52 protein-coding genes and 1 tRNA gene (2 of these 53 only partly in view) are annotated in these 56,629 nt (G+C 64.5%); 22 read left to right on the top strand and 31 right to left on the bottom strand.

Annotated features, from left to right (window positions below):
* Window positions 1–14, top strand: partial view of an LOG family protein gene (locus FJU11_RS02195; RefSeq protein WP_141165376.1) — the 3' end only. It extends 598 nt beyond the left edge of the window; the window shows 14 of its 612 coding nt (coding positions 599–612); its start codon lies off the left edge, out of view; the stop codon is at window positions 12–14.
* A 41-nt stretch (window positions 15–55) separates the two neighbouring features.
* Here FJU11_RS02195 and rarD read toward each other — a convergent pair whose 3' ends face one another.
* From rarD to cysS, 4 genes are read right to left on the bottom strand one after another with little or no spacing between them, the layout of a single operon-like run.
* A complete protein-coding gene (gene rarD / locus FJU11_RS02190; protein ID WP_235890782.1) occupies window positions 56–949 on the bottom strand; it encodes an EamA family transporter RarD in 894 nt (297 codons plus the stop codon).
* 59 nt (window positions 950–1,008) lie between these two features.
* A complete protein-coding gene (cimA, locus tag FJU11_RS02185; RefSeq protein ID WP_141165375.1) occupies window positions 1,009–2,628 on the bottom strand; it encodes a citramalate synthase in 1,620 nt (539 codons plus the stop codon).
* A 31-nt stretch (window positions 2,629–2,659) separates the two neighbouring features.
* On the bottom strand, window positions 2,660–3,646 hold the full coding sequence (pip, locus tag FJU11_RS02180) for a prolyl aminopeptidase (protein WP_235890763.1): 987 nt from the start codon (window positions 3,644–3,646) through the stop codon (window positions 2,660–2,662).
* Window positions 3,643–5,079: a cysteine--tRNA ligase gene (gene cysS, locus FJU11_RS18520; RefSeq protein ID WP_141165373.1), complete on the bottom strand. Its 1,437-nt coding sequence runs from the start codon at window positions 5,077–5,079 to the stop codon at window positions 3,643–3,645. The genes pip and cysS overlap by 4 nt, the downstream gene beginning before the upstream one ends.
* A 412-nt stretch (window positions 5,080–5,491) precedes the next feature.
* On the opposite strand from cysS, the gene FJU11_RS02170 reads away from it, so the two are divergent.
* Window positions 5,492–5,695 (top strand): hypothetical protein, encoded by a 204-nt coding sequence (locus tag FJU11_RS02170; RefSeq protein ID WP_141165372.1) that lies wholly within the window; start codon window positions 5,492–5,494, stop codon window positions 5,693–5,695.
* Between the two features lie 29 nt (window positions 5,696–5,724).
* On the opposite strand, the gene FJU11_RS02165 is transcribed toward FJU11_RS02170, so the two are convergent.
* Window positions 5,725–6,522 (bottom strand): SOS response-associated peptidase, encoded by a 798-nt coding sequence (locus FJU11_RS02165; protein ID WP_141165371.1) that lies wholly within the window; start codon window positions 6,520–6,522, stop codon window positions 5,725–5,727.
* 109 nt (window positions 6,523–6,631) lie between these two features.
* On the opposite strand from FJU11_RS02165, the gene FJU11_RS02160 reads away from it, so the two are divergent.
* From FJU11_RS02160 to FJU11_RS02125, 8 genes are all read left to right on the top strand, one after another.
* Window positions 6,632–7,063, top strand: coding sequence for an NUDIX domain-containing protein (locus FJU11_RS02160; protein ID WP_141165370.1), 432 nt, complete (start codon window positions 6,632–6,634; stop codon window positions 7,061–7,063).
* 52 nt (window positions 7,064–7,115) lie between these two features.
* Entirely contained in the window at window positions 7,116–7,553 is a 438-nt protein-coding gene (locus FJU11_RS02155) for a TIGR02301 family protein (protein WP_141165369.1), read from the top strand.
* A gap of 111 nt (window positions 7,554–7,664) precedes the next feature.
* Window positions 7,665–7,934, top strand: a complete 270-nt coding sequence (locus FJU11_RS02150) for a hypothetical protein (protein WP_141165368.1) — start codon at window positions 7,665–7,667, stop codon at window positions 7,932–7,934.
* A 104-nt stretch (window positions 7,935–8,038) separates the two neighbouring features.
* A complete protein-coding gene (locus FJU11_RS02145) occupies window positions 8,039–8,734 on the top strand; it encodes a hypothetical protein (RefSeq protein WP_141165367.1) in 696 nt (231 codons plus the stop codon).
* A gap of 104 nt (window positions 8,735–8,838) precedes the next feature.
* Window positions 8,839–9,684 carry a CAF17-like 4Fe-4S cluster assembly/insertion protein YgfZ gene (gene ygfZ / locus FJU11_RS02140; RefSeq protein ID WP_141165366.1) on the top strand — a complete coding sequence of 282 codons (846 nt, stop codon included), beginning with the start codon at window positions 8,839–8,841 and terminating at the stop codon, window positions 9,682–9,684.
* A 53-nt stretch (window positions 9,685–9,737) separates the two neighbouring features.
* On the top strand, window positions 9,738–10,325 hold the full coding sequence (locus FJU11_RS02135) for an HD family hydrolase (protein ID WP_235890761.1): 588 nt from the start codon (window positions 9,738–9,740) through the stop codon (window positions 10,323–10,325).
* 6 nt (window positions 10,326–10,331) lie between these two features.
* Window positions 10,332–10,865, top strand: coding sequence for a tyrosine phosphatase family protein (locus FJU11_RS02130; protein ID WP_141165364.1), 534 nt, complete (start codon window positions 10,332–10,334; stop codon window positions 10,863–10,865).
* Between the two features lie 16 nt (window positions 10,866–10,881).
* Window positions 10,882–11,862: an NUDIX hydrolase gene (locus FJU11_RS02125; protein WP_141165363.1), complete on the top strand. Its 981-nt coding sequence runs from the start codon at window positions 10,882–10,884 to the stop codon at window positions 11,860–11,862.
* Between the two features lie 18 nt (window positions 11,863–11,880).
* On the opposite strand, the gene FJU11_RS02120 is transcribed toward FJU11_RS02125, so the two are convergent.
* Window positions 11,881–13,479 (bottom strand): L-aspartate oxidase, encoded by a 1,599-nt coding sequence (locus FJU11_RS02120; RefSeq protein WP_141165362.1) that lies wholly within the window; start codon window positions 13,477–13,479, stop codon window positions 11,881–11,883.
* A 165-nt stretch (window positions 13,480–13,644) separates the two neighbouring features.
* On the opposite strand from FJU11_RS02120, the gene FJU11_RS02115 reads away from it, so the two are divergent.
* Window positions 13,645–14,100, top strand: coding sequence for a LysM peptidoglycan-binding domain-containing protein (locus FJU11_RS02115; RefSeq protein WP_181408011.1), 456 nt, complete (start codon window positions 13,645–13,647; stop codon window positions 14,098–14,100).
* Window positions 14,101–14,122: 22 nt separating this feature from the next.
* On the opposite strand, the gene nadA is transcribed toward FJU11_RS02115, so the two are convergent.
* The 9 genes from nadA to rpoZ form a co-directional block, all read right to left on the bottom strand.
* Window positions 14,123–15,202: a quinolinate synthase NadA gene (gene nadA / locus FJU11_RS02110; RefSeq protein ID WP_141165360.1), complete on the bottom strand. Its 1,080-nt coding sequence runs from the start codon at window positions 15,200–15,202 to the stop codon at window positions 14,123–14,125.
* A gap of 146 nt (window positions 15,203–15,348) precedes the next feature.
* Window positions 15,349–16,086 carry a DNA repair protein RecO gene (gene recO / locus FJU11_RS02105; RefSeq protein WP_141165359.1) on the bottom strand — a complete coding sequence of 246 codons (738 nt, stop codon included), beginning with the start codon at window positions 16,084–16,086 and terminating at the stop codon, window positions 15,349–15,351.
* A gap of 18 nt (window positions 16,087–16,104) precedes the next feature.
* Window positions 16,105–17,052, bottom strand: a complete 948-nt coding sequence (gene era / locus FJU11_RS02100) for a GTPase Era (protein WP_407946649.1) — start codon at window positions 17,050–17,052, stop codon at window positions 16,105–16,107.
* On the bottom strand, window positions 17,049–17,747 hold the full coding sequence (gene rnc / locus FJU11_RS02095; RefSeq protein WP_141165358.1) for a ribonuclease III: 699 nt from the start codon (window positions 17,745–17,747) through the stop codon (window positions 17,049–17,051). Before rnc ends, era begins: the two co-directional genes overlap by 4 nt.
* 10 nt (window positions 17,748–17,757) lie before the next feature.
* The gene (lepB, locus tag FJU11_RS02090; RefSeq protein ID WP_181408016.1) at window positions 17,758–18,510 is read right to left on the bottom strand and encodes a signal peptidase I; all 753 of its coding nucleotides are present in this window, start codon (window positions 18,508–18,510) and stop codon (window positions 17,758–17,760) included.
* A 67-nt stretch (window positions 18,511–18,577) separates the two neighbouring features.
* The gene (gene acpS / locus FJU11_RS02085; RefSeq protein WP_141165356.1) at window positions 18,578–19,009 is read right to left on the bottom strand and encodes a holo-ACP synthase; all 432 of its coding nucleotides are present in this window, start codon (window positions 19,007–19,009) and stop codon (window positions 18,578–18,580) included.
* Between the two features lie 124 nt (window positions 19,010–19,133).
* Window positions 19,134–19,724: a DUF2062 domain-containing protein gene (locus FJU11_RS02080; RefSeq protein WP_141165355.1), complete on the bottom strand. Its 591-nt coding sequence runs from the start codon at window positions 19,722–19,724 to the stop codon at window positions 19,134–19,136.
* 94 nt (window positions 19,725–19,818) lie between these two features.
* Complete coding sequence (locus tag FJU11_RS02075) at window positions 19,819–22,068, bottom strand: RelA/SpoT family protein (RefSeq protein ID WP_141165354.1); 2,250 nt, start codon at window positions 22,066–22,068, stop codon at window positions 19,819–19,821.
* A 206-nt stretch (window positions 22,069–22,274) separates the two neighbouring features.
* The gene (gene rpoZ, locus FJU11_RS02070) at window positions 22,275–22,703 is read right to left on the bottom strand and encodes a DNA-directed RNA polymerase subunit omega (protein ID WP_141165353.1); all 429 of its coding nucleotides are present in this window, start codon (window positions 22,701–22,703) and stop codon (window positions 22,275–22,277) included.
* 253 nt (window positions 22,704–22,956) lie between these two features.
* Here rpoZ and FJU11_RS02065 point away from each other — a divergent pair, with 253 nt between their 5' ends.
* Both FJU11_RS02065 and FJU11_RS02060 read left to right on the top strand, forming a co-directional pair.
* Window positions 22,957–23,523, top strand: coding sequence for a LabA-like NYN domain-containing protein (locus tag FJU11_RS02065; protein WP_141165352.1), 567 nt, complete (start codon window positions 22,957–22,959; stop codon window positions 23,521–23,523).
* A gap of 10 nt (window positions 23,524–23,533) precedes the next feature.
* The gene (locus FJU11_RS02060; protein ID WP_141165351.1) at window positions 23,534–24,211 is read left to right on the top strand and encodes a uracil-DNA glycosylase; all 678 of its coding nucleotides are present in this window, start codon (window positions 23,534–23,536) and stop codon (window positions 24,209–24,211) included.
* Between the two features lie 12 nt (window positions 24,212–24,223).
* On the opposite strand, the gene FJU11_RS02055 is transcribed toward FJU11_RS02060, so the two are convergent.
* The 3 genes from FJU11_RS02055 to dapA form a co-directional block, all read right to left on the bottom strand.
* Entirely contained in the window at window positions 24,224–25,072 is an 849-nt protein-coding gene (locus FJU11_RS02055) for an oxidoreductase (protein WP_141165350.1), read from the bottom strand.
* Between the two features lie 174 nt (window positions 25,073–25,246).
* Window positions 25,247–25,726: an SsrA-binding protein SmpB gene (smpB, locus tag FJU11_RS02050; protein WP_141165349.1), complete on the bottom strand. Its 480-nt coding sequence runs from the start codon at window positions 25,724–25,726 to the stop codon at window positions 25,247–25,249.
* Window positions 25,727–25,760: 34 nt separating this feature from the next.
* Window positions 25,761–26,642 (bottom strand): 4-hydroxy-tetrahydrodipicolinate synthase, encoded by an 882-nt coding sequence (gene dapA / locus FJU11_RS02045; protein WP_141165348.1) that lies wholly within the window; start codon window positions 26,640–26,642, stop codon window positions 25,761–25,763.
* Window positions 26,643–26,916: 274 nt separating this feature from the next.
* On the opposite strand from dapA, the gene FJU11_RS18780 reads away from it, so the two are divergent.
* Window positions 26,917–29,037 carry a lytic transglycosylase domain-containing protein gene (locus FJU11_RS18780; protein ID WP_141165347.1) on the top strand — a complete coding sequence of 707 codons (2,121 nt, stop codon included), beginning with the start codon at window positions 26,917–26,919 and terminating at the stop codon, window positions 29,035–29,037.
* A 1,032-nt stretch (window positions 29,038–30,069) separates the two neighbouring features.
* Here FJU11_RS18780 and FJU11_RS02035 read toward each other — a convergent pair.
* Window positions 30,070–31,272: a porin gene (locus FJU11_RS02035; protein ID WP_181408010.1), complete on the bottom strand. Its 1,203-nt coding sequence runs from the start codon at window positions 31,270–31,272 to the stop codon at window positions 30,070–30,072.
* 564 nt (window positions 31,273–31,836) lie between these two features.
* Between FJU11_RS02035 and FJU11_RS02030 the strand changes: the two genes are divergently transcribed.
* Window positions 31,837–31,926: transfer RNA gene (locus FJU11_RS02030), tRNA-Ser, on the top strand.
* A gap of 327 nt (window positions 31,927–32,253) precedes the next feature.
* Here the strand turns inward: FJU11_RS02030 and FJU11_RS02025 are convergent.
* The 9 genes from FJU11_RS02025 to FJU11_RS01985 all read right to left on the bottom strand — a co-directional run bounded on the left by FJU11_RS02025 (window position 32,254) and on the right by FJU11_RS01985 (window position 45,198).
* The gene (locus FJU11_RS02025; protein ID WP_141165345.1) at window positions 32,254–34,209 is read right to left on the bottom strand and encodes a potassium transporter Kup; all 1,956 of its coding nucleotides are present in this window, start codon (window positions 34,207–34,209) and stop codon (window positions 32,254–32,256) included.
* Window positions 34,210–34,638: 429 nt separating this feature from the next.
* Window positions 34,639–36,186 carry a hydantoinase/oxoprolinase N-terminal domain-containing protein gene (locus tag FJU11_RS02020; RefSeq protein WP_141165344.1) on the bottom strand — a complete coding sequence of 516 codons (1,548 nt, stop codon included), beginning with the start codon at window positions 36,184–36,186 and terminating at the stop codon, window positions 34,639–34,641.
* Window positions 36,183–37,259 carry a DUF917 domain-containing protein gene (locus FJU11_RS02015; RefSeq protein ID WP_141165343.1) on the bottom strand — a complete coding sequence of 359 codons (1,077 nt, stop codon included), beginning with the start codon at window positions 37,257–37,259 and terminating at the stop codon, window positions 36,183–36,185. Before FJU11_RS02015 ends, FJU11_RS02020 begins: the two co-directional genes overlap by 4 nt.
* 58 nt (window positions 37,260–37,317) lie before the next feature.
* Window positions 37,318–38,904, bottom strand: a complete 1,587-nt coding sequence (locus tag FJU11_RS02010) for an ABC transporter substrate-binding protein (RefSeq protein WP_141165342.1) — start codon at window positions 38,902–38,904, stop codon at window positions 37,318–37,320.
* A 53-nt stretch (window positions 38,905–38,957) separates the two neighbouring features.
* Window positions 38,958–40,079, bottom strand: coding sequence for a DUF917 domain-containing protein (locus FJU11_RS02005; RefSeq protein WP_141165341.1), 1,122 nt, complete (start codon window positions 40,077–40,079; stop codon window positions 38,958–38,960).
* A complete protein-coding gene (locus tag FJU11_RS02000) occupies window positions 40,072–41,622 on the bottom strand; it encodes a hydantoinase/oxoprolinase N-terminal domain-containing protein (RefSeq protein WP_141165340.1) in 1,551 nt (516 codons plus the stop codon). Before FJU11_RS02000 ends, FJU11_RS02005 begins: the two co-directional genes overlap by 8 nt.
* A gap of 14 nt (window positions 41,623–41,636) precedes the next feature.
* Entirely contained in the window at window positions 41,637–43,283 is a 1,647-nt protein-coding gene (locus FJU11_RS01995) for an ATP-binding cassette domain-containing protein (RefSeq protein WP_141165339.1), read from the bottom strand.
* 5 nt (window positions 43,284–43,288) lie between these two features.
* Window positions 43,289–44,170, bottom strand: coding sequence for an ABC transporter permease (locus FJU11_RS01990; protein ID WP_141165338.1), 882 nt, complete (start codon window positions 44,168–44,170; stop codon window positions 43,289–43,291).
* Window positions 44,170–45,198 (bottom strand): ABC transporter permease, encoded by a 1,029-nt coding sequence (locus FJU11_RS01985; protein WP_141165443.1) that lies wholly within the window; start codon window positions 45,196–45,198, stop codon window positions 44,170–44,172. Before FJU11_RS01985 ends, FJU11_RS01990 begins: the two co-directional genes overlap by 1 nt.
* Window positions 45,199–45,327: 129 nt before the next feature.
* On the opposite strand from FJU11_RS01985, the gene FJU11_RS01980 reads away from it, so the two are divergent.
* Window positions 45,328–47,712, top strand: coding sequence for a LuxR C-terminal-related transcriptional regulator (locus tag FJU11_RS01980; RefSeq protein ID WP_181408009.1), 2,385 nt, complete (start codon window positions 45,328–45,330; stop codon window positions 47,710–47,712).
* Between the two features lie 258 nt (window positions 47,713–47,970).
* Here the strand turns inward: FJU11_RS01980 and FJU11_RS01975 are convergent, their stop codons facing one another.
* Window positions 47,971–48,741: a class II aldolase/adducin family protein gene (locus FJU11_RS01975; protein WP_141165336.1), complete on the bottom strand. Its 771-nt coding sequence runs from the start codon at window positions 48,739–48,741 to the stop codon at window positions 47,971–47,973.
* Between the two features lie 89 nt (window positions 48,742–48,830).
* A complete protein-coding gene (locus FJU11_RS01970; protein ID WP_141165335.1) occupies window positions 48,831–50,399 on the bottom strand; it encodes a zinc-binding metallopeptidase family protein in 1,569 nt (522 codons plus the stop codon).
* A gap of 101 nt (window positions 50,400–50,500) precedes the next feature.
* Here FJU11_RS01970 and FJU11_RS01965 point away from each other — a divergent pair, with 101 nt between their 5' ends.
* The 6 genes from FJU11_RS01965 (at window position 50,501) to FJU11_RS01940 (ending at window position 56,402) form a co-directional block, all read left to right on the top strand.
* Window positions 50,501–51,415: a LysR substrate-binding domain-containing protein gene (locus FJU11_RS01965; protein ID WP_181408008.1), complete on the top strand. Its 915-nt coding sequence runs from the start codon at window positions 50,501–50,503 to the stop codon at window positions 51,413–51,415.
* Between the two features lie 137 nt (window positions 51,416–51,552).
* Window positions 51,553–52,485: a dimethylarginine dimethylaminohydrolase family protein gene (locus tag FJU11_RS01960; protein WP_141165333.1), complete on the top strand. Its 933-nt coding sequence runs from the start codon at window positions 51,553–51,555 to the stop codon at window positions 52,483–52,485.
* Between the two features lie 39 nt (window positions 52,486–52,524).
* A complete protein-coding gene (locus tag FJU11_RS01955; RefSeq protein ID WP_141165332.1) occupies window positions 52,525–53,616 on the top strand; it encodes an ABC transporter ATP-binding protein in 1,092 nt (363 codons plus the stop codon).
* A 20-nt stretch (window positions 53,617–53,636) separates the two neighbouring features.
* Complete coding sequence (locus tag FJU11_RS01950) at window positions 53,637–54,731, top strand: ABC transporter substrate-binding protein (protein WP_141165331.1); 1,095 nt, start codon at window positions 53,637–53,639, stop codon at window positions 54,729–54,731.
* A 28-nt stretch (window positions 54,732–54,759) separates the two neighbouring features.
* Entirely contained in the window at window positions 54,760–55,584 is an 825-nt protein-coding gene (locus FJU11_RS01945; RefSeq protein ID WP_141165330.1) for an ABC transporter permease, read from the top strand.
* A gap of 5 nt (window positions 55,585–55,589) precedes the next feature.
* Window positions 55,590–56,402, top strand: a complete 813-nt coding sequence (locus FJU11_RS01940; RefSeq protein WP_141165329.1) for an ABC transporter permease — start codon at window positions 55,590–55,592, stop codon at window positions 56,400–56,402.
* A 17-nt stretch (window positions 56,403–56,419) separates the two neighbouring features.
* Here FJU11_RS01940 and speB read toward each other — a convergent pair whose 3' ends face one another.
* A protein-coding gene (gene speB / locus FJU11_RS01935) for an agmatinase (RefSeq protein ID WP_141165328.1) crosses the window boundary here: on the bottom strand, window positions 56,420–56,629 show its end. Its footprint extends 852 nt past the window's final position; only the last 210 of its 1,062 coding nucleotides appear in the window; its start codon lies beyond the right edge, outside the window; its stop codon occupies window positions 56,420–56,422.

Genomic DNA, 56,629 nt, shown 5'->3' with positions numbered 1-56,629 from the left:
TCCGGCGTCTGTAGGACGCTTCGGATCCCGGGCAAAACCGGTACCGTTTCGATCGTTACCGATGGCGACGGCGGACGAGCGTCGACGAATAGATCGCGAGCGCGATCCAGATAAGCACGAACGCGGCAAGCTGGATCCGGTCGAACGGTTCGCGAAAGACGAAAATGGCGATCAGGAAGATCATCGTCGGCGTGAGATATTGCATCAGCCCGATCGTCGCGTAGCGCAGCCGCTTGGCTCCCGAAGCGAAGAGCACGAGCGGAGCCGCCGTCAGCGGGCCGGCAAGCAGCATGAGCGCCGTCTCGCCATCGAAATCTCCCGTCGCGAAGCCGAAGTGATCCTCGCCGCGCGCGACGTACCAGGCGACGAGCGCGATCGCGAGCGGCGTCATCAGGATCACCTCGAGCGTGAACCCCTGCGCCGGTCCGATCGGCAGCGTCTTGCGCAGGATGCCGTAGCATCCGAACGACAGCGGCAGCACCAGCGAGATCCACGGCAGCCCGCCGAGCCGATAGGCAAGCAGCGCCACGCCGGCGGCGGCTAGCGTGACGGCGAGCGCCTGGCGCCGCGTAAGCCGCTCGCCGAGGAAGACGAGACCGAGCACCACGTTGAAGAGCGGGTTGATATAGTAACCGAGTGCGGCCTGGACCGCGTGACCGGCGACGATCGCATAGATATAGACGGACCAGTTGGTGGCGATCAGCGCGGCGGTGAGCGCCCCCAGGCCGATACTTCGCGGACTGCGCAGCGCCGCGCGAAGATCGGCGGTGCGTCCCAGAACCACGAGGATGGCAAGCCCGATCGGTACCGACCAGATCACCCGATGCGCGACGATCTCGATCGGCGAGATGTCGTCGAGCGCTTTCATGTAGAAGGGCATGAGGCCCCAGATGAAGTAGGCGCCGAACGCCATCGCGAACCCGCCAAGGCTTTCGCCGGCAGGCTGCATCGGCGCGGCGGCACCCTGCCCCGTCGCTTCACCCTCGATGTGTCGTGCCATTGAAACGCCTATTGCGCGGCGGCAAGTGATCCGGCCTGCTCGCGGTTCTTCATCAGCTTGAAGACGATCGAATCCATCAGCGCCGAGAACGATGCGTCGATGATGTTGTCGGAGACGCCGACCGTCCACCAGCGATTGCCTTCGCCGTCCATCGATTCGATGAGCACGCGCGTCACGGCCTCGGTGCCGCCGTTGAGGATACGCACCTTGTATTCGACGAGTTCGAGGTCGTCGATCTCGTGCTGGTACTTGCCCAGATCCTTGCGCAGCGCCCGGTCGAGGGCGTTGACGGGACCCTGGCCTTCCGCCACCGACATGATGCGCCGGCCGTCGAGCGTCAGCTTGACGACCGCCTCGGAGATGCTCTTGAGGTCGCCATTGGCGTCGTGGCGCCGTTCGACCATGACGCGGAAGGCGTCGACCTCGAAGAATTCGGGTACGGCACCGAGCATGCGACGGGCGAGAAGCTCGAAGCTCGCATCGGCCCCTTCATAGGCGTATCCCGTCGCCTCGCGTTCCTTGACGCGGGCGATCAGCCGGTCGAGGCGCGGATCGTCCTTGCCGACCGTGATGCCGCGCCGCCGCAAGGCATCCACGAAGTTCGACTTACCGCCCTGATCGGAAACCATCACCCGGCGGAAATTACCGACGGTTTCCGGATCGACGTGCTCGTAGGTCTTCGGGTCCTTGAGGAGCGCGGAAGCGTGGATGCCGGCCTTGGTCGCGAAGGCCGAAGCGCCGACATATGGCGCCTGCGTCGAAGGCGAACGGTTCAGGATCTCGTCGAAGGCGTGGGAAAGCTGCGTCAGGCCTTCGAGCGACGCTGCGTCGATCCCGGTCTCGAAACGCGTGGCATAGGCCGGTTTCAGCATGAGCGTCGGGATCAGCGTCACCAGATCGGCATTGCCGCAGCGCTCGCCGATGCCGTTCAGCGTTCCCTGGATCTGGCGCGCACCGGCATCGACGGCCGCGAGCGTGTTGGCGACCGCCTGTCCGGTATCGTTATGGGCATGCATGCCGATGGCGTCGCCCGGAACGCCGGCATCGATGACGGACGTGAGGATCGACCGGATCTCGTCGGGCTGCGTGCCGCCGTTCGTATCGCAAAGGACGACCCAGCGCGCACCGGCCTCGTACGCTGCCTTCGCACAGGCGATCGCGTATTGCGGGTTGGCCTTGTAGCCGTCGAAGAAATGCTCGCAATCGACCATCGCCTCCTTGCCGGCTGCGACGGTCGCCGCGACGGAAGCGCGGATCGCTTCCAGATTCTCCTCGTTCGTGCAGTTGAGCGCGACCGCGACGTGGTAGTCCCAGCTCTTGGCGACGAAGCACACCGCATCGCCGCTCGCCTGGAGAAGGCCGGCAAGGCCCGGATCGTTGGAGACGGAAACGCCGACGCGCTTCGTCATGCCGAACGCTGTAAAGCAGGCGCGCCTCGTGCGCGGCTCGGCGAAGAAGGCCGTGTCGGTGGGATTGGCGCCGGGATAGCCGCCCTCGACGTAATCGATGCCGAAATCGTCGAGCATGCGGGCGACGGTGATCTTGTCCTCGAGCGAAAAGTCGATGCCCGGCGTCTGGTTGCCGTCGCGCAGCGTCGTGTCGAAGAGATAGAGGCGTTCCCTGCCCATGATTTTCACGTCCTCCCGGTCGCGGCTGCCCTCAGGCCGGCCGGCTATCGGCAAATTGGTCGGTGGCCCGGATCAGCCGATCGAGGATGCCAGGCTCGGAAACCGCGTGGCCGGCGGCCTCGATGACGTGCAGTTCCGCGCGCGGCCAGCCCTCGTGCAGCGCGAAGGCCGTGGAAAGCGGGCATGGCATGTCGTAGCGCCCGTGTACGATGACGCCGGGAATAGCGGCGAGCTTGTGCGCATCGTCGAGGAGCTGGCGCTCGCGCAGCCAGCCGCCATGCACGAAATAATGGTTCTCGATGCGCGCGAAGGCGAGCGCGAACGTGTCTTCCGCGAACCCTTCGATGAGCGAGGGATCGGAGCGAAGGGTGATCGTCGAGGCTTCCCACGTGCTCCAGGCACGGGCGGCAGCGATGCGTTCGGCCGCGTCGTCGCCGATCAGCCGGCGGCGATAGGCGGCGATCATATCGTCGCGTTCGCTTTCCGGGATGGGCGCGACGAACGCCTTCCACCGATCGGGAAACATGAGCGAGACGCCGTACTGATAGTACCAGTCGAGTTCCGCCTTCGTCAGCGTATAGACCCCGCGCACGATCAGTTCGCTGACGCGCTCCGGGTGCGTTTGCGCGTAGGCGAGCGCGAGCGTCGATCCCCACGAGCCGCCGAAGACCTGCCAGCGCTCGACACCGATCATCTCGCGAAGGCGCTCGATATCGGCGACAAGGTGCCATGTCGTGTTCGCTTCGAGCTCGGCATGCGGCGTCGAGCGGCCGCAGCCGCGCTGATCGAAGAGGAGCACGTCGTATCGCTCGGGATCGAAGAGCTGCCGGTGGCTCGCACCGCATCCCCCGCCCGGCCCGCCATGGAGGAAGACCGCAGGCTTCGCGCCCGGCGTGCCGCTGCGCTCCCAGTAGATCGAGTGGCCGTCGCCGACATCGAGATGACCGTGCGCATAAGGGCTGATCGGCGGATAGTAGCCGCGCAGGCCACCCGCCGCGTTTGCGTCGTCCGCCGTCATCGCTCTACCTCCCATGTGGTCGTTCGCTCGCCGGTCGACGGGTCCTTGGCGTCCTTCAGCCGGATACCCCTTCCGGCGAGTTCGTCGCGGATGCGGTCGGCTTCCACGAAATTCTTCTCGCGGATGTGATGGAGCCTGAGCCCGATCATTCCCTCGACGGCCGTGTCGAGCTCCACATCGCGGCGCGGATCGAGCCCAAGCAGCGAAAGGCAGGCAAGCGCCTGCGAAACGTCGCGCTCGCTGCCGATGATCAGCGAATGCACCAGCGACAGCGCTTCCGGCACGTTGAGGTCGTCGGCGATCAGCGCCATGAACTCGGGGTGCGGATCGGCTTCCTGAAGCCGCGTCGCGGAAATGATACGCTCCCAGCGATCGAGCACGTTGGTCGCCTCGCGCAGCCGTCCCGCGGTGAAGTCCATCGGCTCGCGGTAATGCGTCATCATGATCGCGAGCCGCAGCACCTCGCCCGGCCATGCGCGCCCGCCGAAGGTATCGGTCGAAAGGAGGTCGCGAATGGTGACGAAGTTGCCTTCCGACTTCGACATCTTGCGGCCGTCGACCTGCACGAAGCCGTTGTGCAGCCAGAGATTGGCCATCCGCTCCGTGCCGTGCGCGCAGCACGACTGGGCGATCTCGTTCTCGTGGTGGGGGAAGATGAGGTCGAGCCCGCCGCCGTGGATGTCGAAGACCTCGCCGAGATAGGCCGCGCTCATGGCAGAGCACTCGATGTGCCAGCCGGGCCGGCCGCGGATCGTCCGTTCTCCGTCGGCAAGGCGGAACGTCGCCTCCCAACCCGGCTCGTCCTCGGCGGATTGCTTCCACAGCACGAAATCGTTCGGGTTCTTCTTGTGCGCCTCGACGGCGACGCGCGCACCCGCCTGCTGCTCGTCGAGCTTGCGGCGCGAAAGCTGCCCATATGCCGGCATCGAAGCGACGTCGAAAAGCATTTCGCCCGCGCTTTCGTAGGCATGGCCGCGATCGACGAGTTTCTGGATCAGCCCGACCATGTCGGACCGGCCGTCCTGACGGGCGAGCACGAACTCGGTCGCCCGCGGCTCGACGCTCGGCGTGAGGCAACGCAGCGCCTCGACATCGGCCCTGAACTGCGCCGCGGTCGTCTCCGTGACCTTACGGATCGCGGCGTTCAGCGGCTCGTCGGGAAAGTCGCGCAGCGCACGCGCGTTGATCTTGTCGTCGACGTCGGTGATGTTGCGCACATAGGTGACGTGGTCCGCGCCGTAGACGTGACGCAGCAGCCGGAAGACGACGTCGAAGACGACGACGGGCCTTGCATTACCGATATGCGCGAAATCGTAGACCGTCGGACCGCACACATAGAGGCGCACGTTCAACGGATCGATCGGCGAAAGCGCCGTCTTCTCGCGCGTCAGCGTATCGGTGAACTTCAGCGTGAACTCGCCGCCACCCTTCATGTCGTTCGTCTCCCGTGCCGACGTCTCCGGCTGGCCGGATCGCTTGTCTGTTGAGGAAGAACGAAAGACGAAAAGCGGCCCTGCCAGCGAGGATGCTAGCGAATAATGATCCGGCAAATGCAGGCGGCCCGGCCGCAGATCCGCGTCTTCATGCCGGTCTTATGGCGTTTTGCCGCCGATGGGTCAAGCCGCGGCAATCCGCCCCGGCCGGTCCGTCGCCCCACACATCGTGCGCGCGCGGAAACCAGTACCAGCAACTGCGTGACATCGTCGCATTTTCAGCTAAAATCAGACTCATTGTCACGACAGACAAGATCCGCCTTCGCACGACGCGTGATGGTGCGGCGGCGATCATCGACACGACGCACATGACCGTGCCTGCCGAACGTGGCATGGCCGGGAGATCTGAACCATGACGGACGACACGAAGACGGCACGCAAGCGCGAGCTCGAACTGGAAAAGAACTACGGCAAGGTCGCATGCAAGGGCGTTCTGGGTGCCGCGCAGATGTCGCGGCAACTCAAGGAAAAGCACGCCAGCAAGGGCTTTGCCTCCCATACGCCTTCGTCCTCGCGCGAGGGCCGGGCGAGCCTTTCCAAGCAGAAGCAGAAGTGAGCGCCGCCGGCCATCCGGCCGGGCGGTAATCAGCCTTCGTCGAACAGCGGCAACTGATGGCCCGTATGGGCGCTTGCGCGATCCTGTGGCGTCTCTTCCCGCGCGGCATTCGGGTCGGTCTCGTGGCCGGACGGTTCCGTAACGTCGACCGGCTTCTGGATGTCCGGATCGATGTTTGCCGCGGCGTTGACGCGGCTTGAAACCGGTATGGCCTCGAAAGCTTCGTCCGCTGCCGGTCGCATTAGATCGGCGACGTCGTTCGGCGCATATTGCCGGCAATCGAGCCATCGCGCAAAATCCCGACGCGCCACGGTCACGGGCATGCGGTCGTGAATGGCCGCAAAGCTGCGGTTGGCCGCCGTCGTCACGATCGCGACCGTGTCGAGCTCGCTGCCGTCGGCCGAATGCAACGTCTCCATCAGTCCGGCAAAGGCGATCGGTCCTGCGGCCGCCGGGCGAACCCAGTAGGGTTGCGCACGCCGCCCCTTCGCAGAGCGCTGCCATTCATAGAATCCCGAAGCTGGCACCAGCACGCGTCGGTGGCGCATGGCCGCACGGAACGACGCCTTCTCGGCCGCCGATTCTGAGCGCGCATTGAAGAGCAGCGGAAACGTTTTCGGGTCCTTGACCCAGGAAGGCAGCAACCCCCATCGCGCCAATTGCGCATGTCGCTCCCTGGGGCGAGACGGGTTTTCACCGTGCGTCACGAGCAGGATCGGCTGGCTCGGCGCAATGTTGTATCGCGGCGGAAACGCCTCGATATCGGAAAGATCGAAAAGCGCTTCCACCGCCTCGGGTGGATCGGTCAGGGCGAATCGGCCGCACATGGTCAGACGAGCTTAAACGTGACAATCATTCCGGCGGCGCGAAGGTTTGCGCCGGGCGAGACGGATGGTAGGGCATGCGTCTCCTTCCGACCAGCGTGCAGGCGAAACGATGTCCGATCCGAGCGATGCCTCTGCGAAGCCGCTGGAAGCCGTATCGGCGATCGTCCGGCGTGGCGACCGCTTCCTCCTCGTGGAGCGTGGACGACCGCCGATCCAGGGTCAGCATGCCTTCGCCGGTGGTCGCGTGGAACCCGGAGAAACGCGCGAACAGGCCGTCTTGCGCGAACTGCGCGAGGAGACGGGCCTCGTCGGACGCGATCCGGTGGCCTACGCCGAGTACGACATCGCCCCTTCGCCCGACGATCCCGCCGGGCATCGCTTCCACCTCACCGTCTTTCGCGTGACCGTCGACGACGAGGACGAAGCTCGAGCCGAGGACGATGCGGCGGCGCTCGGCTGGTACACGGCCGCGCAATCGAAAGACCTCGAAATGCCGGAGAGCGTGCATGCCTGCATCGCCGCACTGGACGGCGAGCGATGACCAGGGGGCGACCGGCTTGCCGTCGCCACTTTCTTCAGGCAGACGGAAAGGCATGCGCATCCGCCCTGCCCTTCATTCCCTGACCAGCGTGCTCTTCGTGTTCGTTCTGGCCGTTGCCGTCCCGGGCACGGGCCGGGCCGCAGATGCGCCGGAAACGCCGGCACCGGCGCCGAGCGGACCGGCCGCCCCGCCCTACGAGGCGCAGCTTATCCAGCTTTCGCGCATCCTCGGCTCGGTCGACTATCTGCGCGATCTCTGCAAGTCCGACGACGACACGGACTGGCGCGACACGATGCAGAACCTGATCGACAGCGAAGCGGCGGGAAACAAGGAACGCACACGCACGTTGACCGCCGCGTTCAACCGCGGATATCGCGCCTTCGCCGCCGTCTACTCGACATGCACGCAGGCGGCCGTGAGCGCCGAGAAGGAATACCGGCAGCGGGGCGCGACGATCGCGCGCGGGATTGCCGGAAAGTACGGAAATTAGGGGATCGTTTACCGATCGGCGTTCCGGGTCGTGCCGAATCGGGAGGGATCGTGCTAGATCGTTCGTGGGTTCGCCCCACTTCAGTGTGACGCAAGGAGTATCGAAGGCCTGATGGAACGCACACAGGATCACGGCCGAAGCGACATCGAAGAGATGATCGTCCACGAGAAACGGCAGGTCGCCATCGAAAATCAGAACGAAGCCTGGGCGGACGGGGTCGCCGATGGCATCGAGCCGGAAATCATCGCCGACGCGGCCATTGCGCATGCCATGCGCGAGACGGTGCGCCTGCACGGCGAGGACGTCGCCCAGGCGCTGATCGAAACGCTGAAGGATCGCATCCTTTCCGGCGAGTTCTCGCCCGAGCGTACGTTGCAATAAGGCGCGCGAGCGGCCGGCTGAAACCGCCCGCCCGCTCGACAAGGGGTCCGCACGTGTCGCTTCCATCCAGACGATCGGCCCGAAACCGGCACGGCGCCTTCTGCGTGTCGGCCGCCCTTATCATGCTTGCCGTGACGTATTCGGCCCCGGCCTGCGCTGCGACGAACACCCCTCCCGACACGATCGGACGTCCGGGCGACCTCGACCGTTCCGATGCCGGCGCAGGCCTGCCCGAAACCGGGATGGGGCACGGCACGCCCGCGCCGAACGCGGACTCGGACGACGATGGCGCAGACGATGCTGCCTCTCCCGAGACGAAAGGCACGACCGCACCCATCATTTCGCACGATCTTTCGCAACTGCCGCAGCCAGTGCGCCGCATGCGCGAACTCATCGTCGAAGCGGCGCGCACCGGCGACATCGAAAAGCTTCGTCCGCTTCTCGACAAGGGTCGGGCCGCAACGCAGCTTGCGATCAGCGGACGGACCGGCGACCCGATCGCCTACCTGAAAGGCCTTTCCGGCGATCCGGACGGACGCGAGGTCCTGGCGATCATGCTCGATATCCTCGATGCAGGCTATGCGAGGATGGACGTCGGCAATGGCGAGCAGACCTATGTCTGGCCCTATTTCTTCGCCAAGCCGCTGAAGACGCTCGGGCCGGCGCAGCGCGTGCAGCTCCTGCGCATCGTTACCGCCGGCGATCTCGATAACATGCAGGAGACGACCGGCGGTTACGATTTCTTCCGTCTCGGCATCACGCCGGACGGCCGGTGGAGCTTCTTCCTCGCAGGAAACTGATCGCAGGAACCGGGCCCGATCTTGCTCATTGTGGCCATGGCGCCTACCTGCGCTTACCGATGCCTTTCGCACGGACGTCGCCAACGAACGAAGGTCGATCGATCATGTCCGGACTGCGCTTCAGCGACAGAGCCCTTCTCGCCGTCACCGGCCCGGATGCCGAATCGCTGCTGCAGGGCGTCATCACGCCCGACCTGCCATCGCTTCCCGCCGGCGAGGCCCGGCCCGGCGCCCTTTTGACGCCGCAGGGCAAGATCCTTTTCGATTTCCTGATCTCGCGCACCGGTCCGCACGGCTTTCACCTCGAAACTGCGCGCGAGAACGCGGCCGGCCTTCTCAAGCGGCTGACGCTCTACAAGCTGCGCGCCAAGGTCGAGATCGCCGAAGTCGAGGATATCGCGATCGCCGTCGTCTGGGGCGAGGCCCCGGAAAACGGCATCCACGATACGCGCTTCTCCGAAACGCCGGTGTATCGCGTGTACGAAGAAAACCCGCCCGAAACGCAGAAGGCGGATCCCGGCGAATACGCCGCGCTGCGTATCCGCGACGGGGTGGCCGAATCGGGTAGTGATTTCGCGCTTTCGGACGCCTTTCCGCACGACGTCCTGATGGATCTGAACGGCGGCGTTTCGTTCCGGAAAGGCTGCTTCGTCGGTCAGGAAGTCGTCTCGCGCATGCAGCACCGCGGGACCGCACGCCGTCGGATCGCGATCCTCGATGGTGACGCGCCTCTCGTAACGGGTCATGCGCTCGAGGCGACGGGCCGGTCCGTCGGCACGCTCGGGACCTGCGAAGGAACGCAGGCGCTCGCCCTCGTCCGGGCCGACCGGGTTCGCGAAGCCGTTGCGGCCGGCGAAGTATTGACCGTCGATGGCGTTCCGGTCCGGGTTCGGTTTCCGGCATGGAGCGGGCTGACGCTCGAAGCGAGCGCCGACGCCCGGCCCGCATGAGCGGCAGGACGTCCCGAACGGGCGACAGGACAGCGCCTCGCGCTTGGCAACGTATGCTTTCCGGAAGGCGGCTCGACCTGCTCGAACCCTCGCCGCTCGATATCGAGATCGGCGACATTGCCCACGGGCTCGCCCGGGTCGCGCGCTGGAACGGACAAACGGTCGGAGATCAGGCCTATTCCGTCGCCCAGCATTCGCTCGCCGTCGAGATCGCCTTCGCGATGATCGCGGGCAAGGCGACGGCCGAAGAACGGATGATCGCGCTCCTGCACGATGCGCCGGAATACGTCATCGGCGACATGATCTCGCCCTTCAAGGCCGTGATGGGGGGTGCATACAAATCCGTCGAGAAGCGGCTTGCGACGGCGATCCACCTGCGCTTCGCCCTCCCCGGCGAACTTTCCCCCACGCTTCTTGCCCGGATCAAGCGGGCCGACCAGATCTGCGCCTATTTCGAAGCGACGCGGCTCGCCGGGTTCACGGAAAGCGAGGCGCTGGCCTTCTTCGGACGGCCGGGTCCGGTGACGCACGAGAACCTGCCGATCGATCCGCTTGCACCGGGCGAGGCGCAGGCTCGCTTCCATGCGCGCTTCGAGGTGCTGGACGCCGAGCGGGCGCGGACCGAAACGCGGGCGGAGTAGCCGGCAATGCCGACGCTCCTCGTCGCGCCGCTTTCCCGGATCGCCGAAACCTCGATCGATCATGGCGCATGCGAGATGATCAGCCTTCTCGGCGCAGGTCACGCCTTCCATCGTCCGGCATCGATCGCACGCGACCGGCATCTGAGCGTCGATTTCAACGATATCGCCGAGGACATGCCGGGCTTCGTCGCGCCGCAGACCGAGCATGTGCGTCGCATCCTGGCGTTTGCTGAAACCTGGGACCAGCGCGCGCCGCTGCTCATCCACTGCTGGATGGGCATTTCGCGCTCGCCCGCGGCAGCCATCCTCATCGCGCTCGCCCTTGCGCCGGAGGATGACGAAGTGCGACTTGCGCAGGCATTGCGCGCCGCTTCACCTTCGGCAACGCCGAACCCCCGGCTGATCGCCCTCGGCGACGCCTTGCTCGGACGCGGGGGACGGCTGGAGCGTGCGGTCCGCGACATCGGCCGCGGTTCCGATGCCATGGAAGGTGAGCCATTCGCTCTAACCTTCGGTGTGAGCGAGAAAATTCAAGCATGATACGGGAACGGTGCCGATGAACGAGCGATCGACGGCCGTCGAGATCGGGCTCAACGCTGCGATCCTTGCCGTGAGCGAAGGCGTGCCCCGGCTGCTCGCGATCGCTTCGGCGCAGGACGTGCCGCCGCTCGATATCCTGCCCTTCGGCCCCTTCGATCCGACGATCCACCGCACCTTCGAGACGAGCCTTCGCGCACGCGTCGCCGAGCAGACGGCATTGAAGCTCGGCTATATCGAACAGCTTTACACCTTCGGCGATCGCGGGCGGTACATGGCCGGAATCGACGGATCGCACGTCGTCTCCGTCGGCTATCTCGCGCTGACGCGCATGGACGAAGAATGCTCCGAGACGTTGGCTGCCGCCGCCGGCGTGACGTGGCGCGGCTGGTACGCGTATTTTCCCTGGGAGGATTGGCGCGGCGGCCGGCCGGTGATGCTCGACGCGATGATTCTGCCCGCACTCGATGCGTGGGCGAGACGGTCCGAACCCGGTGACGACGGGGGCCGGCCGGCTCGGCGACGCTCGCGCATGCGCCTGGCCTTCGGCCTCGACGGGTTTCCATGGGACGAGGAACGCGTGCTGGAACGCTACGAACTGCTCTACGAGGCCGGTCTCATCGAGGAGGCCGTATCGGACGGACGCGTCACCGCGACCGGCCTCGACGTGTCGCTCGGTCGCGCGATGTCCTTCGACCACCGCCGCATCGTCGCGACGGCGATCGCGCGGCTTCGGGGCAAGATCAAGTACCGGCCGGTCGTCTTCGAGATGCTGGCGCCGGAATTCACCCTCACCCGGCTTCAGGAAACGGTCGAAGCGATTTCCGGAAGGCACCTTCACAAACAGAACTTTCGCCGTCTGGTGGAAGGCGCCGAATTGGTCGAGCCGACGGGGGCGACCAGCGCGATCACCGGCGGTCGTCCGGCTGCGCTCTACCGTTTCCGCCGTAAGATCCTCGAAGAACGTCCGGCGCCGGGCCTCAAGGTCGGCCGGGGCTGACGGCGCCCGAAGTCCAACTTACGTCACCGCATCCTTCAGGATTTCCCACGTCGCACGATCGACATCGGAAAGCTTCGAATAGGTTCTTCGGCGCCACGCTTCGGCCGGTTCGGGGTGATCGGCACGGTAATGACTTCCCCGACTTTCCTCTCGGTCGAGCGCGGCGACGGCGATCATGCGCGCGGCTGCGGCAATGTTGAGGAAGCGCACGCGGCGGTTGGTGCGCTCCAGCTCGGCGATCTCGCGCACGGCCGACAACAGTCCGGTACGCGTACGGACGACGCCCACATGCTCGGACATGACGACGCGCAGGCGCTGCAGTTCCGGACTGTCCTCGCGCGTGACCGTATCGTCGGACTCGTCGATCGGATCGCCCCAGTTCTGGAGCTTCGGGGATGGCAGGAGACCCTGGATATCCTCGGCGATGCGGGCGGCGAAGACCACTGCCTCGAGAAGCGAGTTCGAGGCGAGCCGGTTCGCGCCGTGCGCGCCGGTCGAAGTCGCTTCGCCGGCTGCCCATAGTCCGTCGAGCGAGCTGCGCCCATCGGCGTCGACCAGAATACCGCCCATATGGTAATGCGCCGCCGGCACGATCGGTACGAGCTCGCTGCCGGGATCGATGCCGGCGGCCATGCAGGAGGCGTAGACGGTCGGAAACATCTCCGGAAAGTGCCAGCCGATCGCGCTGCGACAGTCGAGGAAGGCACCGCGCCCGGCCTTCACTTCATCGAAAATGGCGCGCGCGACGATGTCGCGTGGCGCAAGCTCGCCATCGGGATGGATCGCCGGCATGAAGCGCTCGCCTGCGCGATTGACCAGAACGGCCCCTTCGCCGCGCAGCGCTTCGGTCGCGAGCGGCGCCGGATCCTTGCCGATATCGATCGCTGTCGGGTGGAACTGCACGAATTCGGGATCGGCGATGACGGCGCCTGCGCGTGCCGCCATGCCGAGGCCGGCAGCACGCGCCTCGACGGGGTTCGTCGTTACCGAATAAAGATGGCCGATGCCGCCCGAACACATGACGACCGCGCGCGCCGGTAGCGCCAGGCGGCGGCGCGCCTGCCCCCCGTCGGGCCTGGCGATGACGCCGGAGACGTAGCGCCCCTCCGTCAGCAGTTCCTCGACGAAATGACCTTCCAGAAGCCGGATCGAAGGCGTTTGGCGGACGGCGGCGACGAGCGCCTTCATGATCGCCATGCCGGCCATGTCCCCGCGCACGCGCACGATACGCCACTGCGAATGGGCGGCCTCGCGCGAAAGCACGAGCTTGCCTTCGAGATCCCGGTCGAACGGCACGCCGTAGGAGAGAAGGTCCTCTACGCGTGCCGGACCCTCGGCGATCATCGCGCGGGCAATCTTTTCGTCGACGATACCGGCCCCGGCCTTCATCGTGTCCGCCAGATGCTGCTCGACCGTGTCGCCCGGGCTCATGGCGGCGGCGATACCGCCCTGCGCCCAACCCGAGGAAGCGCCCTCGCCGATCGGCGCGCCCGAAAGCACGGTGACGGGACGCGGAGCGAGCTTCAGCGCGCAGAACAGGCCAGCGAGACCACCGCCGACAATGACGACGTCATCGACGCCGGTCCAGCTCTTCGGAGAATGCACGTCGACGGTCATCGCCTGTCCCTTTTCACGCCGTACCGGCCCGCTTTCCGCGCATCGGCGTGGAAATGTTGCAGCCAGGACCCTATTCTTCCGATCATGAGAGTTTCACGCCCCCGTTTCATTTGCTGCCGACCGGCAGTCCTGCTTGCCGCCGGCGCATTGTTCGGCACCTGCCTCATGGGGTCGTCCGCTTCGCAGGCGGCGTGCGGGCGCGTCCAGACCGGGCGCGGCTCCAGCGCTCTCGCCATCGCGCAAGGCTGCGGGACGGACCTTCAGCAATTGCGCATCGAAAACCCTTCGGTCGATTTTAACAAGCCGCTGAACGGACAGATCATCCGCGTGCCGAGAGGCAGGAAGCCCGGTGCGATTCCGCCCGATATCGCGCGCGGCGCGCCGCCGTCTTCCACGGTCGTGCCGCAGATCCACCGTTCGACCCCCGTCATCCGGCCGCGCCAGAGTTCGGATGCATTCGGCCGCCGAGGCAATGTCTATACCGTTCGCCGCGGTGATACGCTGAGCGCCATCGCCGATGCGGCCGGTGTCAGCCTCGCCGGTCTGAGAGCCGCCAATCCACGCATCGAGCCGCGCCGTCTCATCGTCGGACAGAGGATCGCCCTGCCCGCGACCGACTGACTGACGGGCGTTTCGGCGCACGTCAGTTCGCCAGAGCGACCATGCGCTCGACAGCCCGGCGCGCACGGTCGGCAATCGCCGGATCGACACGGACTTCGCCCGTCATGTCCGTCAGGCTCTCGAGGATCTTCGGCAGCGTGATACGCCTCATGTGCGGGCAAAGATTGCACGGCTTGACGAATTCGACGCCGGGCACCTCGCTCTGCACGTTCGAGGCCATCGAGCATTCCGTCACGAGCAGCACGCGGGCGGGACGCTTCCCCTTCACGTAATCGATCATGCCGGCGGTCGAGCCCGCATAGTCGGAAACCGCAAGCACGTCCGGGTGGCATTCGGGATGCGCGACGATCTGGATCGACGGATCGGCATCCTTGTAGGCCAGCAACTCTTCGGCGGTGAAGCGTTCGTGGACCTCGCAATGGCCCTTCCATGTGAGGATCTTCTTGTTCGTCTGGCGCGCGACGTTCAATGCGAGATATTCGTCGGGAATGCAGAGCACAGTGTCGCTGTCGAGGCTCTCGACGACCTTCACGGCGTTCGACGAGGTGCAGCAGATGTCGCTTTCCGCCTTAACCTCAGCGGAGGTGTTCACATAGGTGACGATCGGCACGCCGGGATAGCGCTCGCGCAACAGGCGAACGTCGGCAGCCGTGATCGATTCTGAAAGCGAGCACCCGGCCCGCATGTCCGGTACAAGCACCGTCTTTTCGGGGTTCATCAGCTTCGACGTCTCGGCCATGAAGTGCACACCGCACTGGACGATGATTTTGGCGTCGACCTTTTCCGCTTCGCGGGCGAGCTGCAGCGAATCGCCGACGATGTCGGCGACGCAGTGGTAGATTTCGGGCGTCTGGTAGTTGTGCGCCAGGATGACCGCGCTGCGCTCCCGTTTCAGGCGGTTGATCGCCGCGACATAGGGGGCGTAGACGGGCCACTCGATCTCGGGGGTATGGGCGCGAACCTTCTCGTAGAGCGGCGCGGTCTCGCGGGCGATCTCCGGCGTATAGTCGAGGTCCGGGCGCGCCAGCACGCCGAAGCGTTCCGCCGCGGTCGGCAAGGCGTCTCTCGTCGACATCCGATCGGCCAGGGTGAGTGCGGTCATCAAACTCTCCATCCTTGCCGGGTCGACGATTTTGCTCCGTTTGAGCATAAGATGCGGAAGAAAAAGGCCGGACAGACCGGTTGCATTCGAAATAAGCCCGGCCAAAACGGATTGCAATATGCGTGCCCTCGACCAAGTACCCGGCCCTACTGAGCCGTGTCCGCAGGCACGGCGAGGACGCTGCGCACGAACGCCTCCCGCGCGCTCGGTACGGCGATGCCGCGGGGCTCGTAGACGTTGCGAACGAGGAAGAAGCCGGTCAGCCGGAAGGCATCGGTGAGATCCTCCCGTTCCGGCGACGCCTGGCGATCGGCAAGGAAAGGCGGCAGTGCCAGAAGCCGGTCGGCGAACGGCAGCCCGGCTTCGCGGCTGACCGCCCGGCCGGATTTCGGTGAGACATAGACGAGCGCGGCGGTGGCGCCGGTCGACGCACAGCGCGTCAGATCGAGCCCGAAGCCCAGTTCATCCAGCACCGCCAGCTCGAAGCGCACGAAGAGCTCGCCCGCCGAAGCCGGTTCGTGGAGTGCGTCGAGGATGGCGTCGAGCGCGGCGTAGAGCGCCGGATGCGGATCGCGTTCGGGCAGAAGCCTGAGGAGCGCGGCCATCGCCTGCACGCCATATAAAGCGCAGGCGCGTTCCATCAGCCGTGCCGCCCGCAGCGACAGCGGCTCCACGCGGAAGGCGCCGAGATGGTCCGCGAGACGCGCGCGCCAGACGAGATCGACACGGTTGCCGGGTTGCAGAAGCGGCTGCTGGCGCCGCGAGCGGCCGCCATGGACGAGCCCCATGTGGCGGCCGTGGTCGCGCGTCATCACCTCGGCGACGACGCTCGTCTCGCCATGGCGCTTGATCCCGAGGATGACGCCTTCGTCGTGCCACTGCATGGCGGGAATTTTGGGCGTTCAGGCGGGGAAGTCGAGCCCCATCTCGCGATAGCGCTCCGGATCGTTCCCCCAATTGCCACGCACCTTCACGAACAGGAAGAGATGGACGGGCTGATCGAGAATGCTCGCGAGCTCTTCGCGCGCGGCCTTGCCGATCGCTTTGATCGTCTCGCCCTTGTGGCCGAGCACGATCTTCTTCTGCCCGTCGCGCTCGACATAGATGACCTGTTCGATGCGAACGCTGCCGTTCTTCTTTTCCTCCCAGCGCTCCGTCTCGACGTGCGAGGCGTAGGGCAATTCCTGATGCAGGCGGTCGTAGAGCTTCTCGCGCGTGATCTCGGCGGCGAGCTGGCGCATCGGCAGGTCGGAGATCTGGTCTTCGGGATAGTACCAGGGACCGAGCGGCGCTGCGTTCGCCAGATGGTCGAGAACGTCCTGGCAGCCCGAGCCGTCGAGGGCTGAAATCATGAAGGTATGCTCGAACGCGACGACCGCGTTCGCCTTCTTCGTCAGTTCGAGGAGCGCCTGCGGCTTGACGCGATCGATCTTGTTGAGGACGAGCGTCTTCGGCCGCGCGACCTTCGCAAGCTCCGTCAGGATCGCTTCCGCATCGCCGGTGAGGCCGCGTTCGGCATCGACCATGAAGAGCACGCTGTCCGCATCGTGCGCGCCGCCCCAGGCGGTGGAAAGCATGGCCCGGTCGAGCCGGCGCTTCGGCTTGAAGATGCCAGGCGTATCGACGAAGACGAGCTGCGTGCGATCGTGAATGACGATGCCGCGCACGATGGCGCGCGTCGTCTGCACCTTGTGGCTGACGATCGAGACCTTGGCGCCGACGAAGCGGTTCAGAAGCGTCGACTTGCCGGCGTTCGTCGCGCCGATCAGGGCGACGAAGGTCGAACGCGTAGGGCTCTCGTTCTCCGGCGTATCGGCCATCACCGGCTCTCCGTCCGTTTCGTCCGTCATTGCGTACTCCAGACTTTTTCGCGTTCGAGGAGGCGGCCGGCCGCCTCCTGTTCCGCCGCACGCTTCGACCGGCTGGTGCCGGTTTCCGGCGCAAGGTTGCCGACGGTGACGCGGACCGTGAAACTCGGGTCGTGGTCGGGGCCGCTACGGTCCGTCACCGTATAGGCAGGGGTGGCGGCGAACCGGGCGTGGGACCATTCCTGAAGCTCGGTCTTGGCGTCGCGGCGAAGCGCCGCCGTCTCGACGCTGCGCTCTTCCCAGTTGGCGAGGATGAAACCGCGCGCCGCCTCCAGCCCCTGATCGAGATAGATCGCGCCGATCAGCGATTCCATCACGTCCGCCCGCACGTTCGCCATGCGCCGGCTCGTCAGCTTCTTCACGTCCGAACCGGTTCGGATGAAGGCGTGCAGGCCGAGCTCGTCGGCGACCAGCGCACAGGTCTCGGCACTGACGAGCTGGTTCAGCCGCACGGAAAGCTCGCCCTCACGCGCTTCGGAGAACCGCTTGAACAGGAGTTCGGCGATGCACAGGCCGAGCACGCGGTCGCCGAGGAATTCCAGCCGCTCGTAGTTCGCGCGATCCGGGCCGAGCGCGCTCGCATGCGTCAGCGCGCGGTCGAGCCGCGCCTTGTCCTTGAAGACGATGCCGATGCGCGCTTCGAGCCGCGCCCGCTCATGGTCGCCGAGCCGTTTCATGACACTGCGATCAGTGCTGCGCGGAGGAAAAGATCCTGTCGAGGCGCAGATCCGTTGGCCACTTCCAGAACTCCAGCGGCGAGACGTCGCCGCGAATCGAGAAGAAGATGATGTTCGCGCGTCCCACGAGGTTCTTGAAAGGCACGTAGCCGACGTCGAAACGGCTGTCGAGCGAGTTGTCGCGATTGTCGCCCATCATGAAGTAATGGCCCTTGGGCACGTGGAAGACGCGGGTGTTGTCGCCCGGCGAGTTCGGCGTGAGGTCGAGCGTGTCGTAGCTTTTGCCGTTCGGCAGCGTTTCCTTGAAGACGGGCACTTCCTGGCCGGTATCGTAGCGTCCGGTCGGGTGGAAGGTCCCGTCGCGCTCCTTCGGCACCGGCTTTCCGTTGATGTTGAGAACGCCGTCCTTCATCTGGATCGAATCGCCGGGCAGACCGATCACCCGCTTGACGTAGTCGACGCTCGGATCGCTCGGCAGGCGGAAGACGACGACGTCGCCGCGCTCCGGCTTTTCGCTCCAGATGCGGCCGTTGAAGAGGTCGAGCGACATCGGCAGCGAATAGGTCGAGTAGCCGTAGGCGAACTTCGAGACGAACATGTAGTCGCCGACCAGCAGCGTCGGCATCATCGAGCCGGAAGGAATCGAGAAGGGCTGGAACAGGAAGGTGCGGATCACGAGCGCGAGGAGAAGCGCCTGGACGATGACCTTGATGTTCTCGCCGAGCGCACTTTCCTTCTTTTTCGTCTTGTCGGACACGCCTATCGATTCCTCTTTTTGGGGTGGCCCTGTCTAGAGCGTTTGGCGCCGATGCGAAAGCGTTTGTGCGACATCACCCGAGCAAGGCGGAAGGGTCGCCGGCCGCGCTACCCGGCAGCGCCTCGATGACGACGAACGCCTGCGCCAGCGGAAAATCGTCGGTGATCGTCACGTGGATCGCCGGGACATGCCCTTCCGGCATCAGCGCCGCGAGACGTTTGGCCGCGCCGCCGACGAGGTCCATCGTCGGCTTGCCGCCGGGCAGGTTGACGACCCCCATGTCGCGCCACAGCACCCCCTGCGCGAGCCCCGTACCAAGCGCCTTGGAGCAGGCTTCCTTGGCCGCGAAACGCTTGGCGTAGGAGGCCGCACGGTTGCGCCGCCGGTCCGATTTCTCGCGCTCGATCGGCGTGAAACAGCGATGCGTGAACCGCTCGCCGAAGCGTTCGAGCGTTCGCTCGACGCGGCGGATGTCGATGAGGTCGCTGCCCAGTCCGATGATCATGCGGCTTTCTTCGGCTTCGCACGCCTCCTGTCAAGCGGCGCGTCGGATGCCTACGTCCGTGGTCGACGCTCGACCGGCCGCACGACGACCCTCGATGCCGGTCGGGCCATGCGGCTGCGGCCTGCTACGCCGCATGGCCGCGGCCGGGCGCACGCGGCTGCCTTCCGCCGGACGCCGCACGGGCGGCGATGCGCAGCCGGCGGCGCCGGCGGAACGTGTTCACGCCCCAGTAGGTCAGCACGTAGAAGGCGGCCGCAAAGACGAGGCCGATCGGCGCGCCGCCGACGAGCATCGGCTTGAGGATCGGCTGCCAGATGTCGGCAAGGTCGAGGTCGTGCACCATCTGGGCGAGATGGATCGGCTTCTCACGAACGCTTTCGGTGCCGAGGATCCAGGTGCCGAGCTCGTAAGCACCGGCCCATATGAAGGGAAAGGTGAACGGGTTGCCGAAGCTCGTGCCGATCGCGGCGGCGACCATGTTGCCCGCGATCAAGTAAGCGACGACGAACGAGAGGATGAAGTGGAAGCCGATGAACGGCGTGCAGGAGGTGAAGACGCCCGCGGCGATACCCGCGGCGATGGCATGTGGCGTCGCCGTCAGCCGCAACACGCGGGCGACGACGTAGCGGATCGAACGGGAGAAGGAACGTCGTGGCCATATCGCGACGCGGATGCGTTCCCATAGGGTCGCCGGTTTGCGTCGCCTGAATAGCATCGTCCTACCCGATCAATGGAAGCGCCCCCGAAGCGCTTCTCCGGTGTACGTACCGCCATAGCGCAGCTTCGTGCAAGCAATGCGACGGGAACGATCATTCGTAGACGCGCGAGGCCGTCGACACGCAGGCAAGGTCGTTGAGCTGCATCAGCAAGCGGTTGAGCCGCTTGAGATCCCAGATCATCACGTCGACGACCATCTCGGCGAAATCCGGCGCGCGACGGCTGATCGTCAGGTTCTCGATATCGGCGTCGGCGCCGGCGATGGTCTGCGCGACCTCGGCAAGCGTGCCCGGCTCGTTCAGCCCGTTGACGACGATCCGCGCGGGAAAGCGCGTTCGCGACGCTTCCTCAAGGTCCCAGCGCACGTCGATCCAGCGTTCCGGCTCGTCGTCGTATTCGGTGAGCCGCGAGGACTGGATCGGGTGGATCGTGATCCCCTCGCCCGGCGTCATGATGCCGACGATGCGATCGCCCGGAACGGCACCCGCGGGCCCGAAGCGCACGGTCGAATCGCCGCCGACGCCGCGGATGGGCAGTGCCTCGGGGCCGATCTCCCCTGCCGTCTTGCGCGGTCCGCGCTTGCGGCCCTCTTGCCGCACCGCCTTCGAGCGACCCGGCACGCGAAAGAGCATGCCAGCCGCACTGCGCAGATTGAACCAGCCTTCGTCCTGCGACGGCTTCGCGCTGGACCGGTCCTCGCCTTCGCCCGGATAGACCGCCTTCAGGACGTCGCGCGAACTCAGTTCGCCGCGACCGACGGCCGCGATCGCATCCTCGACCTCCTTGTGGCCGAGGCGATGCAGGGCGGGCTTCAGCGCCTCGCGCGAAAAGGACCGGCCGGCCTTTTCGAAGGTCCGTTCGAGAATGCGGAAACCGAGCCCTGAAAACTGCTTGCGCACGGCCGCGCGCGTCGCGCGACGGATCGCCGCGCGTGCCTTTCCGGTAACGACGATCGATTCCCAGGCCGGCGGCGGCACCTGCACGCCGGAGCGTACGATCTCGACCTCGTCGCCGTTTTCGAGCCGCGTGACGAGCGGCATGATGTGCCCGTTGATCTTCGCGCCGACGCAGGTGTCGCCGACATCGGTATGGACGGCATAGGCGAAGTCGATCGGGCTCGCCCCGCGCGGCAGCGCGATCAGGCGGCCCTTGGGCGTGAAGCAGAAGACCTGATCCTGGAAGAGTTCGAGCTTGGTGTGCTCCAGGAACTCTTCCGGGTTGTCGCCTTCGGCAAGCGCCTCGATGGTGCGGCGAAGCCATGCATAGGCGTTCGATTCCGGCGAGAGCAGAGCGGCCGTTCCGGACCGTTCGTTGTCCTTGTAAAGCGCGTGCGCCGCGACGCCGTATTCGGCGATCTCGTGCATGCGGTTGGTGCGGATCTGCAGTTCGACGCGCTGACGCGAAGGCCCGATGATGGTGGTGTGGATGGAACGATAGTCGTTCTGCTTGGGCGTCGAGATATAGTCCTTGAAGCGACCCGGCACCACCGACCAGCGCGTATGCACGATGCCGAGCGCGCGGTAGCAATCGCTCACTTCGCCGACGATGATGCGGAAACCGTAGACGTCCGAAAGCTGCTCGAAGGAAAGCGATTTCGACTGCATCTTGCGGAAGACGGAGTAAGGCCGCTTCTGCCTTCCCCGCACCGTCGCCTTGAGGCCCTGCTGGTCGAAAAGCGCGCCCAGTTCGACCTCGATCTTGCGAATGAGGTTGCTGTTCTTCTGCGAAAGCGCCTGCAGGCGACGGGTTACGGTATCGAAGGCCTCCGGGTTCATGTGGCGGAAGGCCAACGCCTCCAGCTCGTCGCGCATGTCCTGCATGCCCATGCGGCCGGCGAGCGGCGCATAGATGTCCATCGTCTCTTCGGCGATCCGGGCGCGCTTTTCCTGCGGCACGAAGTCGAGCGTGCGCATGTTGTGCAGCCGGTCGGCAAGCTTCACGAGCAGCACGCGCACGTCGTTGGAGATGGCGAGCAACAGCTTGCGCAGGTTTTCCGCCTGCTTGGCGCGCCTGGTGACGAATTCGAGCTTCTTGAGCTTCGTCAGCCCTTCGACGAGAAGGCCGATGTCCTCGCCGAACATGCGGTCGATCTCGTCGCGCGTCGCGCTCGTGTCCTCGATCGTGTCGTGGAGCAGCGCCACGGCGATCGTCGACTCGTCGAGATGCATGTCGGTAAGGATCGCCGCGACTTCGAGCGGATGCGAGATGTACGGGTCGCCGCTGGCACGCTTCTGCTTGCCGTGCTTCTGCATGGCGTAGACATACGCCTTGTTGAGCAGGGCCTCGTTGACCGTCGGCTTGTATGTCTGCACGCGCTCGACGAGCTCGTACTGGCGCATCATGGAACGCGCCCTCCGTTCTTCTTCTTCTTCGCACGAGCCCCGGCGACAGCGCTCGCATCTGCGAAGTATGCCACCGTGCCCCGCATGCAGGGAACCGGCGTCATTGCCGCCCCAACGCAAAGGCGCGCCAGCCTGTGGGACCAGCGCGCCGTATCGTCGATATCCGCAATGCGCGAATGCGCAGCGCGTGGTGTCACGGACGGCTTCTAGAAGTCGTCGTTCTTTTCCGGCGGCACGAGACCCTCGATGCCGGCAAGCAGTTCTTCCTCCGACATGCGGTCGAAGGCGACGGGCTCGTCCTCGCTCTCGTCGGCCGCAGCCGGCGCGTCGGCCCGGGTTTCGGCCGCGCTCTCTTCCGAAGCGGTGACGGCCGGGGCTTCCTCGGGCCGTGCTTCCGGCTCGTCGACCTCGACGTTCTTCTGCAGCGAATGGATCAGCTGTTCGCGCAGATCCTCCGGCGAAAGCTTCTCGTCGGCGACCTCGCGCAGCGCGACGACCGGGTTCTTGTCGTTGTCGCGATCGACGGTGATCGGCTGGCCTTGCGAAATCATCCGGGCGCGATGGCTGGCGAGAAGCACCAGTTCGAACCGGTTGTCGACCTTGTCGACGCAATCCTCTACCGTGACGCGGGCCATGGCCTGTCCTTCAAAGCTCGTGTTGGGGGTTCACCGACGTGATAAGGGCTCGCGCGGACGAATTCAAGCCGGCGCGGCGCACATCGGTGCATTCTTGCTTGGAATTCAGCCAAACTTCAACCGCAATCGTCTTGGAATCTTCGCCACCATGCATTAGCTGCTGACCGTCCGCGACGCGCGGCATATTCTCGCAGTCCGCAGCACGGCCTGCCTATTGCCAAGCAAAATCATAATCGAAAAGGAATTCCCGCGAATGTTCGACCCTCGCGAAAAGATCGCTCTCTTCATCGACGGCGCCAATCTCTACGCCTCTTCGAAGAGCCTCGGTTTCGACATCGACTACCGCAAGCTTCTTTCCGCATTTCAGGCTCGCGGCTACCTTTTGAGGGCCTATTACTACACTGCGCTCGTCGAGGACCAGGAATATTCCTCGATCCGGCCGTTGATCGACTGGCTCGACTACAACGGATACAAGGTCGTGACCAAGCCGGCCAAGGAATTCACGGATTCTTCCGGACGCCGGAAGATCAAGGGCAACATGGACATGGAGCTCGCGATCGACGCAATGGAGCAGTCGACGGTCGTCGACCATCTCGTGATCTTTTCCGGCGACGGCGATTTCACGACGCTCGTCGAGGCGCTCCAGCGTCGCGGGCGCAAGGTCTCGGTCGTCTCGACGCTTTCCACGCAGCCGCCGATGATCGCCGACGATCTGCGCCGGCAGGCCGACCATTTCATCGATCTCGTCAGCCTGCGCGACGAGGTGGGTCGTGCACCCTCCGAACGGCCGAGCCGTACCCAGACGACGTCCGAGACCTGATCGGGCAACCGTGGTGTTCCTTTCCGCCGACCGGTGGCGCGAGCCGGATCGCGACTGCGATCTCTGCCCGCGGCTCCACGCCTTCATCCGCGAACAGCGCATCACCCATCCCGAATGGCACAACGCGCCGGTGCCGACCTGGTACCCGCCGGAGGGTCCGTCGGGGGTGCGCCTGCTCGTCGTCGGGCTCGCCCCCGGCCTTCGCGGCGCCAACCGGACGGGGCGCCCGTTCACTGGCGACTATGCCGGCGACCTTCTCTATTCGACGATGATCCGCCACGGCCTTGCGACCGGCACCTTCGAAGCGCGAGCGGACGATTCGCTGACATTGCAGGGTGCGGCGATCACGAACGGCGTGCGCTGCGTGCCACCTCAGAACAAGCCGGTCGGTGCGGAGATCAACACCTGCCGGACGTTCCTTTCCGGCACGCTGGAAGGCATGGAGAACCTGACGACGATCGTCACGCTCGGCAAGATCGCCCACGAAACGACGGTACGATCGCTGGGCGAGCGCATCGCGCATCACCCCTTCCGCCATGCCGGTGAGAGCCGGATCGGAAAGCTGACGATCTTTTCGAGCTATCATTGCTCGCGCTACAACACGAACACCGGCCGGCTCACGCCGGCGATGTTCGATGCCGTGTTCGCCTCGGCCGCCGCCCATCTGCACGGCGGCCGCGACGGGTAAACGCGACAGGGCTCAGTCGCCCGAGTAGTCCGTTCCAAGCGACATCTCGCGACGCGACTCGATTTCCTCGAGACGCGCCCTGAGACGGTCCGTCACGACGCCGAACCCTTGGGCTCCGAATACGACATGGCGTGGCGGCTCGTCCTCGCCGGCAAGCGCGATCATCGCCTGGCCGGCCCGCACCGGATCGCCAGGCTGCGAACCCGAGTTCTTCTTCGTGGTCGCAAGTCGTGCACCGACGGTATCGGCGTAGTCGTCGATCGCCGTCGCGGTCTGCGAAAGCGAGCGGCCGGCCCAGTCCGTGCGGAACGGCCCCGGCTCGACGCAGGTGACACCGATGCCGAGCGGCGCGACTTCGGCCCGCAGCGAATCCGACCAGCCTTCGACGGCGTGCTTGGAGGCGGCGTAGTAACCCGACCCTGGAAAGCCGACCAGACCGGCGACCGACGTCACGTTGAGGATCCGCCCGAAGCGTTGTTGACGCATCGTTGGCAGGACGGCCCGGGTGATCGCGAAGAGACCGAAGACGTTGGCTTCGAACTGGTCGCGAACGGCCGCGTCCTCCGCCTCTTCCACGGAGGTCTGGTAGCCGTAGCCCGCATTGTTGACGAGGACGTCGATACGCCCGAAGCGCTCGCGTGCGGTTTCCACCGCCGCATCGATCTGATCGGCTTTCGTGACGTCGAGATCGACGGCGACCGCCCGATCCGGGGCGATGTCGGCAAGGTCGGCGACCCGCTCCGCATCGCGCGCGGTGACGACGGCACGATAGCCGCCCTCGATGACGAGGCGGGCGAGTTCGCGGCCGAAGCCCGTCGAACACCCGGTGATGAGCCATACGGCATCGGCATCGAGCGGCATGATGCGCTCCTTTCCATGTTTATGCGGAAGGCACGAGCGGCACGTCGAAAAGGCGTCGCACGAGCCGGATTGGAAGGTGTCGCTTATATGGATCGCACTGCCCGCGCGCACAGGGGGCATCGATCCCGCCGGAAGGAACGTCCGGGCCGGCCGGAACGCGTCATGCCGCAGGCGCTATCCGAGTTCCTTCATCAGGCGCTGCTTCTGGCGGTTCCAGTCGCGCTGCTTTTCGGTTTCGCGCTTGTCGTGCACCTTCTTGCCGCGCGCGAGCGCGATTTCCAGCTTGGCGGTACCGCGGTCGTTGAAATAAAGCCGCATCGGCACGATCGACATGCCCTGCTTCTGGACGGAAGCGGCGAGACGGTTCATCTCGCGGCGGTTGAGGAGCAGCTTGCGCTTGCGGCGCGGCTCGTGGTTGAAGCGGTTGCCCTGCAGGTATTCCGGCAGATACGAATTGATCAGCCAGATCTCGCCGTCCTCCGAGCTCGCGTAGGATTCGGCGATGTTCGCCTTGCCCTCGCGCAGCGCCTTCACCTCCGTACCGGTGAGCACGAGGCCGGCCTCCAGCGTATCGACGATCTCGTAATTGAACCGGGCCTTGCGGTTGTCCGCGATAACCTTGCGGGCCGGACCCGCCTTCTTCTTGGGCGGCATGAAGCGATCTCGCTCTTTCGTGCGTTCGTGCGCGTCAGTCGAGAAGCCCGGCGTGGCGCATGGCGATGTCGATCGCCTCGCGTACCGGCTCGGAAACCGGAAGCAGCGGCGAACGCACGATCTCGTTCACGCGGCCGAAGCGCGAGAGCGCATATTTCACGCCGCAAACGCCGGGTTCGAGGAAGATCGCCCGGTGCAGCGGCATCAGGCGATCCTGATATTCGAGCGCGCGGACGAAATCTCCCTCCAATGTGGCGGCCTGGAACTCGGCGCACAAGGCCGGCGCGACGTTCGCCGTCACGGAAATGGCACCGTGCCCGCCATGGGCGTTGAAGCCGAGCGCGGAAGCGTCCTCTCCCGACACCTGGAAGAATTCCTTGCCGCACGCCATGCGCTGCTCGGAAACGCGCTCCATCCTGCCGGTGGAATCCTTCACCCCGATGATCGACGGGAAATCATGGTGCAGCGCGGCCATCGTCTCCGTGCTCATGTCGACGACCGAGCGGCCCGGGATGTTGTAGATCACGATCGGCAGGCTGCTGGCCCGTGCGACGGCGGCGTAATGGGCGTAGAGTCCGGCCTGCGTCGGCTTGTTGTAGTACGGCGTGACGACGAGCGCGGCGTCCGCGCCGGCGCTCTCTGCGTATTGCACGAGGTCGATCGTCTCGAACGTGCTGTTGGAGCCGGCGCCGGCGATCACCGGCACGCGTCCGTTCACGATCGCCACGCAGCGTTCGATCACGTGCTTGTGCTCGGCATGGGTCAGCGTCGGCGATTCGCCCGTCGTGCCGACGGGAACCACACCGGTACTGCCGCTCTCGATCTGCCACGAAACGTGCCTTTCGAAGCCTTCCTCGTCGATCTCGCCTTTTTGCGTGAACGGCGTGATCAGGGCGGGAATCGATCCCTTGAGCATGGTTTTCTCCCGGCGGCGGCGCTTGGCACGCGCTCTGGCTGCTGTTTTGATGATATTCGCGCCGGCGCACCATAATGCCCCCGCATTCGGGCGGCAACCGGCCCGGGGAACGACGACGCATCGCGAGACGAAAGGTTAGAACAATCCCGTCAACGCTTGATTTACCATTGCTTCATGCCTTCATGCGAACAAGGAATACGCACGCCGCCCATTCCGGGGCGCCGGGCATCGGCCCGGTCGACACTGCCGTTTCGTTGAGGGTTCGATCGCCGAGATGACACGTATCGCATCCAGTATCCTCGTCTCGCTGATGGCCTGCACGGTCCTGGCGATCGCGCCCGGCCACGCGGAGCCGCTACCGATCGGCGACGTACCGCTGCCGCTCGCCCGCCCCTTCGCGCCGCAGACGGATGTCGTGCCCAGCCTGCCGCCGCCGCGCACGTCGCCGGAGATTACCGCCTCGATCCCGCGCGCCGTCAATCCCGCCGCCGCCGTCGGCGATCTCAAGGATGGCCTCGACGCCCTTACCGGCAATCACGTGGACAAGGCGCGCGCGATCCGCTCGGGCATGCCGGCCGGCTCCCTCGACCGGCAGATCCTCGCATGGGCCATCGCCATCTCCGGTTCGAACGACGTGCCCGCCGGGGATATCGCCGAGGCGGCGAAACATTTGCAGGGATGGCCGGGCGGCAGCGTGATCGAGGCGAACTACGAACGTGCCCTTGCCGGACAGGATCCGGCACCCGCACAAGTGCTTTCCGCCTTTTCCGCCCGCACGCCCGAAACCCTGACGGGCAAGCGCCTTCTCGCCGATGCGTTGCTGAAAAGCGGCCAGCGCGAACGGGCGGCAGCCATCATCCGGCACGTTTGGCGGACGGATGCGCTCGATTCGCGCGAACAGGCACGTATGCTGCGCGACTATTCCGGGCTCCTGCGCACTTCGGACCATCTTCGCCGCATGGAGATGCTGCTTTATCGCTCCCGCATCACCGATGCCGAACCGATTTCCGAGCAGGCGAACGCACAGTCCCTCTTCCGCGCCTGGGCGGCCGTCATCCGCAAGCAGTCCGATGCCAAGGCACGCATCGATGCCGTACACCCGATGTGGCACGACGATCCGGGCTATCGTTTCCTGCGCGTCATGCATCTGCGCCACGAGGACGAGTACGAAGCCGCGGCGAAGCTCCTCGAAGCCGCGCCGCACGACGTCGCCGCGCTCGTGAACCCCGGCGAGTGGTGGGACGAGGAACGCATCGTCAGCCGCGACCTCATCGACGACGGAAAGTTTTCGGCTGCCTATCGCATCGTCGCCGACAGCGTTCTCCTGAAGGAGGCCGCAGCCGACAGCACGCGCGACACCGACCGCATCGACGCCGAATTCCATGCCGGCTGGTACGCGCTTCGAGGGCTGCGCAAGCCGAAAGAGGCGGCGGCGCATTTCCGTCGCATCCTGTCGATTGCGACGTCGCCGATCTCGCGCGCGAGGGGCTATTACTGGCTGGGCCGTGCGGCGGAGGCCGGCGCGCCCGGCTCGGCTTCGGCGCAATACGCGCGCGCCGCCGCCTACCCGGCGACCTTCTACGGCCAGCTCGCCGCCGCCAAGCTCGGCCGGCAGACGCTGGACGTCACCTACCCTTCCCCGAGCGACGCCGAGCGGCAGGCCTTCGCCGCGCGGCCGGCCGTACACGCCATCAAGCGTCTCCAGGCGATCGGATACGGCTGGCGGGCCAATCTCCTTTATCGCGATCTTGCCCGTACGATCGACAGCCCCGGCCAGCTCGCCATCCTCACCGCCATGGCGGAGGATGCCGACGAGGACCAGCTCTCGCTGCAACTCGGCAAGATCGCCTACTATCGCGGCGTGCCCTGCGCGGCGCTCGCCTTCCCCCTTGGCGCGATCCCGCGCGACGCGAACATTTCCGGCTCCGGCATGGCGCTGGCCTATGCGGTCGCGCGCCAGGAGAGCGCCTTCAACCAGGCCGCCGTCTCCCCCGCCAACGCCCGCGGCCTTCTCCAGCTCATGCCGACGACGGCAAAGCGCGTCGCCGCGCAAAACGGCATGTCCTATTCCAAGGCGCGGTTGACGCAGGACGCCGCCTATAACGCCACCCTCGGCGCCCACTATCTGGGAGAGCAGATCGCCGATTTCGGCGGCTCCTACATTCTCACCTTCGTCGCCTACAATGCCGGCCCGCGAAGGGTGAAGGAGTGGATCGACCGCTTCGGCGACCCACGCGGCAAGCCGATCGACGAAGTCGTCGACTGGATCGAGCGCATTCCCTACCCCGAGACCCGCAACTACATTCAGCGCGTGCTCGAGAACTACGAGGTCTACAAGGCCCGCCTCGGCCAGAAGGTCGACATCGTCCACGACCTGCGGTTCGGCCGTTCCTGACGAGCGGGCCAGGTGCCGAACGGTTCACGCCGCGGCAGCAGACCGGAGTAACGCGCTGTTCTCGCAGCCGCTACGCGTCGTCGCGAGCCTGGCAGCGTAGACCCGGGTCCCAATCCGCATTCTCTGCTTTCGGATAATGAGCCGATCGGTTTAGGGAAAGTCGCGCCAATAAGCGCCCGAACGCGATCACATCGCCATCGTTTCCAACGGCGTCTGGTCGATCCGGAGCCGCAACGCGCGCCACCGCATGGAAACACGTTGCGGGCCGCTCATTCTGTGCCGAGAACGTCGGCGATCCGGCTTCCATACGGAACGTGCAGACAAACCGGGCGATCGGCGGGTCGCTCCCCTCATCTTCAGACTACTCGAAGGGATTCGATCCGGTCGCAATAAGCACGGCGTGCTAGATCGAGCGCCACCCGACACCATGACTGTGCCGAAATGATTGGATCCTCGGACTGAACCGGGAAGGACCTTCACATGCGAGGATCAGGTCATTGCGACCAGCAGCGTAAGGGTTTCCGCTGTGCCTACTCCGCATGTATCCGCGAAGAGGAATGGACAGCCCTATCGAGCTTCGCGCGGATCCCTAGAGGATCATAAGCAGTACGGCTGCGAGCATCTGGCCTATTGGAAGCGATCGAAACGCACGGCCTTCCATGCATCTATCGACAATTGTCGGCGGTAAAAGCGGTTGGACGAACCGGCAAATGGACCGTAGGGCTCGCAAAGAGACGTTCCGGCTCGAACCACCAAAGCGCTTTGTCGACAGCAAGCAACGTAAGCACGATCTTACGATATGGGGGTCACGGATCGGGTTCGGAATGGCAGTGCCGAGCGAGACGCAGGGACGCATGTCACTAAGATCGATGCCTGTTGGGTCGATGAACCAATACCGTCACCATATCGATCGCAGCTCAAATGAGCCTCTATCCGCACCAACAAGCGACTGAACGGCGATATCGACTGCCGGAAAAGCAAAAAGGCCCGGCGGTTTCCCGCCGGGCCCGATCGATCGGAAAGACCGGTCGATTAGAAGTTGCGCTGGAAGCGCAGCTGGTAGTTCCAAGCGTCGTCGACGTTCTTGTAGCGGTGATCGTCGGACGTGAAGTCGTTGCCACCGGCATCGACGTAGTCGACTTCCGTCGTCATCGCGAAGCCAGGAACCAGCTGGAAGACGAGGTTACCGGCTGCGCCGAAGTTATCGTCGTCGTCGTAGGAAACCTGCGTGTTGGCGGAGATCTTGTCCGTCAGATCGACGGAGAAGCCACCCCAGACCGCATAGTCGCCACCCCAGACCGCGAAGTGGTTCGAGCCGCAGGACGTGATGCTGGAGTTGCCGGCGCAACCATGCTCGCCGGTCTCGTCGCCGTTCGTCGAATACGCGCCCATCAGGAAGAGAGCGAACTTGCCGAAGGAGAAGTCCGCACGCGCCTTGACCGCGCCTTCCTCGAGGCTTTCGTCATAAGCGCCGACGACACCGATGCCGAACGTGCCGTTGTCGTAGGAGACGCCGACGGTCGGATCCGGGATGTAGTCGTTATCGTTGGCATCCGTGTCATCGACGAGCGGACCGCCCGGAGCACTGCTGGCACGGTGCGAGTCGGTCGAACCGGCGTTGTCGTCCTCGATCGCCACGACGGCCGCGAAGCCGCTGTCGCTCTTGTAGGTGTAGCTGAGCTGCTGCGCGTCGAACGGGCCGTAACCGACGAGCGTATCCTGAATGACCGAGCCGGCGTAGCCGTGGCCGTAATAGGCCATGCGGGTGAATTCCGCTTCGGTCTTACCGACGCGGAGACCGCCGAGTTCGATGTAGGCGAAGTTCAGCGAGGTCGAGGATCCACCGGCATTGCCGAGGGTGTCGAAGCCCGAGTCGCCGTTGTTGTAGTTGAAGCGCGTCTCGGTGTAGGTGTGCAGCGTGCCCAGTTCGGTGTTCGACTGCGTGTCGGTCGTCAGCGTGAAGCGCGTATGCCAGGAAAGGCCCTCGCCGCGTCCGTCGTTGTCGGTGTCGATACCGCCGAGCTGACCGCCGGAAGCTTCCGTACGGACATAACCGCCGACCTTCAGGCAGGTCTCGGTGCCGGGAATGTAGAAGTAGCCGGTGCCGAACGCATCGCACACGCGGACATAGTCGACAGGTGCAGGCTGAGCCGCCATGATGGCGTCGGCAGCCTGTGCACCGGAAGCCACGGTCAATGCCGCGGCGGAGCCGAGAAGAAGGCTCTTGATGTTCATTTCTGACCTCCAGTCAAAGTTTCGCGTGGGTCTGGGTTCTTTGCCGAAGGACAGCAATTCCCTGTCCCATCCCCAATATCTAAGAAGTCGAACGGTCACCCCGCCCTCGCTTCCGAGAATGACCATAGACGTTGCTTTGCCCTGCGCAATCTTCCACACCCGGCCACCGGCCCAAAACGCCATGCTTCCGGAAACCGTGTTGCGCAAAGAACACGATTTCGGCATCGGGAAAGCCAATGGTTTCCAATTCGTTAATGAATACTGCCCCCGAACGCTGCCCCTGCCTCTTCTCCGGCCGGACGCGAGCATCCTTCCCAACGGCCAGCACATCCGACTCGAATCGACCCTCCCCGCGCACACGTACGCGCGCGCGTTCCCCTGTAGTCTGAGCACCCACGATTTTCGAACCGATGCCGGCCATGCGCGCACGAACGCGAACACGGAGCCCAACCGATCCGACCCAGAACAACGGCAAACTAAATAAGAAAAACAGAATACACAAATAGAAAAAACAGATCGCGCCGCTTGATCCAGGCCACCCTTTTCTTTATTGCCGCAGTCGACGGAGAGGTGGCCGAGTGGTCGAAGGCGCTCCCCTGCTAAGGGAGTATACCGGAGACGGTATCGAGGGTTCGAATCCCTTCCTCTCCGCCATATTCCAAACGCCCGAATCATAAGCCGTTTGTGCCAGAGGCTGCCGCATGTACACCCGGTGGCACGCATGCGGACGTGCTTCCTAACCCGTCGTTGGGACGTCTACCTTTCGCCGAACGCTTCTTCGGCAAGCTCAAGCACTTCCGCAGAATCGCGACACGCTAAGGCAAGCTAGCAAGAAGCTTTCCTGCCGCCGTCACCCTCGCATCGGCAAGCCCGTGCATGTGGACTTATGAGTCCAGTACTGGGCGCGCGAGATGCCGAGCGAACTCGTATGCGCCTTCCAACCTACGGACTCGATATCCATGCCACGTCAGCCTGCGCGCATCAGATGCGCACGCGCATGCCGAGCTCGACGGCCTTGTCCGCGGGGATGTGGTAGCCCGTCGTGGCGTCGGAGGAATTGCGCATCAGGAAGTCGAGCAGACGGTCGCGCCATGCGGCCATGCCGTCGTGCCGGCCCTTGCCGCTGATCGGCGACTGATGCTCGATGTAGTACGTCGTCTCGTCGAGATCGATGTCGAGGCCGTTCTCGTTGCCGTTCGCGAGTTCTGAGGGAACATTGATGCCCTGCATGTAGCCGTAGTGCAGAACCACCCGGTAGAAGCCGTCGCCGAGGTCCTCGACCTGCAGCCGCTCCTCGCGCGTCGTGCGCGGCACGTCCTCGACCAGCACGGTCAGGAGGACGACCTGCTTCTGGAGGGCCCGGTTCCGCTCGATGTGGTGGAAGAGGAGCGGCGGGGTCTCCTTCAGGTGCGACGTCAGGAAGATGGCCGTGCCCGGAACGCGCGCGATCTCCTGGTCCGCGAGTTCCTGCACGACCTCCTCGACCGTCTTCGATTCCTTGTTCGAACGGCGCGTGAGCAGATCCCGGCCGCGCCGCCAGGTCGACATGATCGTGAAGAAGAGGATCGCGACGATGATCGGGAACCAGCCGCCATGCGGAATGCGCAGGAGGTTCGACCCGAAATAGGCAAGATCCACGAAGAGGAAGCCGACGAGAAGGGCGAGAGCCGCCCAAAGCGACCACCGCCCGCGTTCGCGCGCCACGAAGAAGGCGAGGATGGTGGTCACGACCATCGCCGTGCTGACGCTGATGCCGTAGGTGCTCGCGAGCCGATCGGAGCTCTGGAAGAGCACGACCAGGATGATCGCCGAGACCATCAGCATCCAGTTGACGAACGGCACGTAGACCTGTCCGGCGGCCTCCTCCGAAGTCTGGATGACGCGCGAGGGCGGCATCATGCCGAGCCTGGCGGCCTGTCGCGTCATCGAGAAGGCGCCAGTGATTGCCGCCTGCGAGGCGATGATCGTCGCCATCGTCGCCAGGATCACCATCGGATAGAGGAACATGTCCGGGATCAGGCGGAAAAAGGGATGGGAAACCGCCTCCGGGTTCGTCAGGAGAAGTGCGGACTGCCCGAAATAGTTCAGCATCAAGGACGGCAGGACGAAGAAGAACCAGAGCCTGCGGATCGGCCGGCGACCGAAATGGCCGATGTCGGCGTAGAGCGCCTCGGCACCCGTCGTGACGAGGAAGACCGCGAAGAGGACGAGAAAGCCGGCGAGCCCGTTTTGGTAGAAGAAAGCGACGGCATGGATCGGATTGACGGCGAAGAGCACCCGCGGCGCCATCGCGATGCCGTAGATGCCGAGCGCGGCGATCGACAGGAACCAGACCGCCATGACGGGACCGAAGGCCGCGCCGATGCGCTGCGTGCCGAAGCGCTGCGCCACGAAAAGGAGGACGAGGATGACCAGCGTCACGGAGATGACGTGCTCGCCCATGCCCGCCGAGGCCACCTCCAGGCCCTCGACCGCGCTGAGGATGGAAATGGCGGGGGTGATCATGACGCCGGCATAAAGCATCGCCGCGCCCGCGAGCCCGAGAAGCACCAGCGCGTGGCGCCGGCGCCGCTCGATGTGTCGCCACGGACGCAGCAGCGCGATCAGTGCGAAGGTACCCCCCTCGCCCCGATTGTCGGCCCTGAGGACGAACGCCATGTATTTCACCGACACGACGACGATGAGCGTCCAGAAGACCAGCGACAGGATGCCGATGACGTTGACCGCGCTCGGGTCCAGCGGATGCGTGCCGCCGGTGAAGACCGTGTGGAGGGCATAGATCGAGCAGGTGCCGAGGTCGCCATAGACGACGCCGAGCACGCCGAGTCCGATCTTCAACCGCTGCGAGACGGTCTGGCGGTCGTCGGCATCCGCGTCCGGCGCGGCATGCGCACGACCGGCGCGATCCTGGGCTTCGACTTCGGGCGGCTGGCTCATCGGCGCCGATCCGGCGTCGAGAGATGGGGCGGGGTTTGTGTCATCGCGCGATACGTATCGCGCTGGGCGATCGACGCAAGGTTGTCATTCGTCGGTCGCTCGACCGATCGCCGGGAATATCGTGTTTTTCCGCGCTGCAATTCGACGATTGCTCGACATCTTCGCGAAGCGCGACTCCATGCGAGCCTTCGGAAGGATCGTTCCGGCGTCGAGGCTGTTCGATAACGAACAGCCGCCGTCTTCCCGCCCTTGCCGACGGACATACCGGACGCCTCGTTGGATCGGTGACGGGCAGACCAGCGTCCCGCTCGAAAGCGTGCGACGAATGCACGAGATGCCGGAGCCGGTCGTCATCTGTCGCCCTTGGAGTGTCGAGCGCAGCCGCGTCTCCGACCGATCATCAAACCCTTGATGAGGACTATCTTTTGGCTAACCGGCGCCGCCAAAATCGATGTCGCCGATGACGCGCACGCGCACGCGTCTCGCGTTGTCGCGAAGATAGGCGATCGGAATATCTTCTATCTCGAGGGTCGAAAGGGTTTCTTCCCTTGCACCGGCGGCGACGGCATTCGTGCGTGCGGCGCTCTCGGCCTCAGCGATCGCGTTTTCGCGCGACATGCGGGAAAAGACCTGATCGACTTCCCCGGAAACCTGCGCCATCGCCGCGCCCAGCGCGTTTGCCGTGCCGGCGTTCTCGGTTCGAATGACCTTGCTCGCTCCCGCCACCGTATCGGAAACGAGGAAAGCACCGCCGCCGACGGCGATCAGCGGGATCGACTCGGCCGAAATCTTCATTCGATCGAAACCGTCGGCCACCATTTCGCGAAGGCGCGTCAGTGTCTGCGACACGAAGGCGGGATCGAGACCCTTTACTCGGTCGTGATCACCCATCTCGACTAGTCCCGCGGCAACACCGATGTCGGAGGTCGTCAACGTTTCCCCGCCGAAAACCAGGGAGTCCTGCGTGATCCGGTAGCCGACGCTGCGTGGGCCTATCGCACCGGTCTTTGCATCGACGATGGTTCCGCCGCCAAGCGCGATCGGAAGAAGATCCGGCATGCGGAAAAGGGTTCGCACACCGCCCACATGCACGATGTTGTTGGCCTCGCGCGGAAATCCGCCGGACAGGCAGCCGATATCGGAGGTCGTTCCGCCGACATCGACGACCATCGCGTCGTTCTCGCCGGTCAGAAACGCCGCCCCCCGCATCGAATTGGTGGGCCCGGATGCGAAGCAGTGAACCGGATTCTCGGCGGCGATCGAGGCGAGCGCTACCGTGCCATCGTTCTGGGTCAGGAAGAAGGGTGCATCGATACCGGCGGTAGCAAGCGCGTCATCGAAAGCCTTGACGGTGCGCCGACCGAGTTCCTGAAGCGTCGCGTTCAGTGCCGCGACGTTCTCGCGTTCCAGGAGACCGATCCGGCCGAGCGTGTGGGACAACGTGATGCGCGCGTTCGGCAGGATTTCACGCACGAGATCGGCTGCTCGCCGCTCGCACTGCGATGTCAGCGGCGAAAAGAGTGCCGAGATCGCGATCGCGGTAATGCCGGCATCGCGTATGGCTCGCGCCGCGTCGCGGACCTCGTCATCGCGCATTTCGACGAGCGCTCGCCCATCATATTCGTGGCCGCCATGGACCATGAACATCATGGGATCGACGCAACGACGCAGATCGTCGGGCCAATCGATCAGCGGTGGCAAGGATCGTCCGGATGGAAGCGCAATCCGGATGACGGCTATGCGTTCGAGGCGTGCCCGCTCGACGATTGCGTTGGTGAAATGCGTCGTACCAATCATCACCGCGTCGATCGGGCCGTTGCCGGGACCGCGCGCATCGCTCACCGCATCGAGCGCGGTGCGCACGCCTGACATGACGTCTTCGCTTGTGGGGACCTTTACGGTCGCAACGATCGTGTCGCCGTCGACCATGGCGGCATCGGTATTGGTACCGCCTACATCTATCCCGATACGCTTCATGAGAACACCGACTTGTAATCGAGATCGTATCCGAAGGCCCGTGGCCCGACGGCTTCCAGGCCCGCCGGCGTCTTCAGGATCTGCGGTGCCGGGAGTGCGATCAGGTTCACCCTTTGACCGTAGCGCACCGTCTCCGTTCCGATCGCCTCGCCGGAGACCGTATCAAGAAGGCACAGGAGGTCCGGCGTCATGCCGATTGCCACGCCGTCACGCATGGCGATGGCCCATTCGTTCTGGAAGCCCATCTCGAGCCGTGTCCCGCGGTCGTCACCAAGGCCTTCGACATACGCCTTGCCGCGCAAAAACCCGCCCGATGTGACACGGTCGACGTCGACCACCTTGCCCTTGAAGAGAGCAACGCCGCCGGCGTGCGCGAGTACCGCCTCGATCGGATCGGCATGGGCGGCCCGCGCCTTCTGCACGGCGCGGCCAAGGGCGATCGCCTGCGTCACGGTTCCGTGTATGCCCCATTGCCTGACCTCGCGGCCGGTGCGCGGCGCCTTGCAGGTCGCGGCCGTCGAGCCGACCTCGGTGCACACCCTTCGGCTGATGCGCTCCATCCATTTCCACGACGCAGCCTTGGTGACGATCACCTCGTTGTCGCGTACGTCGACGAGCGACAGCGGATACATCGTCAGCCCGCCGATCGCGAACGAGGTCATCTGCGCCTCCGGATAGGCCCGGCCCATCGCATCGGCGTCCACAACCGGCTTGCCGGTCGCGGCGGCGGCCAGGAACGAGGCAAACGCGTTGCCACCGCCGATCTCCAGGTTCATGACCGCCCGGAACGATTGCCCAAGATAGTCCTCCATCGCGGTAACCGCCCGCCCAAGCAGTACCGGATCACGCAGCCGCTCCTGACCGACGAGCGGCGCGCCCATGCCGGACACCACCGCAACGAGGTCGTCGTCGTCGAGGTCGCCCGCATCGATCACCTCGACCGAATGCCCGGATCGGCAGAGTTCGCGCATGTTGAGGGCGGAAACATAGGGGCTTCCGCCGCCGCCGGTACCGAGGATCCAGGCGCCGGTCGCAAGCGGCGCAATGTCGTCTTCGAGAAACGTACGTTTCATCGTCATCTTTCGGAATTTCCCCGACTGGCGGCCGAGACCGGCCGCCAGTCGGCACGGCTCATTTGGCCGAGCAGTCCCAGTGATAGTTCCAGAAATTCAGGTCCCAGCTCTGCATCGGGATGTATTTGTATCCCTGAAGGCATTTGCTGGCGGCGTAGTGGCGCACCGGGGCGTTGGCGAAGACCGTCGGTTGCAGCTTCATGATGCGCTGCTGGATCTGCTTGTAGATCGCGTTGCGAGCCTTCACTTCGGGCGTCGCTCGCGCCTTGGCGATCAGATCGTCGGTGGTCTTGTCGTCCAGCCATTCCATCGACAGCCATGTACCCGACGCCATCGAATCGTACTGCGGATAGAACATGCTGTCCGGCGAGGGATAGGTCGGCCCGATATTCACCTCGGTAATGTTTGGCGTCGTCGTTGGCTTCGTCGCCATGTCGACGATCCGGTTCCAGGGTTGCGGCTGGATGTCGACGGTGATGCCGATCGAAGAAAGATTTGCCTGCATAAGCAGTGCGACCTCCTGCTCGAAGGACAGAGCATCGACGTAGGATAGCGTCACCTTGATTGGCTTGCCCGCGTATTTCGACTTGGCGAGTTCGGCGTTGGCCGCCTTCAGATCGTATTGGCCGGGCTTGATCGAGTCGTCATGGGCGTCCTTGAAAACCGGCGGCAATGGTCCGGTCATCGGCTTTCCGGGCTGGATGATCGTTTGGATCGTGTTGTAGTCGGTGGCAAGCGCGATCGCCTTGCGCACATAAACGTCGTCGGTGGGTGCGCGCTGGGTGTTGAGCTTCATCGTGAAGCCCGTTGCCGTCGTCGTGTCGATGAGCTTGTAATTCGGCAGTTTGCCGATCGCCTGGACCGTATCGGTCGAGAGGCTCGACGACGACATGCCGAGTTCGCCCTTCTGCGCCAGCGCCTTGACCGTCGCTTCGTCCGATGTCTGAACGAAACGCAACTGGTCGATCGGCGTGCCGTTCGGCCACCCGAGGAAATAGTCCGGGTTGCGCTTCATCACCAGATCAGCGGAGCGGTTGTAGCTGACGAGTTGGTAGGGGCCGGAACCAACGGAGTGGTCCGCGACGTAGCTCTTGCCCCACTCGGACTTGGCGTTGGCTTTGATCTCGTCCTCGTTGACGACGAGGATAAGGGGCGTGACCGCCATGAAGGGAGAGAACGGCTTGTTGAGCTTGACGACCACCGTATGGTCGTCGGGGGCTTTGACGTTCTTCGCATCCACCAGACCGTCGATCAGGTGAGACGGGCCCTCGTTGATCGCCAGCATGCGCTGGATCGTATAAACGACGTCCGATGCCTTCATCGGCGTTCCGTTCTGGAACTTGACGTCGTCACGCAGGTGGAAGGTGTAGGTCAGTCCGTCCTTCGAGATGTCCCAGCTCTTGGCGAGCTGCGGGACGATCTTGCCGGCTTCGTTCACGGTCGTCAGCCCGTCATACATGTTCACGACCGCCATGTAGCCGGTGTAGTCGGTCACCCGTGCGGGATCGAGCGACTTGAAGATTTGTGTGATGTTGACGACGGTGGAAACCGGATCCGCCGCATGAGCGGACATGGGCAGACCGATAGCGGCCGTGCCGGCGAGAAGGAAAGCGGCGAAGGCGTTGCGCAAATGCGGATTGTTCATCTTTTTTCCTCTGGAGTGTGGCAAAGTTCGGAAATCGTTCGGCCCATGGGTCGTCATGCCGCCGGTTCGAGCGGTACGTAAGCGATGTCGGGATAGCCAAAGGCGGACGGACCAACGACGGCAAGCGCCTCTTCGCTGCGTAGAAGCTGCGGCGCCGGCAGGGCGACAACCGAGACCCGCTGGCCATAGCGCAGCATCTCGGTGGTGATCGCGTGACCGCTGTCGATGTCGAGGATGACGATGAGATCCGGTACCGAGACCTCCACGATGCCCTCGCGCGCGAAGACGAGGTTCTCGTTCTGGATCTTCACTTCGGCGCTCTCGCCATGATGGTTGCCGAAACCCGTCAACGTCAGTTCGCCGACGGCGAAGCCCGCGCGCAGATGCCGTCTGAGATCGGTGATCTTGCCGGTAAACACCTGCCGACCGGTTTGATGCGCACATAGTGCCGCGATCGGATCCTCCTGCCGGCGCCGTGCCGTCATCACGGCTTCGCCGAGCGCGATCGCACGCGTGTAGCTATCCGGCACGGCGTACCGACACAGGAACCGCGCACTCATCGGAGCGGCGGCAAGCATCGCTCCGCCACCCTGTGCGACGACGCAGGCTCGCGCCATCCTCTCATGCCAGACCTCCGACGCCGCATGCGTGAAGGTGACGACGTTGCCGTGCAGGTCGCACATGACCGACGGCGTCGAGGAATGCCCGTAGATCGAGAACGTCGTCATCTGCATCTCGGGGAAGGCCCGCCCCATTCCATCGCAGTCGAGCACGGGCAACCCGGCAAGGCCGGCGGCGACAAGCGGGCTCATCGAGTTCGCACCGCCGATCTCTTCGCAGACGACGGCATCGATCGGTGCGCGGAGGAGTTCTTCCATGGCGCGCAGACATCTCAATCCCTCGCGTCCCTCGCGAATACGCTCGACGCCGACCACGGGCGCGCCGATACCACCGACCGGCATGCACACGGCCTCCTGCGCAATCCTGTCGGGCGCAAGGATGCTGAGTTCGTAGCCATCGTTCATTGCCTGCAAGGCAAGCAGCTTGCCCTGATAGGGATTGCCGCCGCCGCCCGTGCCGAGGATGCCGGCACCGATCTCGAGCGCATCGAGGTCCTCGCGGGTCAGCACCCGCAGGTCGCTACGATCGAAGGTGGTTCGCTTCGTCTCAGACATCGATGGCTCCCATTTCCCCCACGACCTTGACGTGGATGCGCGTGGCGTTGCCGGGCAGATAGGCGAGCGGCGTATCCTCGCGCTCGATCACTTCGAGGGTGCTCGCAAGCGCGCCGGCCTCGATGGCACGCCCCCTCGCCTCGTCCTCCGCCTGGGCAAGCGCGCTCTCGCGCGTGCGTCCCTCGACGAGCGAAAAGATCCGGTCCGTCTCTCCGCTGATCTGAGCGATCGCGGCACCGACGGCATTCGCCACGGCAAAATTTTCCGGCCGTACCACCTTCAGGTCGCCGATGCGCTCGGGCATCAGTACGGAGCCACCGCCGACCGCAATGACCGGCACCGGATCGGCCGAGACGCGCGCGCGTTCGACGCACTGTTCGATCATTTCCGCAATGCGCTCGCCGGCGCGTTCGACAAGCGCGCGGTCGAGACGCGCGACACGCTCACGTTCGCCGATATCGGTGCGACCTCGTGCGACCGCGATATCCGTCGCCGTCAGCGTCTTGCCGCCGAAGACCAAGGCCTCCTTCGAAACCCGGTAGCCGACCGAACGCGGGCCGATCGTTGCGCCGTCGTCGGTGACGAGCGAACCGCCTCCCAGTCCGATGGACAGAACGTCGGGCATGCGGAAATTCGTGCGTACACCGCCGATATCGACCGTCGTCGCCGCTTGCCTCGGAAAGCCGAGATGCAGCGATCCGATGTCGCTCGTCGTACCTCCCACGTCGACGACGATCGCCTCACGCAATCCCGTGAGGAAGGCGGCGCCGCGCATCGAATTCGTCGGGCCGGAAGCGAAGGTGAGCACCGGCTTCTCGCGCACGATGTCGGCAGCCATCAACGTACCGTCGTTCTGCGTGACGTAGAACGGACAGGTGATGCCCGCCCCGGCAAGTGCGCCGGCAAAAGCCGAAACGGTGCGCTCGGCAAGCGACAGGAGCGATGCGTTCATGATGGTCGCGCTCTCGCGCGCCAGCAGGCCATGCTGTCCGATGTCGTTGGAAAGAACCACCGAAAGGCCCGGGCAGTGCGCCTGCAGGACTTCTCCGGCACGCCGTTCCATCGCATCGTTGATGCCGCAGAAGACGCCGGTTACGGCAGCCGCCTTGAGGCCCTTCGCGCGGATGTCACCGGCGATGCGCACGAGCGCATCCTCATCGAGCGGACTGATCTCGCGACCGTCGAACTCGTATCCGCCCTTGACCTGATAGACGTGGTTACCGACGACCCCCCTGATATCTTTCGGCCAGTCGATCATCGGTGGCAAACCCGCACCGGCCGGCAGGGCAAGACGGATCGCGGCGACTTCCTCGATTTCACGTCGCTCTATCACTGCGTTTGTGAAATGCGTCGTGCCGATCATCACCATCCCGATCGCCTCACGCGTGATGCCGGCAGCGTCGATGACCGCTTCGAGCGCCTCGATGATCCCCGATGTGACATCCTCGCTCGTCGACACCTTCACGCCGGCCAGTACTGCCCGGGCGTCGAGCACGACGGCATCGGTATTGGTCCCGCCCACGTCAATTCCGACACGCAGCACGCGTTCTCCTTCTCTCATTGTGTAGCGGCGACGAGAAAGCGCTGACGCTCCGTCTCCGTCACCTTGGGTTTGAGGTGTTCCTCATCGTCGCTGACCACCGGGATCGCCGAGATCAGCGCACGGGTATAGGGATGCTCGGGCTCGGCGAAGAGCTCGGCCGGACGACCCTCCTCGACGATCTCGCCACGCAGCATGATCGCGATGCGCGAACAGAAATTCCGCATCAGCGAAAGGTCGTGCGAAATGATCAGATAGGTAAGGCCGAGTTCGTCGCGAAGCTGCAGCAAAAGGTCGATGATGGTCTTCTGAACCGAGACATCGAGGGCCGCGGTCGGTTCGTCGAGAATGAGGATCCGCGGTTCGGCGGCAAGCGCCCGCGCGATCGCGACGCGCTGCTTCTGGCCGCCCGACAGTTCGTGCGGGTACTTGCCGAGATAAGACCGCGGGAGACGGACGAGCTGCATCAGCTCGTCGAGGCGCGCGCTTCGCGCCGCCCCGCGCATGCCGATCGACGCCAATGGCAGCGTCAGCGTCTGTTCGACGGAGCGGCGCGGATTGAGCGAAGTGCCGGGATTCTGGTAGACGATCTGCGTTGCCCGGCGGTCGCCCGCCGCCTTGCCGTCGATCTCGATCGTCCCGGCGCTCGGCGGCGTCAGCCCCATGACCATGCGTGCGACGCTGGTCTTGCCCGAACCGCTTTCGCCGGCCAGTCCGAAGATCTCGCCCTTGCGCAGGTCGAAGGAAACGTTCTTCACCGCATGGAAGCGATGCTGGCGGCGACCGTAGAGCTTGTCGAGATTGCGGATCGTCACGATCGGCACCCCACGGCTTTCGGGCTGGTCGGTGACCTTCGGCCCGAACAGCGCCGGCACCGCGTCGAGCAGGCTCAGCGTATAGGCCGCGGCCGGTTCCTTCATGATTCGCTCCGTCGGCCCGGTCTCGACGATGTCGCCGTGGTGCATGACGACGACGCGGTCCGCCGCCTTGCGCACGACGCCGAGATTGTGGGTGATGAGCAGCAGCGCCATCCCCTCCTCTTCGACCAGCCGGTTGACGAGGTTGAGAATTTCGTCCTGCGTGGTCACGTCGAGCGCTGTACCGGGTTCGTCCGCGATCAAGAGGCGCGGCCGGTGCAGGAGCGCCAGCCCGATCAGCACGCGCTGTCGCATACCGCCCGACAGTTCCGACGGCCAGGCGTTCATCACCCGTTCGGGCTCGGAAAGCTGCACCCGCCTCAGCACTTCGGCAATGCGCTTGCGGCGAGCCGCCTTGCCGTTTCGGATGCCGTTGCGACGATCGGCAAAGCGCATCACGTCGTCGAGATGGGTTCCGATCCTGAAGACCGGATTGAAGGAGGACAGCGGGTCCTGCATGATCAGCGAGAACGCCGTGCCCTTCAGCGCCTCGCGCCGGTCGCGCGAAAGCGAAAGCACGTCTTCGCCTTCAAGCGCGATGCGACCGCCGTCGATCGTCGCGTTGTTGGGCAACGTGCCGATGATCGCCTTGGCCGTGACCGACTTTCCCGAACCCGTCTCACCGATGAGCGCGACGCGCTCGCTCGGCGCGATCGAGAAGCCGACGTCACGCAGCACCTGGCGCTTGCGCCCGTAGGTCGTGAAGAAGACATCGAGGCCCTGAACGTCGAGCAGCGCTGCGGCCATCTTTGTCAGCTCCCCACGTCGAACATGTCGCGCAGCCCGTCGCCGAGCAGGTTGAAACCGAGTGTCACGTAAAGGATTGCAGCCCCCGGACAGACGACCTCCCACCAGTATTCGGGCAGGTATTGCCGCGCATCGGCGACCATCGTGCCGAGATCGGGCGTGGGTGGCTGCACGCCGAAGCCGAGAAATGAAAGCGTCGCGCCGAAGAGGATCACGAAGGCGGCGTCGAGCGTCGTCTTGACCGAGATTACCGGCACGCAGTTCGGCAGGATCTCTCGGAAGAGAATATGTGCCGGGCCGGCACCCGAAAGCCGGGCGGCCTCGACATAGTCTTCCGTCGCGATCGATTTCGAGACGTTGTAGACGAGCCGCGCATGCCAGGTCCACCAAAGGATGGTGATCGACAGCATGGCGTTGAAGAGGTTCGGCTCGAGAAGGTTCGAGATAGCGAGCGCCATCACGAGGGGCGGCATCGCCAGCATGATGTTGGTAAGGCCACCGATGATGCGTTCCGTCCAGCCGCCGAAATAACCCGCGCACAGGCCGAGTACCGCGCCGCTCGGCACGGATATGCCGAGTACGCCGACGACGAGCAGCAACGAGATCCTCAACCCGAACACCGTGCGACTGAAGATGTCGCGGCCGACCTTGTCGGTTCCGAACCAGTGCTCTGCGCTTGGCGGCTGATGCCGATGCAGGAAATCAACGACCATGCCGGCATCCTTTGGATGCGGGGTCAGCCACGGGGCGAAGACCGCGAGGATCACGACCGAGAGGATGATTACGCTGCCGGCGACGGCGGAGGCATTGCGACTGAAGCGCCACCATAGCCGGTAGCGTCCGCTCACCGCATGCTCGTTGGGATCGAGCATCTGCAACTCGGCCATCAGCGGCTCCCCCGATGGCGAAGCCGCGGATCGATCAACGTGATGAGGATATCGACCACAAGGTTCGCGGCGACGAAGAAGAGCCCCGACACCAGGACGACGGCGATGACCGCGTTCAGGTCTTTCTGAAGGATCGCGTTCAACCCGTAAGAGGCGAAGCCGCCCCACGAGAAGATCATCTCGACGACGAAGGCGTTGCCGATCAGCGAGGCGAATTCGAGCCCCATGATCGTCAGAGGCGCGATCGCCGACAGCTTCAGAAGGTAGCGAAAGACGATGACCCGCTCCGGCACGCCGAAGGAGCGCAACGTCAAGACATGGTCCTTGCGCTGGTTTTCGAGCATCGCCGAGCGTGTGATGCGCGTGATCTGGCCAATGCCGGCCATCGCCAGCGCAAACGCCGGCAGCGCTAGATGTTTCAGCGCGTCGGCTACGACGTCGAAGCGGCCGGCAAGCGTTCCATCGATCAGCAGAAAGCCGGTCGGACCGCTCGAGAACCCGAGACCGTGGTCGAGCCGTCCGAGGATCGGGAACGAGGGAAAGAGGCGCGCGAAGACGAGTTGCAACGTGATGGCGAAGAGGAAGCTCGGGATCGTCACGCCCGTCAGGGAAAGAATGCGTCCGACCAGATCGATCCAGCGGCCGCGATAGCGCGCTGTGACCACGCCGAGCGGCACGGCAACGATGAACATGAAGACGACGGAGGTAATCACGAGTTCGAGCGTTGCGGGAACCGTCTCCTTCAGGTCGACGATGACCGGCCGCTGCGAGACGAGAGAGTAGCCGAAATCCCCTCTGATCGCGCGCCCGACATAGGAGAAGAACTGAACGACGAGCGGCTGATCGAGCCCCATCTCGTGGCGTAGCGCGTTCACCTGCTCGGCCGTCGCCGCTGGCCCGAGCGCGAGCCGCGCCGGATCGCCCGGTACGACACGAGCCAGAACGAAAATGGTGACTGCCAACCCGAGCATGACGAGCGCGAAGCTGCCAAGCCTGTAGAAAATGGCCGTAGTCGGCTGATCGTGCATGAGCGCGCTCTTCAGACGAATGAACACAACCGTTCCGTGGGAGGAGCGTGCCCCGATCCTGAAAGAGCGACAAGCCGCCATTGGTATGGGTTTTTGACAGAAAGGTATGGGTGCTCTATGAGCCGACCCATGCGCATGCAGGGCTCTCCGGTCCGAGACGATCTCATCGCAGCCATCCCGGACCTTCCCCGTCGATCTCTCATCGGCCAACTCGAAGCGCCCGGTCCACGGCTTCGCCTCATCGTCGGCCCGGTAGGCGCCGGAAAGTCTCGACTGCTTCGCACGCTTGCCGCGCGCCATGGCGTTCCGGTCCGCACCGCACCGCCGGCAGTTGCGGAGCGTCTGATCTTTCTGGACGTGCCGCACGAGCGCGATCTCGTGGCCTTCGATGCGGACGTGGCGGGCGCGGCCGAGCGTATTTTCGTGGCACTTCGTCCGGATCAACGCATCGAAGGTATGGCGAGACTGCGCATGCAAGACGGCGAGATCCGGCTCGGTCCCACCGATCTCGCCTTCGACGCCGACGATCTTGGCGCGCTGCCCGACGACACGGCACGGCATCTGCTCCAGGACTTCGCGTGCTGGCCCTCCTTTCTGCGATGCGCCTTCGAACCGAACGCCGCAGGGCATCTGGCGGCCTATTTCCGTGAGACCCTGCTCACCGCCCAGTCTGCTGCTACGGTGACCGGACTGTCGCTTTGGTTGGACGCGCCCGATCGGCATCGTGATATCGCCGCATGCCTGCTGCCTCCCGCCTTCGTCGCCTCGCCCAAGAGCTTCCCGTTGTTGTGCGAAGCCCTGCGGTCGGCGCTCGACGAAGAGACGGCACGTCGCTGCACGGGTGAGGAACTGGTCGAAATCGCCAACACCCTCGTCGAGAATGGTCGGGCGCTACCGGCCATGGATATGCTCCTCGATCACGGTCTAAGCGAGCCGGCCGCTCGGATATTGGAGCGGGCGGAGGGACGCGAACTTATCTACCAATCGAGCTCGCAGGCCTTTCAGCGCACCGTCATGCGCTTTCCACCACAGATCGTCGCATCGAACGAGACGGTGCTCCTGTGCGTCGGCAAGGCGCTACTGAAGCGTGGCGAACTGGCGCGTACGCGCGCGCTCATGGGGAGCCACCTCGGCACCGACTTTCTCGATCCGCTACGCGCGCTGGCGGTCGGCTCGCGCTATTCCTTCGAAGCGCGCACCTTCCGCCTCAACATGATGATCTGCGAGGACTTCCCGCCCGGCGACACGATGCTATCGCGCCTCGCCGGCTTCATGGCCGACTATCCGGTGGGGGACGACGCCAAATGGGCGGCCTATTACAACGCGCTGCTCGAATTCGAGATCAGGCGACGGCACATGCGCGAAGCCGAAGGTGCGGCCGCCCGAGCGCTGATCCATCTGGAGCGGATCGGCGAGCGGCCCGTGCTCGAGTTCTTCATCCACTTCCACCGCGTCGTGCTGCGGCTTCTTTCCGGAGATGCGATCCATGCCCAACGCGCTTGCCGGGACGCGGCAGCTGCCCTCGAGCGTTTTCCCCACGACGCGCCATCGGAACACCGCATGCTCGCTTTTGCGCTCGCCTGCCTTGCCTACGAAGCCGGCGATCGCCGACCCTTCATCGAGTTCCTTGAGTGTGAATTCGACAATTTCGCCGCGGGCGAAATCTGGCCGAGCATGATGCAATGCGCGCTGCACTACGCCTGCGAAGCCTTTGCGGCACATTACCCGATCATGATACGGCCCGGCTGCCTCGACGGCTTCTGGATCCATCTTCTCGCCACACATCGATTCCGCCCCTTCATGGAGATCCGCATGGCGCGCCTTCTCCAAAACGCCAACCGATGGAACGACGCGGTCGAGGTGTTGCAGGCACTACGTCTGACGATCGGGCGGACATGGGTCGAAGCGGCCGTCGAAGACCTCGCCCATCTCAGCGGTCGCGATGAGGTCGCCTACGCGATGGTGTGGTTGCGCGACGCCATCCACGGCGCCCATCAGCGCAGCTATCTCGTCCATCAGATCACGACGTTGATGGCGTGCCCGGTCGTGATGCATCGAGATCGCGCGGTCCTGCAGCTTTGGCTTGCTTTTCTTCATCGCCGTCTGCGCGATACGGGCAGCGCGCGTGTCAGCTTGACTGCCGCCCTCACCTCGATCCACCGTCTCGGCTGCTACGGCGTGCTGATCGAAGAAAAGCCGTTTACGGGTGCGCTCCTGAACGATCGACGCCTGACTGGGCCGATCGAAAGCCTCGCCGAATTCCGGGCTTGCCGCAAAATCTTCAACGCCGAAGCCGACACACCGGTCGCGCGTGCAATCAGGGCCGGTCTTTCGCCGCGCGAGGTTCAACTTCTCGGTCTGATTGCCGAAGGCCTGTCGAACAAACGCATCGCTCATTCGCTCGACATCCGCGAGCCTACCGTGAAGTATCATCTCGGGAACCTCTACCGCAAACTTGGATGCCGCGGCCGGAAACAGGCTGTCGCATCGGCTAAAGCGCTCGACTGGCTGTAGACAGGGGCGCCCTTGGCGCCCGGCGAGCTTCGTCCCGGCACATGACTCCACCGGGCGGGGACATTACGCATCATTACCCGGCCCATTCCACCAAGATCGCCCTCGTTACCGGCTCTTCCCGCCGCTGGATCGGGGCGGCGATCGCCACGCGGCTTGAAATTCTCGTCAATGACGCCGGGGCAATACTTCTATGCGCGAGCACGAAAGGGTGACGCGCGTCATGCCGGAATCCTTTGCAAACCGGCGTGCTTGGCCGGCTTAAGAAGCAAGGTCCGGGTATCGGGCGAGCGCAAGACGCTTGAAGGCTTCCCATTCCGGGTCGAACGTATCCCGGTCACCGAAATCGTCGCCCTCGTATTGCAGGGCGGTCTTTTCGGCGATCTCCTGCGAGACCGGATGCACCCTGCCGCCCGATGCCATGATCGCGAGTTGGGCACGGCAGCTGTGCTCGAGATTGTTCATCAGCGCGAAGGCCTCGCCGACGGAACGCCCGCAGGTCAGCAGGCCGTGATTGCGCAGGACCATCACGTCGAGACCGCCGAGATCGGCGACGAGACGTTCACGCTCGCTGAGATCGAGCGCGATGCCTTCGTATTCGTGATAGGCGGTGCGATCGTAGAATTGCAGCGACCATTGATTGTAGGGCTGCAGGCCGTCTTCCAGCGACGAGACGGCGACGCCCGCTGTCGTATGCGTATGGAGCACGCATCGCGTATCCGGGCGGGCCGCGTGGATGGCACTATGGATCGTGAAACCGGCCTGGTTGATGCCGGCGCCGTAGGTGTCGCGGAGAATGTTTCCGTCGAGATCGACCGTAACGAGGTTGCTCGCCGTAACCTCGTCGAAACGCAGGCCGAAGGGATTGATCAGGAACGCGTGCTCGCCCTCGTCCTCGGGCGCGCGGCTCGAGATGTGGGTGAAGATCCCGTCGTCGAGCCCGTAATGCGCGACCAGCCGGTAAGCCGCCGCGAGATCGACCCGCTCGCGCGGCTGTTCGATTTCCGGGTTATGGGTTCTATCGACAGTCATCAATCCGTTCTCCTGTAAGGTCCGATCTCTCGAGTTCGGGTTCCCGGCCCCGACGAACCGGACGACCGACGGTAGGCCGAACGCGGGATTCAGCGCAATGGGATCGACCAGTCCATTCCGCGAGGCGTCGTCACGTATTCCGGCCAACCGAGGTCGATCGGCGGCGCGTAGTCGCACTGCGGTGCGAGCCACCGCGTGCCGCCGATACCGCCACCCGTTCGCGCATTGAACTCCGCCGTCGCCTCGGCCAGCACTTCGGGCTTGCCGAAAAGATCGAGGATCGTTCCGGCCACCGTCTTCGCAGCGCTTGCGATCATCGGATCGATACATGCGGAGATGCCGCCGAGTGCGTTCATAACCCACGCCGGGTTGGGCCCTTCGCCGGGCTTCGGCGCCAGCGCCGGTCGTCCAACGTAGAACCGGGCCGTCGGGCAGTGCCAGCAATATTCCGTATAGTCGTCGGACGTGAAATGGCGCTGCGTTTCGGGGAGCATTCGGCGCAGAGCGGCTTCCGCCTCCTGCGGCGGGACGAGCCGCTCGGTCTCGGGCAGGAACGGCGCTTCGATCGATGCCCGGCCGAGCGCCTCGCGCATCTCGTTCGCCCGCGCAACGGCTTCGGCCCCGAAGACCGGTGGGCCGGCAGCCACGAGGTTCTCGTAGGCAAGAGCCGCCATCGCGTGGTTGGCGAGACCTTCACGCGATTTGGCGACCCATTGTCGTTCCCAACGGCAATGGGTCATGGCTGCGACGGCGTCGGCGATACGATCGAGCGACGCGACGAGGTGGTGCGCCATCTCGACGGTCGGCATACGCGCCATGTACAGGATCTCGCCCTCCGGCGAAGGAAGATTGTCGGCCGTCGCCTGCCCGCTCGTCAGGATGGTCTCGTTCAAGGACCAGCTTACGCCGCTCGCGACGATATGGTCGCGGACGACCTTGCCCTGCAGGTACATCTGCGCGACCGCATCGCCGGCGCCGGGCGCGCGGGGTGCTGCGTGGGAGGCCGGGATGGGTGAATCCGACCCCGCCCCCGGCCAGGTTTCCGGCCGGTCGCAGATGAAGCGGTAGACCCAGGAATAGCCGGCACCACAATGCGTATCCCACCGGGCGGTGTTGCAAAGCGGAAGCATATAGAAGGGGTGAAAACTGATCGCGGCATCGAGATGGTCGTAATATCCCTTTGCGGCATGGATCGGCTTGGAGCCGCGGGTCTTTTCGGCCGGCTCTCCGAAATAGGCGAGCGTGCCGGCGATATCGTATCGCTCCATGGCGCGTGCAGCTGCCAGCACGCCGACGAACGTCGCGATGCCGAGCGCGGAATGGGGATCGGTGTGCCCGCCGGCTCGCTTCGAGAAGCCGTCGCGCGGCCGCTCGACGGTGTCGGCTGCCTGGCAATTGTCCGGCACGCCGTCGTATTCGGCATAGCTCGCGATCGTCGGACCGTTGCCCCGCGTACGCCTGGCGCTGAAGGCCGTCGGCATGCTGCCGCTGCCGCGCTCCACTTCGAAACCTTCGGTTTCAAGCTGCTGCGCATACCATTCGGCCGAGCGATACTCGCGCCATGCGGTTTCCCCGAACTCCCAGATGGTTCGGTTCCATTCCGACCATCGAGGCCGGTTTTCGTCGATCCAGCCGTGTGCGAACGCCTTTGCCGTCATCAGGCATCTCCTTGCCTGTGCAAGCAAAGCATGAAATCAATTCCGTTAAAGTGAGTTCTCTTCCATCCGGGACGGAACAAAATTCACGTATGGAGGCGGGGGTGCCCAGTCTTCCCTCGATCAAAGCACTGAGAGCGCTCGAGGCCGTGGCGCGGCTCGGCTCCGTTCGCCATGCGGCGGAAGAACTTCTTCTCACGAGCAGCGCGGTCAGCCACCAACTCCGTTTTCTCGAAGACGAACTCGGCATCGCGCTGGTCGAGAAGAAGCAGCGCGGCATCGCGCTGACGGCGGAGGGCGAACGGTATGCCGGCGAGATCCGCAGCGCGTTTCGCATCCTGACGCGAGCGCGCGAAAGCGTATCGGGCCCGGACCTTTCCGGTCCACTGACGATAAGCTGTTCACCGGGTTTCGCGACGTACTGGCTTTGCCCCAACATCGCGAGCTTCATAGCGGCCCACCCGCGCGTAAAACTGAAGATCGCAATGCCGCGCGTGCTCGGCGAAGTCACGCAGTCGAACGTCGACATCTTCATCGCCTACGGTCAGGGAGACTGGCCGGACATGTGGATCGAACGGATCGCGGACCTGCAATTCTCCCCGGTCTGCAGTCCGATGCTGCTGCAGAAGGGGCTCCGCAAGCCGCGCGATCTCGCTCGCTTTCCGCTCCTGCATATCGAGGGTCAGAAGGACTGGCCGCGATGGCTGGCGAGCGCGAAGGTCACCGGGATCGCCGCGCGAACCGGCATCGAATTCGCCGACGTCAATCTGGCGATGGCCGCAGCGATCGCCGGACAGGGCGTCGTCATCGGCGACAATCTCATCGCCTCGACCGCGCTCGCCAAGGGAACCCTGGTTCGTCCCTTCCCGACATCGATCGCAGCACAGGGCGCCTATTACGTCGTCGCCCCGCACGCCTTCGACGACGACCCGATCTGTGCCGCATTCGTCGAATGGCTCCGTGCCGGCCTTTCCGCGCATGGCATCGCCATCGACGCGGATGCCTCGCTCGTCTGGTGAATTTCTTTCACGATCGGCGCAAAGCCAATTTTATTGCGCATTCCCGAAACGCCACCTACCATTCCGACTAATTCCTGATCACTCCAGCGGATGCACAGATTTTGATCTTGCGTCGGCGACGATCCCCGGAGGGTGCGATGTCGGAAGCCAACATCCCGTTGCAGGCACGTCGCGAAGGCGGCGGAACACCTCTCATGAAGGACTGGCATCCTTCTTCGGAGGTCGGCGTCCTGACGGACGTTCTCCTCGGTCCGGCGGAAAGCTTTCACTGGATGGGTGAAGAGAACGCGGCGTGGTCGTCTCTCGTCCGCGATACAATGCGAAAGGGTCTTACCTTCGACAAGCAACTCGCGATGCGCCAGTATCGCGAGATGGTGAGCGCCTACGAGGACGCCGGAGTGGCATGCCATTATCTACCGATCGACGAGCAGACACCCTATCAGATCTACGCGCGTGATTCCTCCTTCATCACGCCGTACGGTGCGGTGATCTGCCAGCTCGCCAACCCGCGTCGTCGCGGCGAATACGCTGCAGCGCTTCGGTTCTATCTCGAGCACGGCATTCCGATCTACGACATGGTTTCGGCCGGCAATTTCGAGGGCGGTGACTTCAACATCATCGCCGAAAAAACGGCGCTCGTCGGCTACACCGACCATCGCAGCGAGGAAGTCGCGGCGCGACAGGTCGCCCGGTGGTTCGAGCAGGAAGGCTGGGAAATCAAGTTCGCTCCGATCGACCAGTTCTACGTCCATATCGACCTGATGGTCTGCATGCTGAACGAGGCGTGCGCGGCCGTGTGCCTCGAGACGACGCCGGACGACATCGTCGAATGGATCCGGTCGAAGGGCATCGAGATCATCCCCGCCAGTTTCCGCGAGACGATGTCGCTCGGCTGCAACGTCGTTTCGCTCGGTCGCGACCGGGTTCTGTCGACTGCCGGCGCCACCGATCTCAATGCGAAGATGAAGGCCGCCGGCTTCACCGTCTACGACCCGGAGATGACCATGTTCACGCAGGCGGGCGGCGGCGTCCACTGCATGTGCCAGCCGCTGAACCGGGAGGCCGCCTGAGACCGCAAGGGCCGGCCCCCACGACATGAAGGAAGCTTGTTGAACGATCGAACCTTCCTCAAGGCACGCAACATCACCAAGCGCTACGGCAAGGTGCGCGCGCTGGATGACGTATCGCTCGACATCGTCGAGGGCGAGTTCCTGACGCTTCTCGGCCCGTCCGGCTCGGGCAAGACCACCTTTTTGATGTGCCTCGCCGGCTTCGTCGAGCCGAGCGAAGGCGTTCTCGAACAGAACGGACGGGACATCACGCATATGCCCGCCGAAGACCGCCGCTTCGGCATGGTGTTTCAGGGCTACGCGCTCTTTCCGCACATGACGGTCGCCCGCAATGTCGACTTCCCGCTTCGCGTCGTGGGTCGCGGGAAAGCCGAACGCGAACGGTTGGTCTCGGACATGCTGCGCACCGTCGGGCTCGAGGGCTTATCGCAACGACGGCCGAGCGAGTTGAGCGGCGGCCAGCAGCAGCGCGTCGCGCTCGCCCGCGCCCTCGTCTACGAACCGGCGGTCACCCTCCTCGACGAGCCGCTTTCGGCCCTCGACAAGAACCTGCGCGAACAGATGCAGGACGAGATTCGCTCGCTGCACCGCAAGGCATCCGGCACCTTCGTCTTCGTCACGCACGACCAGACCGAGGCGCTTTCGATGTCGTCACGCGTGGCGATCTTCAATCGCGGCCGCATCCAGCAGATCGGAACGCCCCAGGAGGTCTACGAGAAGCCGGCAAATCGCTTCGTCGCCCAGTTCCTCGGGCGGATCAACCTTGTGCCGCTCGACAAGGCCGAGACGAATGGATCGTGGATGACCGGCAGCTTCGAGGGACGCACGCTCGTTTCCAGCACCGGCGGCGAAACGATCGAGGAGCCGGTGATCGCGGTCCGTCCGGAGCACATGACGCTCGACCGCCGCGAACCGACGAACGACATGAACGCAGTGAAGGCGACGGTTATCGACTACGCCTATGGGGGCGCCCATTCGGTACTGCAATTGCGTTGCCAAAGCGGGCTCGAGCTTTCTCTCGATGTCGGCAGCGCCGATACGAACGTCCCGGTTACTCCCGGCGAGACCGTATGGGTCTCGTGGCCGAAGGAGACCGGGTTCGCACTGTCTGCAAAAGACCAACAACAATGAACCGAACAGAGGATGGAACCATGAAGAACGTGCTTTTCGACTTCCTGACGAAGGCCGAGACCGGCCGCATGAGTCGGCGCGATTTTACAAAGGCCGTCGGCGCGGCGCTGGCGCTGCCCGTAGCAATGCGCAGCACGCTGTCCTTCGCGCAGGCCAAGCAGCTGGTCCTGTGCAACTGGGGTGGCGACGCGATCGACGCCTATACCGACGCCTACGGAAAGCCGTTCCAGGAAAAGACCGGCATGCCGGTGAAGATGGACGGCTCGGGCCCGACGGAAGGCGCGATCACCGCGCAGGCCAAGAGCGGCAACGTGACCTGGGACATCGTCGACGTCGATCCCTTTACGGCAATCACACTCGGTAAGAAGGGCTACATGCGGAAGATCGACTACGACAAGATCGACAAGTCGAAGATCCGCGACGGCTTTCTCTGGGACTACGCGCTCTCGTCCTACTTCTTCAGCTACGTGATCTGCTACGATTCCTCCCTTTATCCGGAAGCGCCGACCGGCATGGCGGACTTCTTCGACACGGACAAGTTCCGCGGCAACCGGACGATGTACAAATGGGGCGTCTCGAGCTGGGAAGCGGCGCTGCTGGCCGACGGCGTCGCGCCGAAGGACCTTTATCCGCTCGATCTCGACCGCGCGAACAAGAAGCTGAAATCGTTCCTGCCCAACGTCATTTCGTTCTGGGGCGGCGGCGCAGAGAGCCAGACGGCGATGCTGACGGGCGAGGCACCGATGGGCATCGTCTGGAGCACGCGAGCTCGTCTCATCGAAAAGGCCTCGGGCGGCCGCATCAAATATATCTGGGACGAAGGCCTGCTTTCTCCCGGCGCCTTCGGTGTGATGGCGAACAATCCCGCCGGTCGCGAGGCGGCAATGGACTTCCTCGCGAGCACGCAGGATCCCGAACGCCAGCTCGTCATGTTCAAGATGCTGACGCAGGGGCCGGCCAATCCCGCCGCCGACCCGCTCATCCCTGCAGATCTGAAGCGGCACGACTGCGTTGCGCCGGAGAACATGGAGAAGCAGATCACGCTCGATATGCAGTGGTACGCCGACCACTACTCCAAGGCTCTCGACAATTATCTGGCGATAATTTCGGCCTGACCGCGCGAGCCGGTCCGCGGAGGCGGCGATGAAACGACACGTCTGGTACTGGGGCCTGATCGCCCCTCTGCCTCTGTTCCTGGCAATCGTCTATCTCGTGCCGTTTCTGGGCGTGGTTCGGTGGTCGGTCACCGAACCACAGCTCGGCTTCGGCAATTATGTGCGCGTCTTCACCGACCCCCTGGTCCTCAGCGTTCTATGGCGCACGCTTCGCGTGTGCGTTCTGGTCACGCTGGCGACCACGATCATGGCCTATGCGCTTTCCTATATCTGGGTGTTCGCGAGCCCGCCGATCCAGCGCCTGGTCGAGTTCGGCGTTCTCATCCCCTTCTGGATTTCGACGCTCACGCGCGCCTTCGGATGGCTCGTGCTTCTTTATAATCGCGGACTGATCAACACGGGACTGCGCGATCTCGGCCTCATCGATTTCCCGCTGACGCTGGTGCGCAACGAATTCGGCGTCGTCGTCGGCATGACGCACTTCCTCGTTCCCTTCGCCGTGCTGCCGCTCGTCTCCTCCATGCGCCATCTCGACACCCGCGTGCTGACCGCAGCGCGCGGCATGGGTGCGAGCCGGTTCCACGTTTTCCGTTCCGTGCTCTTTCCGATGACGATGCCGGGCGTCGTCGGCGCGGCGCTCATCACGCTGATCTTCTCGCTCGGCTTCTTCATCACGCCGGCGATCCTCGGCGGTGGGCGAAGCGTCCTCGTGGCAGAATTCATCTACGTGCAGATCTTCCAGACGGTGGATTGGGGAATTGCCGGCGCGATCAGCGTCGTGCTGATGGTTGCGGTCGCAGCGTTGATCGCGCTCTTCATCCGGCTCACCCGCGTCGAACAGATGGTAGGATAACGCCGATGGCCTATCGTCCCGGTCCGTTCGCGCTCGCCCTCATGGGCCTCATCGTCGTCTTCCTTCTGGTGCCGCTCGTTGCGGTCGTCCCGATCTCGTTCACGCCGTCGGAGTATCTGGCGCTGCCGCAAGGCGCGTATTCGCTGCGCCACTATCGGGCGCTCGTCGACGATCCGGCCTGGGGCAACAGCGCGCTTCTCAGCCTCTGGGTCGGAATCGTCGCAAGCGCTCTCGCGACCACGCTCGCGACGGCGTTCGGAATCGGGCTTTGGTTCCTGCAGCCGCGCCTGACGCGCCTGCTCGTCGGCTTCGTCATCATGCCGATGGTCGTGCCGCCGGTGATTTCGGCGGTCACGCTCTACTTCATGCTGACGTCACTATCGAAATTCGCCGGCGCGATCGGCTACGATACGTGGCCGGGCGTCGTCATCGCGCATATCGTGATGATTTCACCCTTCGCCGTCGTCATGGTGCTCGTCGCGCTCAGCCGCCTCGACCGGCGGATCGACATGGCCGCCCGCAGCTGCGGTGCTTCCGTGCCGCGGCGTATCTTCTCCGTCATTCTGCCGAATATCCGCTTCGGCGTGGCGACGGCGGCCTTCCTATCCTTCATCCTCTCATGGGAGGAGATCGCCGTGACGCTCTTCATCACGAGCACGAAGGCGATCACCCTGCCGCGGCTCGTCTGGTCGGGGCTGCGCGACAACGTCGATCCGGCGATCGCGGCACTTTCGGTGCTGCTGATCCTCGTGACGATCGTTCTTATGGTGGTCATTACGGTCGTGCGTGCCCGCGCGGACCGCAAGCCCGCGCATTGAGCAAGACGTCGTAGCGTTCAGCGCCGGCCCGCGTTGGCGACGCTTTCGCTGAAGACCATCAGGCTCAGGATCTCGAAGAGCATCTGCGCTCCGACATGCGCCGTGTTCGTCGTCGCATCGTATTGTGGCGCGACTTCCACGACGTCGCCGCCGACGAGGTTCAATCCCTTCAAGCCACGCAGAAGATGGAGCGCTTCGCGCGTCGTCAGCCCGCCGATTTCCGGCGT

Source organism: Pararhizobium mangrovi, from assembly GCF_006516965.1.
GTDB classification, from domain to species: Bacteria; Pseudomonadota; Alphaproteobacteria; order Rhizobiales; family Rhizobiaceae; genus Pararhizobium_B; species Pararhizobium_B mangrovi.
Note: the sequence above shows the minus strand (reverse complement) of the source record. Positions and strands in the feature narration are given on the sequence as shown.

Bases quoted from the DNA above. Each gene is read 5' to 3' on its own strand.
- dapA (WP_141165348.1), bottom strand. From the start codon at position 26,642: ATGCTCAAGGGATCGATTCCCGCCCTGATCACGCCGTTCACGCAAAAA.
- FJU11_RS02025 (WP_141165345.1), bottom strand. From the start codon at position 34,209: ATGAGCCAGCCGCCCGAAGTCGAAGCCCAGGATCGCGCCGGTCGTGCG.
- FJU11_RS02010 (WP_141165342.1), bottom strand. From the start codon at position 38,904: ATGAACAATCCGCATTTGCGCAACGCCTTCGCCGCTTTCCTTCTCGCC.
- FJU11_RS18780 (WP_141165347.1), top strand. From the start codon at position 26,917: ATGACACGTATCGCATCCAGTATCCTCGTCTCGCTGATGGCCTGCACG.
- FJU11_RS02130 (WP_141165364.1), top strand. From the start codon at position 10,332: ATGCCGACGCTCCTCGTCGCGCCGCTTTCCCGGATCGCCGAAACCTCG.
- recO (WP_141165359.1), bottom strand. From the start codon at position 16,086: ATGCAGTGGCACGACGAAGGCGTCATCCTCGGGATCAAGCGCCATGGC.
- FJU11_RS02160 (WP_141165370.1), top strand. From the start codon at position 6,632: ATGTCCGATCCGAGCGATGCCTCTGCGAAGCCGCTGGAAGCCGTATCG.
- FJU11_RS01990 (WP_141165338.1), bottom strand. From the start codon at position 44,170: ATGGCCGAGTTGCAGATGCTCGATCCCAACGAGCATGCGGTGAGCGGA.
- FJU11_RS02080 (WP_141165355.1), bottom strand. From the start codon at position 19,724: ATGCTATTCAGGCGACGCAAACCGGCGACCCTATGGGAACGCATCCGC.
- FJU11_RS01940 (WP_141165329.1), top strand. From the start codon at position 55,590: ATGGCCTATCGTCCCGGTCCGTTCGCGCTCGCCCTCATGGGCCTCATC.
- FJU11_RS01960 (WP_141165333.1), top strand. From the start codon at position 51,553: ATGTCGGAAGCCAACATCCCGTTGCAGGCACGTCGCGAAGGCGGCGGA.
- FJU11_RS02035 (WP_181408010.1), bottom strand. From the start codon at position 31,272: ATGAACATCAAGAGCCTTCTTCTCGGCTCCGCCGCGGCATTGACCGTG.
- FJU11_RS02125 (WP_141165363.1), top strand. From the start codon at position 10,882: ATGAACGAGCGATCGACGGCCGTCGAGATCGGGCTCAACGCTGCGATC.
- acpS (WP_141165356.1), bottom strand. From the start codon at position 19,009: ATGATCATCGGACTGGGCAGCGACCTCATCGACATCCGCCGCGTCGAG.
- FJU11_RS02075 (WP_141165354.1), bottom strand. From the start codon at position 22,068: ATGATGCGCCAGTACGAGCTCGTCGAGCGCGTGCAGACATACAAGCCG.
- rarD (WP_235890782.1), bottom strand. From the start codon at position 949: ATGCAGCCTGCCGGCGAAAGCCTTGGCGGGTTCGCGATGGCGTTCGGC.
- nadA (WP_141165360.1), bottom strand. From the start codon at position 15,202: ATGACCGCACTCACCCTGGCCGATCGGATGTCGACGAGAGACGCCTTG.
- FJU11_RS02015 (WP_141165343.1), bottom strand. From the start codon at position 37,259: ATGAAACGTACGTTTCTCGAAGACGACATTGCGCCGCTTGCGACCGGC.
- FJU11_RS02065 (WP_141165352.1), top strand. From the start codon at position 22,957: ATGTTCGACCCTCGCGAAAAGATCGCTCTCTTCATCGACGGCGCCAAT.
- FJU11_RS02005 (WP_141165341.1), bottom strand. From the start codon at position 40,079: ATGTCTGAGACGAAGCGAACCACCTTCGATCGTAGCGACCTGCGGGTG.
- FJU11_RS02115 (WP_181408011.1), top strand. From the start codon at position 13,645: ATGGGGTCGTCCGCTTCGCAGGCGGCGTGCGGGCGCGTCCAGACCGGG.
- FJU11_RS02165 (WP_141165371.1), bottom strand. From the start codon at position 6,522: ATGTGCGGCCGATTCGCCCTGACCGATCCACCCGAGGCGGTGGAAGCG.
- FJU11_RS01945 (WP_141165330.1), top strand. From the start codon at position 54,760: ATGAAACGACACGTCTGGTACTGGGGCCTGATCGCCCCTCTGCCTCTG.
- FJU11_RS02120 (WP_141165362.1), bottom strand. From the start codon at position 13,479: ATGACCGTCGACGTGCATTCTCCGAAGAGCTGGACCGGCGTCGATGAC.
- pip (WP_235890763.1), bottom strand. From the start codon at position 3,646: ATGACGGCGGACGACGCAAACGCGGCGGGTGGCCTGCGCGGCTACTAT.
- FJU11_RS01970 (WP_141165335.1), bottom strand. From the start codon at position 50,399: ATGACGGCAAAGGCGTTCGCACACGGCTGGATCGACGAAAACCGGCCT.
- FJU11_RS02170 (WP_141165372.1), top strand. From the start codon at position 5,492: ATGACGGACGACACGAAGACGGCACGCAAGCGCGAGCTCGAACTGGAA.
- cimA (WP_141165375.1), bottom strand. From the start codon at position 2,628: ATGGGCAGGGAACGCCTCTATCTCTTCGACACGACGCTGCGCGACGGC.
- era (WP_407946649.1), bottom strand. From the start codon at position 17,052: ATGACGGACGAAACGGACGGAGAGCCGGTGATGGCCGATACGCCGGAG.
- FJU11_RS02020 (WP_141165344.1), bottom strand. From the start codon at position 36,186: ATGAAGCGTATCGGGATAGATGTAGGCGGTACCAATACCGATGCCGCC.
- FJU11_RS02150 (WP_141165368.1), top strand. From the start codon at position 7,665: ATGGAACGCACACAGGATCACGGCCGAAGCGACATCGAAGAGATGATC.
- FJU11_RS01980 (WP_181408009.1), top strand. From the start codon at position 45,328: ATGCGCATGCAGGGCTCTCCGGTCCGAGACGATCTCATCGCAGCCATC.
- FJU11_RS02055 (WP_141165350.1), bottom strand. From the start codon at position 25,072: ATGCCGCTCGATGCCGATGCCGTATGGCTCATCACCGGGTGTTCGACG.
- FJU11_RS01995 (WP_141165339.1), bottom strand. From the start codon at position 43,283: ATGGCCGCAGCGCTGCTCGACGTTCAGGGCCTCGATGTCTTCTTCACG.
- FJU11_RS02155 (WP_141165369.1), top strand. From the start codon at position 7,116: ATGCGCATCCGCCCTGCCCTTCATTCCCTGACCAGCGTGCTCTTCGTG.
- FJU11_RS01975 (WP_141165336.1), bottom strand. From the start codon at position 48,741: ATGACTGTCGATAGAACCCATAACCCGGAAATCGAACAGCCGCGCGAG.
- smpB (WP_141165349.1), bottom strand. From the start codon at position 25,726: ATGCCGCCCAAGAAGAAGGCGGGTCCGGCCCGCAAGGTTATCGCGGAC.
- ygfZ (WP_141165366.1), top strand. From the start codon at position 8,839: ATGTCCGGACTGCGCTTCAGCGACAGAGCCCTTCTCGCCGTCACCGGC.
- FJU11_RS01985 (WP_141165443.1), bottom strand. From the start codon at position 45,198: ATGCACGATCAGCCGACTACGGCCATTTTCTACAGGCTTGGCAGCTTC.
- rnc (WP_141165358.1), bottom strand. From the start codon at position 17,747: ATGAAACGGCTCGGCGACCATGAGCGGGCGCGGCTCGAAGCGCGCATC.
- FJU11_RS02135 (WP_235890761.1), top strand. From the start codon at position 9,738: ATGCTTTCCGGAAGGCGGCTCGACCTGCTCGAACCCTCGCCGCTCGAT.
- cysS (WP_141165373.1), bottom strand. From the start codon at position 5,079: ATGAAGGGTGGCGGCGAGTTCACGCTGAAGTTCACCGATACGCTGACG.
- rpoZ (WP_141165353.1), bottom strand. From the start codon at position 22,703: ATGGCCCGCGTCACGGTAGAGGATTGCGTCGACAAGGTCGACAACCGG.
- FJU11_RS01950 (WP_141165331.1), top strand. From the start codon at position 53,637: ATGAAGAACGTGCTTTTCGACTTCCTGACGAAGGCCGAGACCGGCCGC.